Consider the following 56,425-nt stretch of genomic DNA (forward strand, 5'->3'; position numbering starts at 1 on the left):
ATAAAAATACCGACCTCCAAAAAGTTAGATTTTTGGTCTAACTTTTGGGGGTCGGTTCAGTAGATGTTCGTTAGTCTTTTTATTATCTAGCAAAAATGGATTACAAGAAATTAAAGGGAATACTCTTTATGATTTTAAGTTCTTATTTTTGATAGAATTTTTTTCGCATAAAAAGAAACGAGGACATTGACCAAGATAGTCGCGAATAAGATAAACGCTGCGTAATTGGAATAAGCCTCAAATAGATAGCCATACATTAGCTGACCAACCGGCCGGGCACAAGTCGTTAATGCATAAACGTAGGAGATAATTTTACCCATTAAGTGATGTGGTGTGATCGACTGGATAAAACTGATCATCATAATACTAAAAATCGTGCTGGATATCATAAAAAGAAAGCAGCAAAGACAGATGACAGCGGCTATGTAAATAGCTGGAAGCTCCAAAAGCATCACGATCGGAATCGGCAAGAGAAATAGCAAGGTACTTGCGAAAAACCAATAACTGAGAGCTATTTGAAATCGATCAATAAAAATCGTTAGGATCAGACCGCCTGCAAGCGCGCCAAGTGATTGGGCGGCTTGTGTCAGACCGTAAAAGATACTATCTAAATGCAGCAGATTTAAAATAATCTGAGGGATGCCAATGAGTAACATTGATTCAAAAAATAAATTGAAGGTTGTTACCAGCAAAGAAATCTCTAGAAGAATCCTTTTATGTTTAAAAAAGTCAAAACAGGCGAGCGTATCTTCTTTGATTGTACGAAACAATGAATTGCCTTTTTTTATTTCCAACTTGGGAATTTGCATAAAGCATTCAACCAGCGCTGAAACAGCAAAACTGATAATTGCCAGCACAATAATTGATTGAATTCCAAAAGAATGAAATAGAATGCCGCCTAAGGCTGGTCCAATGATATTCGCTAGAGACTGTACTTGATTGACTAGCGCGTTGGCTTTACCGACTGCCCTTTTAGGAATCAAAAGCGGAATACTAGATAAAACGGTTGGCTGATAGATTGCTTGAATAATTGAGAGCCATAGAGTAATTATTGTAAAAAGAAAAAAAGGCTGAGCGCTTTTTAAAACGAAAAGTCCGGATAATGCAATCAATGAAGTCGTTAAATCTAATAGAATCATCGTGTTTCGTTTAGGAAATAAATCAGCAATCAAACCATTAATCGGACTGAGAAAAATAATCGGTAAAACGGAAATAGCAAGATTTAGACTGAAAGCAATGGTTGAACCGCTGCTAGACAACAAATACAAAGGAATCGAAAATCGCAGAATCGCGTTTCCAAAAAGTGAGATGACCTGTCCTAAAATTAAAATCAAAAAATCTTTTGAATAAAAAATGTTTGTCTGATGCTTCATAACAGCCTCCTTGAATAATGTATACTTAACTATAGAAAAGAAATGGTGACAGCTAGCTGTCACTAATAAGTATTTATTTGAAGGAGGTCTTTTGGTGCAGGTAGAACGTTTATTGAAAATGATTTTTTTATTGATCCGTAGAGAAAAAATAACGACGCAGGAGTTGGCGGATTATTTCGCGGTGTCAAAACGAACGATTCTTAGAGACATCGAAACACTTTCAATGGCAAATATTCCGATTTTTACATTGAAGGGCAGAAAAGGCGGAGTAGGGATCATGGAGCAGTACACGATCAACAAAACAGTATTCTCGCAGGAAGAGCAGGAAAAAATTCTTCACGGACTGCAGCTGTTAAAGGCAACTCAAATCCCTAATACAGAGATGTTGTTGGATAAAGTAGATGTTCTTTTTAGTTCCAATGAACGTTTTGATTGGTTGGAGATTGATTTTTCTTCTTTTGGCAGTCAAGAGAAAGAAAAAGAGAAATTTTCTCAGCTGCAATACGCAATTATCAATAAAAATGTTGCGACCTTCGACTATTTTACTTCAGAACTTAAGCAGAATAAACGAACCGTTGAGCCCGTTCGCCTGATCTTTAAAAATAACGCTTGGTACGTTCAAGCTTACTGTCAGTATAAACTTAATTTTCGTTTATTCCGTGCATCCCGCATAAAGAATTTAACATTGCTGGACGAAAAATTTGTACGCGCGGCGCCCAAAGGTACAACAATAAAGACCAATTATGAAGATCACTATCAGATGATTCCCTTTGTGCTGAAATTTTCTCCGGAAATTTCTTATCGCTTATTTGATGAATATGATGAGTCGTGCATGACTGTGGACCAAGAAGGCTATTTTCACGTGACTTACGAATACGCGGATAATGATTGGCTAGTCAGACATTTACTGTCCTTTGGCAAGCATGTTGAAATTATTGAACCAGAATATATGAAGGTGCGGATGCGTAAGGAAATCGAAAAGGTTTTGGAAAATTATTGATCCATTTGATAGTTAAAAAAACTGCTAAACACCCTCTTTAATGGGTGTTTAGCAGTTTTTTCTACTCTTCCTGTGTTTGTTTAGCATGTTGCTGTTCTGCTGCCAGTTCTTGCAAAAGTTCAATTTGGAGCTGTTGTAGCTCGATCAAGTGCTGCCATTTTGTATCCATCAGATAGTTGATTTTTTCATGGAGCAGGTGAATCTCGACTTCGGATTTCAAATTTATTTCGTAGTCATTATCTGCCTCAACACGGTCACGATCAGCCTGACGATTTTGACTCATCAAGATAATGGGTGCTTGAATCGCAGCCAAACAAGAGAGTGCTAAGTTCAATAAGATATAAGGGAATTTGTCGAAAGGCTCGAAAAATAACGGTAGGGTATTTAGAATGATCCAGGCAATTAGCACTAAAATAAACAAAATAATAAAAGTCCAGCTTCCGCCAAATTTTGCGATGCCGTCGGCGACTCTTTGACCAACTGTTTCTTTTAATTTCAGAGCGTCGTTCACATTTTTGGTATGGGCATGTTCGGTTCGAATCTTATGTTTCAGTTCATGATCAAATTGTTTTGAAGCGGTATCTTCTTTTTTTAACTGTTGGCTGAGGTATTGAATCCGAAAATTCAAAAGACTTGTGTAAGAGATCAGCGACTGTTGGCTTAATTGCCCATCTGATTTCAAGATAAAGGTTTGAAGCGCCTTATCAAGCTGCGAAATCTTACAAAGTTTTTCTGAGCGATCTTCTGTCAAAGGAATCACCTGCTTTTTTTATTAATCATAGCATGTGTTTGAAACATTGATGATTCAGATGCTTGTAAATTCAAAACAAAAAAGATGGTCTCAATTGAGAACATCTTTCTTGAATTATTACCAAGGAATGACACCTTCGCGATTGAAGAAGCCGCCTGTGGGGCCATTTTCATCGATGGTTGCTAATTTTACGATCGCATCAGAACCTTCTTTCAAAGTCTGCATACCATTGCTGAAGTTGTCTCCGGTTTTGGTAGGACCAGGGTCAACGGCGTTAATTTTTATATTGGGTAGTCCTTTTGCATATTGAACAGTTAACATAGAAACGGCAGCTTTCGAAGAACTGTAGGCTAAAGAATTAACTTTAGATTCGATTTTATCAGGATTTTGAACTTGACCGAAGGAACCTAGACCGCTGCTGACATTCACAATAACGGGAAAATCTGATTGACTCAATAGGTCTATGAAGTGATGGGTAACAGAAACTAAACCAAAAACATTTGTTTCAAACACATGCCGCATTGTTTCTGCGTCGATATCTGCAGGAGCTGCATAACCGCCGGGAATTCCAGCATTGTTAATCAATATATCGAGACGACCTTCTTTGGCTCTGATAGCTTCAGCGGCCGCAATTACTGAGGCCTCATCAGTAACATCTAATGCGATATAAGAAACATCAATCTCAGCGGCTGCTTTTGCCGCCTTTTCTTCATTGCGAGAAGAAATATAGACGTGATAACCCAATTTTTTTAGCCGATTTGCTGCAGTATAGCCTAATCCGGTACTTCCGCCTGTGACTAAAACGATTCGTTCTTTCATTTGTTTTCCAACTTTCTATAGCAAATTAAAACTTGTATTTACAACTTTACCTGCATCATACGCTTTGGAGCAATATTTGTCAATTAAACTGTTGTAGATAAAAGTAATGATGCTCGATTTATGTTATGATAGGCAAGAAGGGGTGTTGGCAGTGAAGACAAATGCAGATAATTTATCGGAGAATCTTTATCAAGCAGGGCTTATGCAGCAAAAGTATATCGAAACAAGGTTGAAGGAGATTGGGCTAACTACACATCAGGCAAGGACCCTTAATTTTATTGCGAATTCATCAGGAACGATTCAAAAAAAATTGGCTGTATATTTAGGTAAGCAAGATGCGACAGTCACAAATATTTTGAAGACACTGGAAAAACAGGCATACATTTATCGCGAAATTCCTGCGGATAATGAGCGGCAGAAAAAGCTATATTTGACGGAAAAGGGACAGGATTTGATTAAGGAAATTCAACAAATTTTCCGTGACTTGGAAAATCAAATCACGAGTTCTCTTGAAGAAGAAGAACAGCAGCAGCTGAAGCAATTACTCAAGAAAATTCAATAAGTGTGAAGTTCTGGTACGAGATATAGTGCCGGAATTTTTTTATTTTTAAAGATAAAAGCAAAAAAAGAAAAAGTATAGTTAATTTATGTCTGTAAGTATTGTATTACCAAGGTTTGCTCATTTGTGAATGTTACTTTTAATGATTAAACTCGTTTTACAATGGTTATTTTCGAGGATTATAGTCAAAGCATATTCACAAGTAAATTCAAGAAAGGAAGAATGAAATGAGCAATCAACCCTTTACACCGCAACAGCTATTCTCGTTAAAAAGAGCTACGTTGGAAAAAAGAACGATGAACTATTATGAAGAAACCCGTGATGAAAATTCAACAATTAAAATTTTGATAGCGCTTCAAGTGCGTGATGAATTGAGTGAAGATGATTTCTCATTCTTCCGCAAGGATTTAGTAAGACATCTATTTTTAAAAACAAAATCAACGCGTTCTTTACGCCGTTACTATATATATTTTAAAGAGTACTTTGCTGAAAGAGAATGGCGGCTGCTAACAGCGCGTCTATTTACAGCGCTCTCTTTCGTGGTAGAAAAACTAGAAAAGTTATTTACGCAGTTTATTAAGGAACCACTAGCTAGTCTGGCAGGTTCATGACAGATAGAAAAGCAAATTTGAAATGGAAGAAGGGAATACTATGTTGAGTCTCGCCGCAACTTTTAAAAATAGTGCTGATAAGAAGCATCGTTGGCGCATGAAGAATGCTGACCCGAATAGATCGCCAGAGGAAATCAAAACCTCGTTAGAAAAGCTCTCGGCGATCAACCTATTCGAAAAGGAAGGTGTCGGCTTATTTCAAGATGTTGTCAGCGCAAAATTTGTCGAAAGAACGGTAACACCAATATTTGATAAATCAAAAGAACCGTCATTGCCCGATACCGGAACAGAATCAGAGCGATCAACCTCGCAAATAGCGGACTCCGAAGCGAATTCGGCAGAACTCCTTCATGAGATAACGGTAGAAGAGAGAGTCATCCAGTCAGGTATTATAGAACAAAGATTTGAATTACCTGCGGGGATAGATCCTAATGAGATAAATGAGGAACAGACACTATCACTAGTATTGGCGGTTATGCCAGAAGGCGGAACGCTTGAAGATATTTATTTTGATGAAGCCGTCGATCCTGCAAAGATAGTAATGGTAGTGGAAGTTAACACTGATCAATAATTATTACTAGGAATCTATTGAGGAAAATAACGAGTTAGGTAAATTTTGAGGAGAACAGAAGCGAAGGAATTGTCCGGTCTATTTACTTTGCCATGAGTTGTTTACCCGAAATCTATCAATAATTTAAAAATAACAATTCGAATTTAATTGTTTCTGTTGTCGAACCAAAAAGCTTTACCCCATTTTATCGAAAATAAGAAGAAAATCGGGTTGTATTTTTCAAGCGAACTTGTTACTATCAATTTGTAGAAAGCGTTTTCAAATAAAGTGAAGATTGCGGGAGAGTGCAGATGAATCTGCCACCGAAGGTATAAGCTGTGAGACATGCTGATTTTACAGTGAACATCTCAGGTAAATGGACCGTAATTGGATTGAACTCTGAAGAGCAGAAATGCGCCGAAGAAGCAAACTCTAGAAATAGAGCGAATCTTTCAGGCTAGTGACAGAGGACAGCGGCACAGTGTGCTGTTGTCCTCTTTTTTGTGAATCAGAGGTTTAATTGACAAACGCCATGTGAAATAAAACACAAGACAGGTGGTGAGCAGATGATTATTATAACAAACAATCCAATGGTTAAAGAAAAGATCAATCAAGCCTGTCTTCTCAGCTTTATTGACGGCTCTTACGGTGAAGTGCTGGTTGAGGTAAAGCAGCAAATTATCGAAAAGCATGTTGTTTTGCTCTCTCATCCTTTAAGCGGCAGCATCAAACCAAATGAAACCTATTACAAAACAATTTTTGTCACAGAGACCACTTCTCAATACATCGATATTGAGAGTTTAGAATATATTGAATCAGCGATAGCGGTCTACGAAAAATTTATCAAAAATAAACAACGCCCTAATTGGTCCTTAGCGGTGTTGAAGGATTTTGCCTTCGTAGATTTTTATATCGCGCAAAGCACGTTGGACAGAATGGAGGTGCTGAGGTAGCGTTCAACGATTTGCAACCAATCAGAACTGAGGTGAATAAATGAAACTCGAAATTGGAAACATCGAAATCAAGGAAGTTGTCTTAGGCGAAGAAGAAAAGATTGAGGGGGGCACGCTTTATCTTGATCCAGCGAAAATCAAAGAATTAGTTTTAAGCGATGATCGTCTGGCAGATTGCGTGATCGAAATCGCCAAACCGGGGGACAGCGTTCGCATTACACCAGTCAAAGATGTGATCGAACCAAGGTGTAAAGTTGATTCAACAACAGGCATTTTTCCCGGGGTAATCAATAAAGTGGATATTGTTGGCAGCGGCCGGACGCATGTATTGAAGGGCTGTGCCGTCATGACGGTTGGAAAAATTGTCGGATTTCAAGAAGGTATTGTGGATATGCAGGGTCCGGGTTCTGAACTGACCCCATTTTCACAATTGCTGGAAATCTGTTTAGTTTTAAAACCGCAAGAAGGACTTGATCCGCATCTTTACGAAGAAGCGGCTCGCTTTGCCGGTTTAAAAACCGCCGATTATATCGGCAAATTTGGGGAAGCTGTTGTGCCGGATCAGGTTGAAACATTTGAGACACTGCCGCTTTTAGAACAGATTCAGCAATATCCGGATCTGCCTAAAATAGGGTATGTCTACATGCTCCAAACACAAGGGCTGCTTCATGACACGTATGTGTATGGAACAGATGCTAAACATATCGTTCCAACGATATTGTACCCAACAGAAGTGATGGATGGGGCGATCATCAGCGGAAACTGTGTGTCTGCCTGTGATAAGAATACGACTTATCACCATTTGAATAATCCGGTAATCGCAGACTTGTACAAGCAACATGGCAAAGAAATCAATTTCTTAGGTGTGATTGTTACGAACGAAACGGTTTATTTGAAAGACAAACATCGTTCAAGTGACTTTGTTGCGAAATTAACTGAGTATTTAGGCTTAGATGGAGTGATCATTTCTCAAGAAGGATTCGGAAATCCGGATACGGACTTGATCATGAACTGTAAAAAGGTCGAAGAAAAAGGCATCAAAACAGTGATTGTAACAGATGAATATGCTGGAAGAGACGGGGCTAGTCAGTCGTTGGCGGATGCGGATAAATTAGCAACTGCTGTAGTGACTGGCGGAAATGCCAATGAAACGATCCGATTACCAAAAATGGATCGCTTGATCGGACAATTAGATTATGTCGATGTGATCGCAGGCGGCTTTGATGGCAGCTTGAAAGACGATGGCACGATTGAAGTTGAAATCCAGGCAATTACCGGTGCAACCAATGAACTAGGTTTTAACAAAATGTCTGCAAAAGGCGTTTAAAATTAAATAGGGAGGAAATACTAATGACTTTAGATTTTAAAAATAAAAAAGTCTTAGTGATCGGCGACCGTGACGGTATTCCAGGACAAGCAATTGAAGCTTGTATCGAGGGTACTGGTTCAGAAGTAATATTCTCATCCACAGAATGTTTCGTCTGAACGGCCGCTGGGGCAATGGACTTAGAAAATCAACGTAGAGTAAAAGAAGCGGCAGAAAACTTCGGAGCAGAGAATGTTATTGTTCTGATCGGTGCTGCCGAAGGAGAAGCAGCTGGTTTAGCTGCTGAAACTGTAACGAACGGAGACCCTACGTATGCCGGTCCATTAACCAATGAACAGCTAGGTTTAGCTGTATATCACGCTGTAGAGCCAGAATTTAAAGAAGTTGTCGACCCAGATGTTTTTGAAGAGCAAATCGGCATGATGGAAATGGTTTTAGATGTTGATGACATCATTGAAGAAGTGTCGGAAATGAGGAATCAATACTCCAAATATTAATTAGTAAAGGAGCGTCTTATGACTAAGTTTAAAGTTGTTCACTACATCAACCAGTTTTATGCTGGAATTGGTGGTGAAGAAAAGGCGGATATCCAACCATTTTCAGAAGCCAAAGTAGTAGGACCAGGTCTTGCTTACATGAAATCATTTGGCGATGAAGCAGAAATCATCGGCACCGTTGTGTGCGGCGATAGTTTCTTTAATGAGAACTTGGATAGTGCCAAAAAGGATGTATTAGATCGTATCAAACAATTTGAACCAGATATTGTTGTTGCAGGCCCCGCGTTTAATGCCGGTCGTTATGGAATCGCTTGTGGCGAAGTAGCTCAAGCGGTCATGACTGAGCTTGGCATTCCGGCAGTGACCGGGATGTACGAAGAAAACCCTGGAGTAGAAATGTACAAAAAGGGTGCCTATATCGTGCCGACTAGAAATAGCGCGGCAGGTATGAGAAAAGCAGTACCTGTGATTGCAAATCTCGCGTTGAAATTGTTGAGAAAGGAACAGGTTTCACCAGAAGCAGATAAATACTTTGTTCGTTATCGGAAAAATTTTCAGGATGAAAAACGCGGTTCAGCACGAGCCGTGGAGATGCTGGTCAAGAAAGTGAATGACCAAGAATTTACGACCGAATTTCCTATGCCTGAATTTGATAACGTCGCGCCAGCCACAGCGATAAGTGATCTATCTAAAGCGAGAATCGCGCTTGTGACTTCTGGTGGAATTGTTCCTAAAGGCAATCCAGATCGTATCGAATCCAGCAGTGCTTCAAAGTATGGAACGTATTCAATCGAGAATATCGATACTTTGTGTGCGGATTCTTATGAAACGGCTCACGGTGGGTATGACCCTGTTTATGCAAACCAAGATCCAAACCGAGTATTGCCATTAGATATAGTGAGAGAGATGGAACAAGAAGGGCTGATCGGCAGCCTGCACAATTATTTCTACACAACAGTCGGAAATGGAACGGCTGTTGCGAATGCCAAGAAATATGCGGCCGAAATCGCTCAAAAATTACTAGCAGATGGTGTCGATGCTGTCATTTTGACATCCACCTGAGGAACCTGTACTCGTTGCGGTGCAACGATGGTAAAAGAAATTGAGAAAACCGGTCTACCTGTTGTTCATATCTGTACAGTAGTCCCAATCTCGCAAACAGTTGGAGCCAATCGAATTGTTCCAGCTATTGCGATTCCTCATCCACTAGGAAATCCAAATCTAAGCTTGAAGGAAGAGAAAAAACTTCGTCGCGGGATTGTTGAAAATGCGTTGAAGGCAATGACGACTCCAGTGGACGAACAAACCGTATTTGAATAATTGATAGTTGCCTGAGTGAGTGTTCATTCAGGCAACTTAGAACGGAAAAAAGTATTTTCTTATTTATGGGAGGAGCTTAAGGATATGTACGATGTGATTATTATCGGCGGCGGGCCAGCCGGCTTAACGGCAGCTCTATACAATGCAAGAGCACGGTTGAAGGTGTTGCTCTTAGAAAAAACAAAATTAGGCGGACAAATTGTTTCCACACATGAAATCGCTAATTTTCCAGGATCGATCAAGACGAGCGAAGAAGAAACCTCTGGTCCGGAATTGATCAAACGAATGGCGGATCAGGCCCAGCAGTTTGGTGCGGAGATTCAATTACGTAAAGAAGTTACCGATTTGGAATTAGAAGGAACGGTCAAAAAAATAACGTGTAAAGATGGTAGCGTTTTCGAATCCCATGCGGTGATTTGTGCCAATGGTGCATTTCCAAGAGAGATCGGTTGTACTGGGGAACGTGAGCTGGCAGGAAAAGGTGTTTCTTATTGTGCGACATGCGACGGTGCCTTTTTTGAAGATATGGAAGTATTTGTAATCGGCGGCGGAAATTCAGCGGTCGAGGAAGCGATGTTCATTACGACCTTTGCACGTAAAGTAACGATCATTCAAAACTTGAGCGATCTGACCGCTGATGCGATTGCGGTTGAGCAAGCGAAAGCCAATGACAAGATCGAGTATATTTTTGATTCAGTCGTGGAAAGTATCGAAGGCGACGGCATGGTAGAGGCGATGACTATCCGTAATACAGAGACAGATGAATTAACCCGTTTTGAAGCGGATGAAGACGATGGGCTATTTGGGATCTTTGTCTTTATCGGCAATGTACCGAGTACGCAACTTTACCAAGGAAAAATTCCATTGAATGATTACGGCTATATAATTACTGATGAAGCGATGTGCACGCAAATTCCCGGTGTTTTTGCGGCAGGAGATATGCGGCCAAAAGTGCTTCGTCAGGTCGTTACAGCTACTGGTGACGGGGCAATTGCCGCGTTCTCAGCACAAAAATATGTGGAGAAAATCAAAAGGGAGGTACCAACAACATGATTGAATTAACTGTTGATAATTTTGCTGCCGAAGTTACAGAGCAAGCCAAACCAGTCTTAGTAGACTGGTGGGGAGAAACCTGTGAAAATTGTTTGGCTTTGATGCCTGATGTGGAAGAACTATATGCACAATATGGCGATAAAATCCTTTTTACGAAGTTCAACACATCACAGAAAAAAGTACGCCGCTTCTGTATTCAGCATAAAATACTAGGATTACCGGTTATCTCAATTTACCAAAATGGTGAAAAAGTTGACGAAGTAGCGAAAGATGACTGTACCAAAGAATCCATTGAAGAAATGATTCAGAAATACATTTAGGGAGAATGCCCATGAACTATTCGACTTTACGCGGGGCGAGCTATGTTTTAGTTCATACACCAGATATGATCGAACATAATGGCACGACCCAAACAACTGAAAAGATCACGACACCAGATAGTCCATATTTGGCGAATCTGTACGATAACCTGCGCAGCTTTGAGGAAGTAGTCAATTATGCGCCTAATCAGACATTTATTGGAAACATGGACTATCATGAATTAAAAGAAATTCCACAACCGTGGGTCCATCAATCAATCGAAGGTAAACGTGAAGGCAAATTCGGCGAGATCATGCCGGAATTGGAATTTTATGGCTTGTTGCAGATTGTTGATGTGTTTGAACTGGTTCATCTGGAAGAAAGTTTTGCAGAAAAAGTTCGCGAGGCGTTAAGCAACCATCCTTTGTTCAAGGATGACGTGAAAAAAATCAAGGAGGGCAAACCGCTAGACTGGATCGAAAAGGATCTGGCCGGAAATCATGCAGAAGGTCTGTATTATGACCGCCAGTTAGTTGGTTGTGTGAGCCCAGCACATCAAATCGACGTGAATTTGAACGCGCATGTGATGCTGGAAAATCTAGTGGTGAAGGCTAGCGGAGTCTTAGCGTTACGGCAATTAATCGCTAAACACCAGCTTGACCCAAAAGAGATCGATTACGTAATTGAATGCAGCGAGGAAGCTTGCGGAGATATGAATCAGCGGGGCGGCGGAAATTTTGCCAAGTCCATCGCTGAATTATGCGGATGCGAACACGCGACTGGTTCAGACATTCGCAGTTTCTGTGCCGGACCGACTCATGCGTTGATCACTGCGGCTTCATTAGTAGCAGCAGGTACTCATAAAAATGTCGTACTTGTAGCAGGCGGGGCAACCGCTAAATTAGGTATGAATGGTAAATCCCATGTTGGTAAAGGACTGCCGATTTTAGAAGATGTTTTGGGCGGTTTTGCGGCCTTGATCAGTGAAAATGATGGAGTAAGTCCAATTTTACGCCATGATTTGACTGGTAAACATGAAGTTGGCAGCGGATCGAGCCCGCAAGCAGTCACCACTGCGTTGATCGGAAGTATTTTAGAAAAAGCCCAATTAACGATCAAAGATGTGGATGTCTATTCTGTCGAAATGCAAAATCCCGATATCACTAAACCGGCTGGTGCCGGCGATGTACCGTTGGCCAATCTGAAAATGATCGGAGCGATCGGAGTATTACGTAAGGAGATCGAGAAAAAAGATCTGATGGCCTTTGTTAATGAAAAGGCGCTTGTTGGTTGGGCACCAACCCAGGGTCATATTCCGAGCGGCATTCCGTATTTAGGTTTTGCGGCAGAAGACTTAGTCAGCGGCGACAAAAATCGCGCGATGATCGTTGGGAAAGGTTCACTTTTCTTAGGGCGGATGACCAACCTGTTTGATGGTGTGTCGATTTTGATTGAGCGCAACAACGGCAAGGTTGCAGATGAGAATCAGCAAGATTTAGAAGAGCTGGTGAAGCGAGAAGTTGCGCAGGCATTGAGAAGTTTCGCTGCCAATCTTTCAGCAGAATAGAGGTGGAGCTATGTCTGATCAAGTAAAACAAACGGTAAAAAAAGTTTTTGAAGATTTGGCGACTAGTTTAGAAACGGGACGAATGGAATCAAGAATCAAGATCGGTTTGACCATTGACGGCAGTGAACTAGGTACAGAAGTCATGAAACAAGCAGCCTATGCAATTAAACAAAAGAACCTATTTGATTTGGTTTTAATTGGAAAGGATGTTGACTGGGCAGCGGACTTCGAGCATTATTCAACGACCGCTTGCCAGAAAGATTCTGCTGAGCTGATGGAAGAGCTGTTGGACAGCGGCGAACTGCAAGGCTGTGTGACGCTGCATTATAACTTCCCGATCGGCGTTTCTACGGTTGGCAAGGTAGTGACACCTGCATTGGGACGTGAGCTTTTTATTGCAACTACAACTGGGACAACTAGCGGTATTCGAAATGAAGCGATGGTGCTGAATGCTATTAATGGTATCGCTGCGGCGAAGGCCTGCGGTATCCAGCAACCGACAATCGGTATTTTGAATATTGAAGGTGCAAAAACGGTTGAACGTTCGTTGACTACTTTGCAAGAAAACGGGTATGAGCTTGTTTTTGGTGAAAGTCAACGGGAGGACGGCGGCAAAGTTTTACGCGGCAACGATTTGCTTTTAGGCAGCGTCGATGTCGTGGTCTGTGATAGTCTAACAGGCAATCTTTTGATGAAGCTTTTCTCAGCCTATTCGAGCAGCGGAAATTATGAGACTGTCGGTGCGGGCTATGGGCCAGGAATCGGTCGGAATTATGAACGCAACATCTGCATTATTTCTCGTGCTAGTGGTGCACCAGTGATTGCTAATGCGTTGGAATATGCGTATGAACTCGCGAAGGGGAAACTTGGAAAAATCAGTCAGACTGAATATCAAAAAGCAGATCAAGCGGGTTTGAAGCCAATTTGTCTGGAGTTGAGCGCAGTGCCAACGACAGAAGTCAAAGAGATCGAGCCGCTGCCAAAGGAAATTGTCACTAGCGAGATTGCTGGAATCGAGATCATGGAGCTGGAGGATGCGGTCAAAGTTTTGTGGGAAGCAGATATTTATGCTGAAAGCGGAATGGGCTGTACAGGACCGATTGTATTGGTCAATGAGAAGAAATTAGCAGCCGCACAAGCAGAATTGAAAACAGCCAAATATTTATAAAAAGAAACCGGCTTATCCAATGGGCCGGTTTCTTTGTGCGAAAAATTTAAAATAAAAAATTGCTGGCGGTTATTGTGATATGAGTCAATGCAAAAAGTGCCACGAAAGAAAGTGCAAAGGGATTTCGCAGTTTCCAAGCAGTCAGCAGGAAAAAGATCGAGGGCAAAACTGACAATCCAACCAGCATCAGCCCATTAGAAATTCCGGCAAAATAAAAGCCCCAAAGTAAAAAATAAAGGATTAATGAGCCCAATGCACTCATAGTCAAAACGTTATTCTTCCGTGCGGGTGCTCGATTCAAAATAAAGCAAAGTGAGCCCATCATTCCGAAACGACCAACGTTCTCCAACAGGTTCCAGAGCCAGAAACTCGATTCATTTTGACTCAAAACATTGTTTGGAGGCGTAATAAAAAGAAACAAAAGATTTGGAAGCATGACTAAGCAGACGGTCAATAACCCGATGGGAGAAAATCCGATGCGATAATTTTTCATAGACGACCTTTCTATATGTAACAGGTTTTAGTTAATTATAGAAGGAAAAAACAAAAAAGCCATCCAACTTAGGGACCATTCTATAAAAAAAGAATTAAAAAGAGGCAGAATTCTCCTTGACTCTCCAGTTGCGGAAGACTTTAGACTGGATAGGTAAGGGGGAATTTAGATGAAACCACTAAGATTAATCGGTCTCACACAAAACAATCTGCAGCATCTCTCATTGGAGATCGAAAAGAACCAGCTGATTGTGTTTACAGGCGTGTCAGGTTCAGGAAAGTCCAGTTTGGTCTTTGACACGATCGCGGCGGAAGCGCAGCGGCAAATGAATGCGAACTACTCCGCATTCGTAAGGAATCGGATGCCTAAGTTCCTCAAACCGAAAGCGGAACGGATTGAAAATCTGAATCCGGCAATTGTGATCGATCAAACTCCGCTAGGCGGAAATCAACGTTCAACTGTCGGAACGATCACCGAAACCTATTCTTTATTACGATTATTATACGCACGCGTAGGTCAGCCCCAGATTGGATCAGCCGGTCAATTTTCTTTCAACAATCCTCAAGGGATGTGTCAAAAGTGTTCCGGTTTAGGTCGGGTCAATCAAATTAATGTGGACAAATTGATCGACCGTGAAAAATCTTGGAATCAAGGAGCTGTGTTAGACACGCGCTATGCCGTTGGAAATTGGTATTGGAAACAGTACGCAGCGGCGGACTTCTTTGATAATGATCAACCGCTTAAAGAATTGACCACTTCCCAATGGAATCAATTAGTATATGGACATCCAGAACAAGCACTTACACCAGTCAACCCGAAGCTTGAAGGGATTTGTCGGAACTACGAACGGATTATTTTGAAGCGCGACTTGTCTGGTCACAGTAAAATGTATGAAGAAAAATTAAAAGAATTATTGTTTGAAGCACCGTGTCCAGATTGTGAAGGGCGCCGTCTGAACAAAGAAGCGCTGTCGGTAAAAATCGACGGTCGTTCGATTGCGGATTGTGTGGAAATGGATATGAACGAACTGCTTCAGTTTCTAAATGATTTGGATTATCCGGAAGTGAACGAGGTGATCAGTGAAATCAAGCGACAAGTTCAGCGCTTGATCGATATTGGGCTGGATTACCTGCAGCTAGATCGGCAGACTCCCACCTTGTCAGGTGGTGAGGCCCAGCGAGTAAAATTAGTGAAGTATATGGGAAGTGCCTTGAATGGAATGTTTTACATTTTTGATGAACCTAGTACCGGGATGCATGCACGCGATGTTTCTCGAATCAATCGACTGCTGCAAGATTTACGAGACAAAGAAAATACCGTTTTTGTTGTGGAACATGATCCAGATGTGATTACGGTGGCGGATGAAGTGATCGACATTGGTCCGTTAGCGGGCAGACAAGGCGGAGAGATCATCTTTCGCGGAGATTATCCTTCCTTGCTGCGGTCAGACAGCTTAACAGGAAAAGAAATTTGTCAGACATTGCCGATCAATACTCATCCCCGTAGTTGGCAAGAAAAAATGACGATCAACGAAGCGAACTTGCACAATTTGAAAAATGTGACGGTGGACATTCCCAAACATGTCTTAACAGTAGTTACCGGTGTGGCCGGTTCAGGAAAATCGACTTTAATCACAAAAATCCTGCCAGAACAGTACCCCAACGAGATTTCCATCATCAATCAAGCACCAATCAAGGCAACGAATCGAGCAACTCCAGCGACTTATCTGGGGATCTATGACGAAATTCGACGTACCTTCGGCAAAGCAAATCAAGTTCCGGTCGGCACGTTCAGCTTCAACTCAACAGGAGCCTGTCCAGTTTGTCATGGAAAAGGGGAGACCGTTGTCGAGCTGGTCTTCATGGATCCGATCGTGAATGAGTGTGAGGCATGCGGCGGCACACGCTTCTCTGATGAAGCGCTCAGCTACAAGCTGAAAGGATGTACAATTTTAGAGGTATTGGCGAAAACTCCTAAAGAGCTGCAGGAATTCTATCATGGGATCGGCAGTAAAAAAATGATTGAGAAACTGCAGGCGATGATCGATACGGGTCTAACTTATTTACCGATCGGCCGCACATTGACGACTCTTTCTGGCGGTGAACGCCAGCGCTTGAAGCTGACTAAAGCGATCACACAGAATGAATCCGTGTTTGTTTTGGACGAGCCAACCACCGGGCTGCATCTGTCAGATATCAAGAAGCTGAACGCGTTGTTCCAACGAATGGTAGAAAAAGGGAATACCTTGATTATCATCGAACACCACAGCGAAATCATCAAGCAAGCTGATTGGGTCATTGATATTGGACCAGATGGCGGTGTGAAGGGCGGCGAAGTTGTATTTAGCGGTGTTCCCGAGGATTTGTTGAAGAGTGGAACGATTACCGGTGAATATTTGAAAAAAAGTAGTGAATTAATCGAACATTCCATCTCCTGCTGATTCAGCAGGAGATTTTTTGGCGTAGTCAGTTCAGATTTGAATTCAGCACAAAATATTAATAAAAAGAATAGTTTAGATTTATTATTATTTAAAAGCTGAAAGCTCAACGGAGAGTAAGCTCCATGTGTTTTCTTTTATTTTTTAAAAGTTGTTGGAGCAATAATGGCAATAAATGGGTGTTGTTTTTTGTTATACTTAAAAGGGGATGATCGTGATGGATCGATTGAAAAACATCTGTTGCTACGCACCCATGATGGTGTATGCAACACCAGACGTTGAAGCAAAAGTAGATAAATTGTGTTTAGAAATGGTTACGCTTGCGGCGAAAGGCTGGAGTGTGGACCAGTTATATTATCATGCCTTGAAATACGGTAATGAAATCAAAGGCGCTGATATGGTATTATCAGCGGACACCAAAGGGCTAGTCATCATCTTTCGGTCTGAGCAGGAGAGACAGGAGGTGGAAGAATATGCCAGTGAATACTTTTAATCTCAACATCATTCATCAAAAAATGTGTGATGAGTTCATCGCAGATATCTGGATTTTCGCCATCCAAAAATGCATGGACTTGCAGGAGGCCTTCGTTGCAGCTAGAAAAGAAGAGCAGCTTAACTACTTTTATAACTTGATAGACGAAAACGAAGAGATGTTTTTATATGTACATGAAGAATTAGGACTAGATTGCTAGTCCTTTTTTTGCCGTTTACGGATCTATACGTATGAGATCAAATATCTCCTCAAGAACGATTGCCTCGGCCGATTGAAAATTTAGTATACTTAAGCTAAATAATGGTGTATCGGTTTGAAATTTTTTCAATGTCCCAATGGAGTTAGCATGAAGGAGGAACGTTCTATGAGCAAAACACTCAGATTAGTATTTCCCCAATGGCAAGGAGGAAACAATCCAAACTATGTTTTTGGCTCCGAGCTATTGAGTCATATCGTGCCGCAAAGCAATAAGGCCGAAACAATTCGAGTTGCAGTTGAGAAAGATTTTTCGCAAGAATTGCCGCTGGAAAATGGCGTGATCGGTGAAAGCGGACTGTTAGAACAATTGGCAGAAGCTGAGCGGATTTTAGTAGAAAAGGCACCAGAGAAAGTGATTACTTTAGGAGGGGATTGCTCCATATCCCAGGCGCCTTTTGATTATTTACACGGAAGGTATCCTGAATCATTGGGTATCCTTTGGCTAGATGCCCACTCGGATATGTCAACGATCAAGGATAGTACGCGAGGCCACATGATGGTGTTAGGAAATTTGTTAGGACATGGAGCACCGCAGTTTGCGGAAAAAGTTCAACATCCATTCAAAGTCGAGCAGGTTATGCTGGCGGGACTCAAATACGAGGAGCTCCGCCCATGTGATCATCAAGTCGATGATTTAAAAATGAATTATCTAACACCGGCCGAACTTGCTGAAGATAGTCAATTACTTATCGAGTGGATCAATCAGAATCAGTTCAAACAGTTGGCGATTCATTTTGATTTGGATGTTTTATCACCGCAGGATTTTCGTTCGATCAATCCGGGCAAGCCCTACTTAGACCTAGAAAAATTCCCAGCGCCGATCGGAACGATGACACTGGATCAAATCGGACGAATCATTCAGGATGTTTCCGAAAAAACTGAGATTGTCGGATTTAGTATTGGCGAACATTTACCATGGGATGCGATAAATCTGCGGAGAACGTTGGAGAGTGTAGAAATATTTAGTGAATAGAAAAAAGTCAGCGAGTGCTGACTTTTTTTGTTCAACAATGATCATCATTATTCACAATCTCATATTTAATTCCGTCTGGATCATTGAAAAAAACGGCATAGTAGTTGGGACCATGCTGAGGGAAAATCTGTGGTTCATCCAAAATTTCAGCGCCGAGCTCAAGAACTTTTTGATAGATACGATCAACTTCGGTTATGGAGGAGGCTCTAAAGGCGATATGATGGATCGCTCCAGGTTTTCTTCGATGTACAGTGTCGTTTTCAAAAGGTTTCAGCGCGGAACAGATGCCGAAATCATAGGAGCCGTCGAGGTATTCGATGACATTCATATCCAATTCTGCTAAATAAACCTTGATTTTTTTCTTCAAATCAAAACCTAAAGCTTCCATCAGCCCATCGTAAAATGACTCAACTTCATTAATATCTCTCACTGTAACTTGCATATGATCGATCTTCATCGGTAATACCATTCCTAATCCGCCTTTCTAAAAAATCCTATTATATTTTCCAATAAGTCGTTCCATCTACGGTTCGACCCAAGATTCCATATTCGATGAGATAACGTCTGATCGTCACATAATCTGTGAACATTTCAGAAATGATCGCATTGATTTCCTTTTCTGTATAGTGCCTTTCAGGAACAAAATTTTCGGCCAATTTTTGAATCAGAATAATCCGTTTCTTTTCTTTTTTTGGAATTTGTGTGGCTCTTCCTTGTTCGTCAAGAAAAACATTGAAGACTTTTTCTCTTTCCTTTTTAGTGGATACAAATCGTTCATCGGAATCAATTAAAGAGTTCGCGGCAAAATTACTCTGTTCCTTTTCATCGATCGACTCTAGCAGGGCCAATAGAATTTTTGCCTGACGCTTCTTCTCCTTAAATTTAAAGCGGTGATTTCTTACAGCGGAAGTTGTGATGTTCAGCTGCTCCGCGATTTCTTGATCATCGATTCCTTTAGAAAACAAGTTCAAAAAGTTCTTTTGCGTATCGCTTAAACCCGTTTGATTTTTATCGAGGTTCAGCAGCGCGTTAAAGGAACCATCATGTTCATGTTTTAAATGATAGATTATCGCGCCTTCAGCCCGTGCCATCTGACTGTTTGAGCCATTGATTGGATACACGAAACGATCATCAAACGTTTGATCGCAATACAAACATTGAAAAAGAAAATCGCCTTTTTTTGAATAGCCCTTTTTAATCTCTTCAATCTTCAATTCATTTTCCATAATATCCCTCCTGAATAAATGCTAACATAATTATAAAACGTTTGCAAATACGATTGCGATATTGGTATTTGATTAAGCCGTTTTTTCTCTTTTTTCCTTGACCTTCACGCGGCGTCAACCTTTATGATGAAAGAGAAGGGGGAGATGACTATGAACGAATTTAAGGTAACGCTCGTTGATTCGTTGGCGTTTTATCAAAAATGTCTTCGCGAATCTGTCGACGAGAATGTGTTTCGTTATGAAATGATGCAGCCGCTGGAAGGAATGTGGCAGTATTTAAATGCACCGCTTTTTCCGAAAACACCAGGGGGATACGATGTGGTGATGGCGTCAGAAATGATGGGAATTTGGACACCGCGCAAAAGTATTGATTTGATTGAAACAAAAATTGAAGCATTAAGAAGAACCAATATCTTTTCCGAGTATCAGCAAGTGTTCAAAGAAAGTGCGCAACGTTTTAGTGAGATCGGCTATCAGATTCCAGTCGATGAGTTTATCGTGAACATTTTATTAGGTGATCCGGAAAACGGTGTATTGATGGCAAGTGAAGGGTATAGCGGATTTGGCGGGATACCGGGATATATTATGCTGCTAGTCGTCCCGAATGACTTTAATCAAACAAGATTGAAATCAGCCTTGGCTCATGAGTTCAATCATAATGTTCGTTTTACCTATGAACCCTTCAATCATGGAGATGTCAGCGTGGAGGATTATTTAGTTATTGAAGGGTTAGCCGAAGTTTTTGCGGAAGATTTATATGGAGTTGATCAGCGCGGGCCGTGGGTGCAGGAATACGATGCGGAAGAACTGGCATATACGATCGAAGTAATGAAAAATGGGCGTGAGGCCAGAGGATTTGATCAGGTATCGGCTTATATGTATGGCGATGAAGTCGCGAAGGAGCAGGGATATCAACCAGTCGGTCTTTCAAGAAATGCCGGCTATACGATCGGCTATCATTTGGTAAAAGCGTATCTTAAAAATACAGGCAAAACAATCGCAGAAGCAACTGTGACTCCTAGTAAAACAATCGTAAAAGAATCAAGAATATTTGATGAATAATCCGCGACCGGTTAAATAGCAGTCGTTTTTTATAAATAGGTATGCTATACTTTTATCAATTGAATGACACTAGGGGTGCTTTTGAAGCTGAGATTATACCCATTGAACCTGAAACAGTTAGGACTGGCGCAGGGAATGTGTAATGTTAAGAAATTTGTACCCGACCGCTTATTTGTGGCCGGGTTTTCTTATTGTCTGTCTATTTTAGGCATAGAGCCTCCTGCTCATTCTACTAAGAATCAAGGAGGTTTTTTATGTTGCATTAAAAAGTAGTTGTTTGTTTTTGATAGGTTTTAAGAAGGGAGAATAGGCATGACATTTACAGAATTGGCAAGAAAAGAAGCGGCATATTATTGGGAGGCGAGTTTTGAGCATCCCTTTGTTCAATCACTAGCGACGGGAGATTTAGCACCGGAGATTTTCCGCTATTATTTGCTGCAAGATCGTTATTACCTTGAACATTTTAGCAAGCTTTATAGCTATATCGCAGAACAGACGAAGGACGAAGAGGTTCAGGCACAATTGCGAGAAAATGCGGAACATCTTAAGTTAGGCGAGATGGCCATTCGGGAGGAATTCTTTTCAGAATTAGCGATTGACGAAAAAGAAATTCAGGAAACACCAATTGCGCCAACGGCTTATCACTATGTTTCTCATATGTATCGGCAACTGATCGACGGCACGGCAAATACGGCTTTTGCGGGAATGCTGCCGTGTGCGTGGCTTTATCAAGAGATTGGTGTTCGCCTAATTGAGTCGGGTTCACCGCACCCTCTGTATCGGCGATGGATCGAAACCTATGCTGGTGAAGACGCTGCTGAAGGGATCAAAAAGGAACGTGCTCTCTTAGATCGTTTATACGAGGAAAGTCCAAAAGAGGAGCAGCAAAAAATGATCGACGCTTTTGTGATCAGCAGTAAAATGGAATACGCATTTTGGGAAATGGCTGCGAAGTTAGAAAAATGGTAGATCGAAAAAGATCGTTCGAATAGGAACGGTCTTTTTTCTTTTTATAAAAAGTAATTGACAGAGAATGACGGTTCTATGATAGAATGCAAGTAATCACTTGCATTAATTAGGAGGCGTGTAAAATGATTTCGGGAGCTGAATTGGTTGTTAAGGCATTAGTAAATGAGAAGGTTGAAGTTTGTTTCGCATATCCAGGCGGACAGGCGATTGATTTGTTTGATGCACTTTATCAGCGGGAAGAATTTCGAGTAGTATTGCCAAGGCATGAGCAGGGACTGATCCATGCCGCTGATGGTTATGCCCGTTCAACAGGAAAAGTCGGCGTTTGTATGGTCACAAGTGGACCGGGGGCGACTAACTTAATCACAGGAATTGCGACAGCCGGGTATGATTCTTCACCTTTGGTTTGTATTACCGGACAGGTTTCGACACATCTGATTGGGAAGGACGCTTTTCAAGAGGTCGATATGGTTGGAATCAGCCGATCAATTGCCAAATATGCGGTTACTGTCAAAAAAAGAGTGGAACTGGGCACAATTCTGAAAAAGGCCTTTGTGATCGCACAATCAGGAAAACCGGGAGTCGTTGTGGTAGATATCCCTAAAAACGTTCAACAAGAGCTTGGTTCAGAAGAATATCCAGAAAAGGTCACGATTCGCGGCGGTCAGAAAATACAGGAAATCCCGACCAGTGAAATCAAATCTGTTGTTGAACTATTAAACAATGCAAAAAAGCCAGTCCTACTCGTTGGAGGCGGTGTGCATCGTGGAAAGGCCCACAAAGAATTAATGGATTTTGTTGAAAAAAGCGGAATCCCCGTTGTTACTACGATCATGGGAAAAGGTGCGCTGCCTAGTAACCATCCAAGTTACATTGGCAACGTAGGAATTCATGGAAGCTATGCCGCAAATCAAGCAATCATAAATAGTGATGTCCTCTTTGCTCTTGGCACGCGTTTGAACGACCGTGTGACAGGAAATCCAGCGAACTTCTGTCGTTCAGCTAAGCTGATTCATCTGGATATTGATCCTGCGATCATAGACAAAAACGTGGATGCTTCTATCAGAATGGTCGGCAATATAAAAACTGTTTTACCAAAGATCACCGAATCGCTGAATGTTAAGGATCACAATTGCTGGCTGCAAGAAGTAAAAAAAATGGACGGATCCGTTCCAGTTCACATGAAAGAAAAAGGATTGACACCAGAAATCATTATCAAGAAAATCAATCAACATTTTACAAACGCCATCGTTGTAACCGATGTAGGGCAGAATCAACTTTGGACGACGCAATTTCTTGAAGTGACTAAAGATAGACAATTATTGACTTCAGGCGGGTTAGGGACAATGGGATTCGGTTTTCCCGCTTCCATCGGAGCAAAATTAGGAAATCCAGGAATGGATGTTCTAACGATCACTGGCGATGGCGGATTTCAAATGAATCTGCAAGAACTTGCCACGACAATGCTGGAAAAAATTCCAATCATTGTTTGTATTTTCAACAATGGCTGCTTGGGCAATGTCAGACAATGGCAAGAGATGTTCTATGATAAACGCTATTCTTATACCATGCTAAAAAAGGAGACGTCACAGTATGTTCCTGATTTCGTTGCGTTAGCCCACAGTTATGGCGCTGAAGGTCATAGAATAACCAGAATAGAAGAAATTGATGGAGCCTTCAATCAAGCGAAAGCGGTCAAAGAAAAAACAGTGGTTTTGGAATTCATGCTGGAGACAGAGCAAAAAGTTCTGCCGATTGTTGCACCGGGTCAAAGTTTAAAGGAAATGATTATTTATGAGTAAAACTGAACAGAGATGGTTGAGTGTGTATGTTGAAAATGAAATAGGGGTATTGGCAAGGGTTTCTGGATTATTTTCAGGAAAATTGTATAATTTAAATAGTTTAACTGTCGGAGAAACAGAATCTGCGGATACCTCGCGCATGACGATTAGTCTCTACAGCGATGATCGAACCTTTGAACAGGTTAAACACCAGCTTCGTAATATGATTGAAGTGATTCAGGTGATCGATTATACAACTATCCCGATTCATGCCAAAGAAGTCATGTATCTAAAGCTTAATTATTCCGAAAAAATAAAAAAGAAACTGGCTTTAATACAAAAAGATCGCAGCTTTTCGATGATTGATCAATCTGACGAGGAACTCCTGATTGAGAGTATCGTTAGTGAGAAAGAAAATAATGAGTTGATCGACTGTATTCACGAGTTTGTCTCAAAGGAATTTGAAGTAATTCGCGGCGGGAGTGTGGCAATTTCTAGTCTTACAAAGGAGTAAAATAGTTGTATGAAAAATACTCGGACCAATATTATGGCCGCGACAAAGAAACTGATCGTGGAAAAAGGCTACAGCGATATGACGACGAAGGATATCGCAAAAGAAGCTAATGTCAATGAAGCCACGCTGTTTCGCCAATTTGGCAGTAAAAAAGAATTATTGCTGGCGACATTACGAGAAGCAGATTGGATTCCTTCAGCAAGCAGTGGTATTTCTGACCAGTTTCAATGGGATTTAGCGAAGGATCTGCGTGTAATTATGGCGGACTATTTTGAACAGGTAACACCAGAAATTGTTCGATTCTCATTAGGGCTTCGCGCACAGGATATTTATCAGGAAACAATGCCTTATGTGGACAAAATTCCAACGGCCTTTGTTCAACTGTTAGAAGATTATTTACGTGCGATGGAAGAAAGAGAAAAACTTCAGATCAGTGATGCCAAAGCGTCTGCTGAGGTTATTTTCTCCAGTATGATCGGTTTTGCCTTTTTACATGCTTACTCCAATAAGAAACAGTACCAAATAGAAGCAGAGCACTTTATTTCTCAGGCTGTTTCCCAATTTGTTGAAGGCTTAAATGAACAAAACGTTTGAATATCACTTCTCCGATCAATGGAAAAGCGTGTATTCAAACGTTTTTTTTGCCTTAATAAGTTAATCCAAAGAAATATTTTTTAAAAGAACACGAATTTTTTGTTTCAACAGTTTCGTCTTGGTTGGATTTTCGCCTGCTGTCGTTAGAGCGATACCGAAGTCTTTTTCTTTTATAAATGCCATATTAAAAAAATTGCTATTTTGTTGCTTCGTTGTATCATTCACCAGCTGCCGAGGAGTAGTTTCATTTAAAATAGCTCGATTCACCGCTTGATTATCTGTACAAATAAAAATAATTTGAAAACCAGCTGTATCGCCATATTGAAAGGACCGTTCTCGTAAAATGACAGAACCGTTCCTTTTAGCATTCAACAATGTCTCCGAAAATTTCGGCGCTATTACAGTTGGTTTTGCACCTGCCTCAATCAATCCGCAAACTTTTCGGGTGGCAATTTTTCCGCCGCCAATCACTAGGACCGAAAACTGCTTGATATCGATCAAAATGGGGTACATGTTTTCCCTCCTTTACCAATCAAGATCCAATCACCGATTGTCTCCATTCTGTTTTGAAAGTAGCATCAACGCTTTCTTTTGTTCAAATCGAAAATAGATAAAATGTGAGAGGATACCAAAGAATACTGGTCCTAAAAGCAATGTAGAAAAATTCAGGTAATTTCCTAATTTCAAAGGCTCGTAAATTTGAAAGGCAATTGCGACAAAGATACAAACACATACACTGATAGACAGGCTGTAGTTCAAATAGTTATTTTTGACAATTAACGAGGATGGTTGAATCACCCTCTTTTTAATAGAAAAGGGAAAACTGGCAGCAACAATAAAGTATGGGATTGCTCTTGAAACATTGGTCATATAAGTTAATTGATTAAACAATTCAGACAGAAAGGTATTGCTGAAAGAAAGCAGACCAATAAATAATGAGATGAGAATTGCTTGAATCCAAAGAGCATTTTCGGGCATTTGATTGCTATTTAGTGCCGAGAATTTTGGCCAAAATACTTTAGGCGTACTTTTGATTAAACTCTTTAATGGACCATAACTGATAGAACTAAGCAGACTGATATAGGCCAGTCCCATCGTCAAGGCAGTATAGCGAATAAAAATTTGTGATAATAGATAGGTATGTTTAGCAGATAGATTGAAACTAACGGCTAACGTTTTTGCCAACTGGTCCATGACACCGTACATTAAATTTCCGAGGTGAAGAGAAGTCGTATTTCGCAAGCCTTCAATATTATTCGCACAACTCCAAATGATGATACCGCTAACATATAATAATAACACGACAAACGAACTGATGATTACCGCTCGCGGAAATCTGGTTCGGCTTTTTTTTGTTTTGTCAGCAAGACTTGCAATAGTATCCAAACCACCAAAGGCAGTAATTGAAAAAATGAAAAAGGGCAGTTGAGACAATAATCGGTTGGAAGACTCTTGGAAAAAGCTTGGAATGGAGACACTGTGATGGATATTTATCCATACTTGAGCGGGATCTCTTACGATCAAGATCAGATTTCCTGCTAATGAAAGTACCAGCAAACCAACCATCGCATAGCCGCTGATATGCAAAAATCTAAAAATTACTTGAAACCCGCGTTTGTTCATCCAAGTGATAAAAAGCACTGCCAGAATTGAAAGTAGCGCCAACCAAAATTGCGGAGAAAATCCCAACCAGTCAATTGTTGCTGTTCTGTCTTTTCCAAAAATAAGAATGGAGAGGGGAATCAGAATCTTCATGAATAAGCTGATCATCCAAATAAAATAACTACTATACCACAAAAAAACAGTTGTAAAAGCCGCTTTTGGAGAAAGCGATTCTTTCAGCCAATCATAGATTGCTCCTGAACGATGCGCGTATTTTTTTGTGTATTGGGCGACGATCAGAGCATAAGGAATAAAGTAAAAAAGCGCACTAATAAAAAACCAAATCAGTGATTGGCTTCCCAGCATAAAAAAGGCTGATATCATACTGGAAAATGAATACACGGTGGTTGTTATGATCAAGATCAAATTTTGCGAAGGGCCCTTTTTAGTCATTGTCCGCTCCTCGTAGTCGTTTTCTCCATCATATTTTCTTTCAAAAAAAAAGACAAGAGTGTTTGTGAACAAAATGTGTTGATTTCTATAAAGAGGAGATCAGTTAAGTGATCGAAGAAGATTGATATATCAATGATTTTAAGATCGTAAAAGAAATTGATAACAATATCTTGCTTTGTTTTCTACCAAAATAACAAAATTTGGCTATCCTTCATCAACAATTCCAACAATTTTTCTTTACCTGTTCAATTTTGATTGACTACTTGTTTATGAGCTATTTCAGATCAAGTCAAAAAGGTGATTTTCAGCCTGTTCTCTTTAAAATATAGTAAAATTTTGTCCTCTCACTTTCAAAAATAGCACAATGTGGCTGTGTTGCCGTCGAAGGTCAAGTCTCACTGTAAACGTTTGCTATAATGGTGAAAAGTGAATAACTAATAACTGTTCAAGGGAATTGAGGTGAGAATCCTCAACAGCCCCTTTCTACTGTATATGCGGATGAACTCTCAAAAAGCCACTTTTTAGGGAAGGCGAGAAAGTAAGTTGATGCAAAGTCAGGATACCTTGTTCAGGGATTAAAAATAATTGGATTGGGAAGATTATTTTGCTGACGCTTTATTTGGTATCTTTGGACAAATAAAAAAACGCAGCGAGCCCATCTTTTTGGACTCGCTGCGTTTATTTTTTTAAGGAGGAATGATGATGAAGTATTCAACAAAGAAATTGGCGACCTTGGCGATACTGCTAGCCCTCTGTGTGATTGGTGCGAACATCAAAATTTTAGGGTCAATTGCACTAGATTCATTTCCGGCATTTATTGGAGCCATTATTCTCGGACCATTTGCCGGGGCATTTTTAGGTTTCTTCGGACACATGATCTCTGCTTTACTGTCCGGCTTCCCAAATACTTTGCCTATTCATTTGATCATTGCTGTTTTGATGGGAGCATGCATGTTCTTCTACAGTTGGACACGCAGGAAATTGGCTAAAAACAAAATTGTCGCATCGGTAGTTTCTATGCTTGTCGGTTATATGATTAATGTCCCGTTAGATTTACTGCTGCTTTATCCATTAATGGGACCAGTTGTATTTATGCTTTTTGTCCCATTAACTGTCGCGACAGTCGTAAATTTGGGCTTATCTGAGGTTGTAATATTGGGAATTCCCCAAAAATATAAGGAAGCGATTTTCTTAAAATAATCAAGAATCGGAGTCGTTGTTATGGTAGTCAAGCATGGAGGAAATATTCAAGAAATCAGTGAAACCTATCAAAAGGATAAAAATAGCTTGATTGATTTTAGTGCAAATATTAATCCTTTAGGTATTCCCAAGGGGGTTAAAAAGGTTTTGAGCAAAGGAATAGAGGAACTGATCCATTATCCGGATATTCGTTATCGTGCGTTAACTCAAGCGATCGCAAGCTTTCACGAGGTTTCAGAAGATTTTGTTTACCCAGCGAATGGTGCGGCTGAAGCGATATTTATGTTGGGAAAAACATTGAAGCTGGATAGATTACTTTTGCTTGCACCGACCTTTATGGAGTACGAAGCAGCTTTTGGACAGCAAAAGACAGAATTCTGCTATTTCAATTTGGAACAACATGATTTTCGATTGTCGCTTTCAGCGTTGCACCAATCCGCAAAGCAGCAGAAGGTAAATGGAATTTGTCTTTGCAATCCTAATAATCCAACGGGACAGCTGATAAAGCAGTCTGAACTAGACGAACTACTAATATTTTGCCAAGAAAATGAACTGGTCCTGATCATTGATGAGGCATTTGTTGATTTCACGAAGGAAGAACACTCTCTTGTTTCGAAAATCAAAGACTATCCGAACTTATTTATTTTTCGTTCATTGACAAAAATGTTTGCGATTCCAGGATTACGGCTAGGTTACTTACTGACTAGTAATTTATCGGTTTTAGCAGCGATCGAGGAGGAAACCGTTCCATGGCATATCAATACATTTGCCGATTTGGCAGGACAGCAAGCGTTGCAAGAAGATCAGTTTATTAAGGATAGCCAACAGTACATCACACAAGAACGGCAATTTTTAGTAAACGGTCTATCCAATTTTAAAGAGCTGGAAGTATTTCCCAGCCAGACGAATTTTCTGTTCTTTCTTTACCATGGTGCGGATTGCCTGCAAGCAGAAATGATTAAAAAAAATATTTTGATCAGAAATTGCAATAGCTTCAATGGATTAGACCATAAGTATTACCGAATAGCCGTTAAATCACGAACGGAGAACCAAATTTTACTTGATGCACTGGAGGCGATTTTATGCGAGTGACAGCTTCCTGCCCAGGATCATGCGGAGAGATCATTCAAGGTTGGCTCGGTGATTCTCAAAAACTAGTTAGTTATGGGATTGACTGCTTTTCGCGAGTAACGATTGATAATAAAGAACCTTTTGAGTCAGTCAAATCTAAGGCTCAAGAAGCAGTACAACGAACTATGCTGCAATTGGATCTTCCAATCGAAAGAGTTTCGCTTACGATTGACTCGGACTTGCCAACTGCTAAAGGAATGGCCAGTAGTACGGCAGATATTGCTGCAGCCTGTCAAGCAACGGCGGCCTATTTTGGAAAACAACTCTCGAGAGATGAAATTATAGCTATTTGTTTAACGATTGAACGAACCGACAGTATCCTTTTTCCAACACTCACACTATTTGAGCAGAAGGATGGCACTGTAAGAGAGGCCAGCGGATGGGCACCACATTTTTATGTAGTGGTTTTGGAGCCAGAAGAAACACTTGCCACAGAAGCATTCCATTCAAGGGAAAATGACCGATTATTCTATCAGCAGCGAGCCTCTTTTGCGGAAATCTATCAACACTATTTGTTAGCAATAAAAGAGAGATCACTGCAAAGATTAGGTGAGGCGGCTATGCAAAGTGCTTTATTGAATCAGAAAATTTTACCTAAACCGTATTTTTTAGAGCTGATAAAACTCCAGCAGCATTATCAATGGTTAGGGATAAACGTCGCTCACAGCGGTTCCGTTGTCGGGATAATGATTGAAACTTTAGAAGAAATTCCCGCCGTTTTAAAGACGATTAAACAGTCCAGCCTCAGCAGCTGGTATTCGAAAGTAAGTGTTCATCAAAGCTGCTACCAAGGCGTACAGCTGATAGAAGCGAGGGAAATCAATGAAAAAGCTGATGATTGCCGCAGTATCCAGCGGCTCAGGAAAAACAACGATAACACTTGGTTTGATGAAGCTTCTGCAAAATCAAGGGTATCAAATTCAGCCTTATAAAGTTGGGCCCGATTATGTTGATACCGAATACCATACTCGGATTACTGGAAAGCCCTCACGAAATTTGGATATGTTTTTGATTCAGGATAGCACTCGCTTGCAATCACTATTTGCAAAAGAGGCACAACATGCTGATATTTGTGTGATTGAAGGGGTGATGGGTCTTTTTGATGGATTGGGTGTAGACAAAGATTTTTGTTCTAGTGCCGGAATTGCCAAGCAGTTGAATTGTCCAGTTTTACTAGTGGTCAATGGTCAATCAGCATCGACATCGGTGGCAGCCGTTGTAAAGGGGTTCGCTGAGTTTGATCGAGCAGTAATGATTAGCGGGGTGATCATCAATAAGGTTGCCTCAGAAACGCATTATCAATTGATCAAAAAAGCTATAGAAACTTATACAGATGTTCCTGTTTTCGGCTACTTGAAGCGAGCAGAGGGTGTGGAATTGCCCTCAAGACAGCTAGGGTTGGTACCAGACAGAGAGATCAACGATGTAACGGAAAAGATTCAACAAGTAGCAGAATCCTTAGAGGAAACAGTTGATTTAAATAGTTTATTAGAAAAATTGCCAGACGAAAAAGTATTCTATCAGTCACCAAAATTTCCACAGTTCACTGGTCTCAAAGTGGCCTACGCATTAGATGAGGCATTTCATTTTTATTATCAGGACAACCTTGAGTTATTAACGGCATATGGTGTGGAGCTGATCCCTTTCAGTCCGCCGAGGGACCATCAACTTCCGGAAGCTGATCTCTATTATCTTGGAGGCGGCTATCCTGAAGAATTCGCTCAACACCTTGCTGAGAATCACGAGATGCGAAAAGGCATCAAGGAAAAGCATGAACAAGGAGCGTTTATCCTGGCTGAGTGCGGAGGTCTGATGTATTTATGCGATGGATTTAAAGATGCTGAACAGTTGTATCCAATGGTAGGAATTTTCGAAGGTGTCAGTGAGATGACTTCGAGACTTCAACGATTCGGATACTGTTATGGCGAGCTTGAACAAGATCTGTTAATCGGTAAAAAAGGCACAACTGTGGTTGGACATGAATTTCATCATTCGAGATTTGATAGTTTAGAGCCGACAATGTTGAAAATGACAAAAAAGCGCGATGGTGAGGTGGTAAAAAAATGGACGGGCGGCTATCAGAAAAAAAACACGTTTGGTAGCTATCTACATTTTCATTTTTATCAAAGTGAGAACTTTTTACAGAATCTACTAGAACAAGTGAGGAATGGACCATGATTCATTTGATTATTGCTGCGTTCTTACTGGATTTATTAATCGGTGATCCCTATAGTTGGCCGCATCCGATAAAAATTATCGGCAACTTTATCGCTTGGTTCCAGCAGAAGTTTACCAAAATGAAAAGCGAGCAGGAGAAATATCGATTGGGTATTCTTTTGTGGCTGATCACAGTGTTGGGATCAGGATTAGTAACCTACTGCCTTTTAAAGCTAAGTTTTCTAATCCATCCATTTATCGGAACTCTTTGTTACATCTATTTAGCGTATACCACGTTGGCTGCTAAAAGTTTGTCATTGGAAGGGAAAAAGGTTTATCAAAAGCTGAAATATGGCAGCTTAACCGATGCTCGCAAGCAGGTTTCGATGATCGTTGGAAGGGACACCGATGAATTAACGAAAGAAGAAATAACTAAAGCGACGATTGAAACTGTTGCAGAAAATACAAGCGATGGGGTGATTGCTCCCTTAATGTGCCTGTTTTTAGGAGGGCCTACTTTGGCGATGATGTACAAATCCGTCAATACGCTAGATTCAATGGTTGGGTATGTGACACCAAAATATAAAGCAATCGGCTGGTTCTCTGCAAAAATGGACGACTTATGGAATTTCATTCCTGCTCGTCTCACTTGGCTATATTTATTAGCAGCTACCAAACTGTTGCAGCTAAACACCACGAATGCTTGGCAAGTAGGGAAAACGGATTGCCGTAATCACAAAAGTCCAAATAGCGGCTATCCAGAAGCGGTTGTAGCAGGAGCATTAGGAATTCAATTAGGCGGAACGCACCTTTACCATGGGGTCGAAATATATAAACCGACTATTGGCGTACCTCTGCGTTCAGCAGAACCGGAGGATATCTTAACCGCCAATGCTTTATTATATACCACGGCCATTTTAAGTTTGATTGTATTCAGTATCATTGCCTTTATCAGCAACTATTACTTTTTTTGAGAAGAGGGGAACGTGTGGATTATATAAGAAATCCTCAATTGATTGAAACGGAAAGCTTCACAATTATTCAAGAAATTATTGATCAAGAATTTCCTAATTATGTTTTTTCATGTCCCAAAGAGGAAAAAATCGTTAAGCGTGTCATCCATACGAGTGCCGATTTTGACTATTTGAAAAATCTTGTCTTTACGAATGATGTCATTTTACGGCTGGAAGAATTTTTTGCGGCAGGTCAAGGCACAATTTTTACAGATACGACCATGGCTCTTAGTGGCATTAATAAAGGTATTTTAGATCAATTAGGTATTCAATACGAATGCTATATCGCTGATCCAGAAGTTGCAGAACAAGCAAAAAGAAAAGGGATGACTCGTTCAATGGCTGGGATCGAACGCGCGGCTAAGATTGCTGGACCAAAGCTTTTTGTTATCGGAAATGCTCCAACAGCAATTTTCAAATTGCTAGAAATGGTTGGAAAAGGAGACTTGGATGCGGCAGCAGTTATTGGGGTTCCCGTTGGTTTTGTCGGTGCAGCGGAATCGAAAGAAGCTCTATTTGAAGGCGATGTTCCGGCAATTGTGGCTAGAGGACGCAAAGGCGGGAGTAACGTGGCGGCTGCAATCATCAATGCGATGCTCTATCAACTGGTAGGAAGGGAAAGCTGATGGAGGAGTTCGTTTTCTATAATGGGAAAAAATTACGTAAGGGTTACACAACAGGTTCTTGTGCGACCGCGGCTGCAATTGCGGCTGCCGCTCTTCTATTTGAAGGGGAAACTCATGAAACAGTCCAAATCCAGTTGCCAAATAAAGAAAAATTGCTGATTCCTATCGACTCGATTGAAAGAATAAATGATAGTTGTAAAGCTTTTGTTATTAAAGACGGCGGAGATGATGTTGATGCGACTGATGGGATGCTGATCGGCGCAGAGGTCACTCAGAATACTGAGAAACAGATTGTTATTGATGGGGGAATTGGGATTGGGCGAGTGACCGAAGTGGGATTACAGATCCCCGTTGGACAAGCAGCTATTAATCCTGTTCCAAGAAAAATGATTGAAGAATCAGTTAGAAAAGTGATTGGTCCAAACCGAGGAGCAAAAATAACGATTTCTGCTCCAGAAGGAACAACTATAGCCAAACAAACGATGAATCGACGCTTGGGTGTTTTAGGCGGGATTTCAATTCTTGGGACGACGGGGATTGTTACTCCAATGTCTGAGGAAGGGTGGAAAAGGTCCATTTCTTTAGAACTCGAAATGAAGAAGAGTCAAGGGCATTCCGCTGTGATTCTTTGTCCAGGCAACTATGGAGAAGATTTTGCCCAAAATACACTGGAACTTGATGGAGAAAAGATCGTCTCTATGAGTAATTTTGTGGGCTATGTTCTAAAAGAGGTTCAGCGTTTAGAGTTTGAAAAGGTGCTGATGGTCGGGCATTTAGGCAAGTTGATCAAAGTTTCCGCGGGCATTTTTTCGACTCATAGCAAAGATGCTGATGCACGGACGGAAATTTTGATTGCAAATTTAGCATTGCTGAGAATGCCTGTGGATCAGCTAAAAGAAATCCAGAAATGTTTGATGACTGAGGCGGCAGGAGAAATTATTGCTAGAACAGGGTATGAAGAGGTTTATCAGGTTATCGCAGAAAAAGTCAAAAGGCGTTCTGAAGATTTATTAAAATATCGAAAACATGAACCCAGTATCGAGGCCGTTCTGTTTTCCTCTCAAAGAGGCTATTTAGCATCTACCATACCGTTGGATGTTTTGAAGGAGGAGTGGCGATGATTACCGTTGTGGGGATAGGGCCAGGAGGCACGGAAGATTATTTATTTGATAAGGCTCAAGCAGCAATCGCCGCCGCCGACTTGATTATCGGAAGTGAACGGCAATTGAAAATCATTCCTGCAAATAAGCAGCATAGTTGCAAACGACTTCCACGTAAATTAGATGATCTGGCGGTGTATTTAAACGACCATATAGAAGATAAAATAGTTCTTTTAGCTTCTGGCGATCCATTAACTTATGGAATTGGGAATTGGTTGATTAAGCGATTTTCATCGAATGAATTATTGATTTTACCAGGAATCAGCTCTCTACATTATTTGTTTAATCGCCTAAATATACCGATGGAAGACTGTTTCATTGCCAGCTCTCATGGTAAAAAGCCTGATTTTACCTTAATTTTCAAATTACCAAAGGTCGGAATCGTTACGGATAAAGTGATAGGACCTTATCAGTTGGCACAAGCAGCAATTATGCAAGGTGAGAATCCGACTTTTTATATAGGGGAAAATCTCAGCTATCCAAACGAAAATATTCGCTGCTATTCAGCTCCAGAAGTTCCCGATGAAGACTATCAAATGAATGCGGTGGTGATAATCAATGAAAGATGATTGTTTTATTCGCGGCAATGTTCCTATGACGAAAGAAGAGGTTCGCAGCGTTAGCTTGGCAAAGCTTGACTTAAGAGAAGCAAAGAAGTTTTTAGACATTGGAACAGGAACGGGAAGCATCGCAATTGAAGCGGCCTGTCTTTATCCAACGTTACAGGTGACCACAATTGATTCGAACCAAACCGCTTTGGATGTATTGAAACAGAATCAGAAAAAGTTTCAACTGAAAAATATTCATAGTCTATTAGGAAAGGCTCCCGTAGAGCTAAACGATTACTTTGATGCGATCTTTGTTGGCGGAACGGGAGGAAATATGAACGAAATACTTAGCTGGAGTTTTCAGCGGTTAGACGTCGGCGGCCGTTTAGTATTAAATTTTATTTTACTTGAAAATGCCCTTGAAACTATTGAGTGGTTGGAGAGTAATCACCATTGTTTTCAAGCCATTCAGCTACAGGCAGGTCAATACACTAAGTTAGGCAAAGGTCATTATTTCAAACCGCAAAACCCAGTGATTATTATTGAGACGAGAAAAGAGGAATAAGTGTATGGCGAAGGTACATTTTGTTGGAGCGGGTCCGGGCGATCCCGAATTGATTACTTTTAAGGGCTATCAGCTGTTGAAATCAGCCGATGTGGTCATTTACGCGGGTTCATTAGTGAATCCTGAGCTTCTAAACTATTGTTCAAAAGACTGTAAGGTTTTCAACAGTGCTTCCATGGATCTGATTGAAATTATAGACGAAATGGAGCGCGGGGTCTGTGCAAATAAAGAGGTTATTCGATTACAAACCGGAGATTTTTCTATCTATGGATCCATTCGCGAACAAATTGAAGAACTAAAAAAACGTGAAATAGAATTTACCTGTACACCGGGTGTTAGTTCATTTTTAGGTGCAGCGTCTAGTTTAGGAGTGGAATACACCGTTCCAGAAGTATCACAAAGTGTGATTATCACTCGGATGGCTGGGAGAACGCCAGTACCTGAAAAAGAAAGCTTGCGTTCCTTTGCTCAACATCAAACCTCGATGGTGATCTTTCTTTCTGTACAAGAAATCAAACGAGTAGTTGAAGAATTGCTGACAGGTGGTTACCCGCCATCAACACCAGTGGCAGTCATTTATAAAGCTACCTGGCCAGAAGAAAAGAAGGTGGTTAGTACATTAGAAAAGATTGCTGATCAAATTGAGGCGGCAGATATTACCAAAACGGCCTTAATCATGGTTGGAGAATTTCTAGGCGACGAGTTCCATTATTCTAAATTATATGATGCATCATTTAAGCATGAGTACCGAGATGTGAAAAGCGATGACTAAAATTGCGATTTTAGCACTGACTCCAACTGGGATTGAGTTGGCCAAAAAGCTGCGAATGACTTGGGATGATGACATACCTATCTTTGTTTCTGAAGATAAGGTAGAGGAAGACTTATTCGTTTTTCCGACAGGTAGATTCAACACGGGAATTCAAGCACTTTTCAAGCAATACGATGCTTTGGTTTGTATTATGGCGACCGGAATAGTAGTTCGTAGCATTGCTGAAGTATTGGCAGGTAAGCGAAATGATCCGGCGGTTATAGTGATTGATGAAAAAGGGCAGCATACGATTAGTCTCTTGTCCGGTCACATCGGCGGCGGAAATCAGTTGACATTGGAAATCGCCAGATTATTGAACAGCAGTCCAGTAATTACTACCGCAACGGATGTACAAAATGTTACTGCCCTTGATTTATTAAGTAAAGACATTAATGGGTGGTATGCCGATTTTAAAGAAACAACCAAGAGAGTCAATCGACTTTTGGCAAATCATCAAAAAGTAGGGTTAATTCAGCAAAAAGAATGGGTAAAGGATTTGCGAGGTCTAACGTTGCTTGAAGAAAGTGATTCTTATGATTCCTTCGAAGCAATTTTATTCATTTCTGACAAGAATTTAGAGCAACGATCTGACAAGATTATTCAAGTTGTTCCGAAGCGCTATGTCTTAGGTATTGGGGCAAAAAAGAACACTGATTACTCGATTATTAAAGAAGAATACTTGAATTTTTGCCGATCGGTAGATATTCATTGTCAAAGCATAAAAAGAATTGTCAGCATTGATTTAAAAAAAAAGGAATCTGGAATTTGTCAACTGGCAGAATGGCTTGAGGTTCCATTCGAAACATATACATCAAAGGAATTATCAAAAGTATCAGCGAAATATCCGCAATCAGAGTTTGTAAAGCAGATAACGGGCGTAGGAAGTGTAAGTCTGGCTGCAGCTGATCTAGCGAGTAATGGTCAAGTGGTGACAGAGCGTTATGCTAATCAAGGAGTCACCTTTGCATTGGGAAAGGATGAAGGCGACAGATGTTGTACGTTGTAGGATTGGGGCCAGGCGAGAAGGAAAAAATGTCGCTTGAGGCCATTGAGACTATCAAAAAAGTGGAAGTAATCGTGGGTTATACGACTTATGTTCGCCTAATTAAGGAATTAGTTGGCGAGAAAGAAATAGTCAGTACCGGAATGAAGCAAGAAATTGATCGCTGTAGAAAAGCTATTGAGCTCGCTCAAAAAGGAAAGACTGTTGCAGTAATTTCTAGCGGAGATGCGGGAGTTTATGGCATGGCGGGACTGATTTTAGAGCTCATCAGTCAAATGAACGAAGAACTTGCAGTTAAAGTTATTCCAGGAATTACTGCTAGTATCGCTGGAGCTGCATTATTAGGGGCTCCTCTAATGAATGATTTTTGTCATATCAGCTTGAGTGATTTGATGACACCGTGGGAAATAATCGAAAAACGACTTCACGCAGCAGCAAGTGCTGACTTTGTCATTTGCTTATACAATCCGCGCAGTAAAGGCAGACCCAAACATCTAGAAAAGGCACTAGCAATCATTCAACAATATAAATCAGAAGATACGATTATTGGATTAGCCAAGGATGTCGGACGAGAAAAGGAACAAGCAATTATCACGACGATAGCAGATTTGGATGAAACAGTGGTAGACATGACGACGGTCGTATTAATTGGCAATAAAGAAACATATACAGAGAATAATCGGATGATTACACCCAGAGGTTATCGACTATGATTTTGCTGCTTGGAGGAACTTCCGATAGTTTGAAAATTGCTGAGGCATTAAATGAAAACGATTTATATTTTTATTTGTCCGTTGTTTCAGATTACGGAGAAAAATTAGCGGCAACACTGGCAAAACAAGTCATTAAAGGACGCCTGACTGTTGCAAAAATGATCGATTTTATCGAAAATCAGGAAATTACGCTTTTGATTGATGCGACACATCCATATGCTGTAGAAGTTTCGAAGAATGCCATGGCTGCATGCAAACAGACTGAAATTGACTATTTTCGTTTTGAAAGACCATCACTCATTGCTGAAGAAATGCTGATTGCTGACTCAGTAAAAGCGGCCAGCATTAAGGCGCGGGAATACGAAGGCAACATCTATTTAACAACGGGGAGTAAAACCCTAGAAGAATTTCTAAAATATCTCCCCAAAGAGCGTGTCATAGTTAGAGTATTGCCTACGGTTGAAGTGTTGACCGCAATTGATAAATTGGGACTAACAACTGATCAAATTGAAGCTGTAAAAGGTCCATTTTCAAAGGCACTGAACCGAGAGTTACTGATTCATAATCACGCTGGAGTGATGATCACAAAAGAAAGTGGTCAAGCGGGTGGTTTCCTAGAAAAAATTAACGCCTGTAAAGAACTAGATATTCCGTGCGTGGTACTTACACGTGAACAAGTAGATTATCCCGAAAAGTTTTCTTCTATTCAAAATCTCATTGATCGAATAAAGGAGCGATAAAATGATTGGACAAATTGCTTTAGTCGGTGCCGGTCTGGGCGATCCAGAACTACTAACCGTTAAGGGGTTAAGAAAAATCGAGCAAGCAGACGTGATTGTGTATGATCGATTAATCAATCCTGCGATTCTTAATGCTTGCAAGGCTGGATGTGATCAAATTTATGTAGGCAAACGGCCCAACTATCATCCTGTCCCACAAGAAAAGATTCAAGAAATCATGATTCAAAAAGCCCAGCAAGGATTAAACGTGGTTCGTTTAAAAAGCGGAGATCCTTATGTTTTCGGTCGAGGCGGTGAGGAAGGTGCTTCACTAAGAGAAGCTGGAATCTCTTTTGAAGTTATTCCAGGGATCACTTCTTCGATTGGCGGATTAGCTTATGCGGGAATTCCAATCACCCACAGAAATTTGGCAGCAAGCTTCCATGTCTACACAGGACACTTAAACAGTTCAGAACAGGAAATCGATTGGCCAACAGCTGCCAAAGTCGAGGGAACTTTAGTCTTTTTGATGGGAATGTCGGGTTTAAAAGAAATTACGGAACAGTTGATCAAGCATGGCAAAGACAAAAATACACCAACAGCGATCATTCAATGGGCTAGCCGCAAGCAGCAAAAAACAGTAGAAGGAACACTGGAAACAATTTTCGAAAAAGCTCATGCAGCAGGGTTACAACCACCTTGTTTAATTGTTATTGGAGAAACGGTCAGACGCAGATCAGATCTAAATTTCTTTGAAGAACGGCCGCTATTTTCAATTAGTATCGCTATTCCTTTTACAAAAAAGAAAAAAGTGGCTAGTCGTTTAACCGATTTAGGTGCAGAAATCATAGAGCTGCCACCGAGCAGTCAACAGATTTTTGATGGGAAAATTAATTTTACTAATCCGCGTCAAGTAATCTTCACGGATCGACTGAGCGTTGAGATGTTTATCAGAACAATGAAAATGCACAAAACTGATTGGAGAAAACTAGCTGATTGGCAATTTATCACAGTTGGACATCACACTAGAACCGGGTTGGAAGAAGCTGGAATTCAAATGGACGCGGACTTTACTGATCTAGCGGATTGCTTACAAGAGCTGACCATCACCTCGGATACCTTATTTTTGGGCGATTCATTAATGAAGGACACATTGGAAGCCCAAAATATTGCAGGTGAAATGTTGCTTAGCCACGATGAGAAAATAATCATCGAAATACCTGACTTATGGCAAACGGCTGATTTTATGTATTTTCCCAATTCAAAAGCTGCTCGGCTCTTTTTAACCGCTTTGAACGAAGAAGAAGTAACGATTGCCAAGCAGAAAAAGATTATTGTTATGGGGCAGAAAACAAAAGAGGTTTTTGACCAGTATCAGATTCCAGTGATCCAGACAGCAGAACCTAGTTATGAGAGTGTCGTAGAAAAATTGAAAGAGGAGATGAAGCGATGAAACCTGCGTTAGTAGCTGTCAGCTTTGGTACGAGTTACCCAGAAACTAGACAAAAGACGATTGAGGCAGTTGAGAAGAGACTATCAGAAACTTTTTCAGATTTTGATGTTTTTCGAGCATTTACTTCGAATAAAGTAATCAAAAAAATCGAAGAGCAGGAAAACCTGACAATTTTAACAGTGGATCAGCAAATGCAAAAATTGATTGCTGAAGGTTATGAAGAAGTTTACGTTCAACCGCTGCACATTATTAGTGGAAGTGAATACTCTAAGGCATTGCACCAAGCGATGAGGTATAAAAATCAAATAAAAACAATCAAAGTTGGCAAACCTCTACTTAGCAGTATCGAGGATTATCAAAATGTTATCGCTTGGTTAGACACTTTGGCAGGTCAACTAGCCGAAGATGAAGCTCTCGTATTGATGGGTCATGGCAGTCAGCATTCTGCGTTTACCGTATATGCTTGCTTAGATCATATGCTTATGAAGAAACCAATCTTTATTTGTGCGGTTGAAAGTTATCCTGAGATTTCATTGCTAATTGAACGACTTAAGAAGAGCAGTTATAAAAAAATTAAATTGTATCCATTAATGCTAGTAGCCGGTGATCACGCCACAAATGATATGGCATCAAATGAAGAAGATTCTTGGAAATCACAATTAGAAAGAGCAGGATTTATTGTTGAGGCGGTTCTTAAGGGGATGGGAGAAGCCCCGGAAATTCAGCAGCAATTTATAGAACATGCAGCGGTGATGATGGAAGGAACGAGAAATGGCTAAATTTTATGGAGTAGGAACTGGACCAGGAGCGTCAGACTTATTGACGATCCGTGGAAAAAGGATTATTGAAACAGTTGACTGTCTTTATACACCAGAACCGAAAAAGGGTGGAAAAAGCCTTGCATTACAAATTGTCAGCCCGTATTTAAAAGAGGGACTAACTATCAAGCAGCGTCATTTTCCAATGGTAAATGATTGGGACGAGAAACGAAATGCTTGGAATGAAATCGCAGAAGAAATAATTAGTGATGTGAAGAAAGGTCTGAATGTTGCTTTTGTGACATTAGGGGATCCAATGGTTTATAGCACATACAGCTATTTATTGGAACGAATGATCGACAAGATTCAAACGGAAACTGTTCCAGGAATATCTTCTTTCTGTCAAATCTCAAATAATTTGCAAATCCCATTAGTCATAGATGAGGAGAGTTATGCGGTGCTGCCAGCAACGGCGAATGAAGAGATTATTCGCACAGCATTGGAGCAACTATCTACAGTGATTTTAATGAAAGTTTCCATCGCGTTGCCTAAAGTATTAAAGCTTCTAACAGAATTAAAACTGCTAGAACGAACGATCTTAGTAAGTGATTCATCAATGGCTTCAGAGAAAATAGTGATTGGACTCAACGAGTTAAGCGAGCAAGATCATCTATCGTATTTCAGTACCATGATTGTCTATAAGAATAGAACATTGAAAGGAAGTTAAAAAGATGAAAACCAAAGTAAAAACGGTACAAAAAATCTTCTTTGCACTGCTTCTTTTGATTCTAGTAACACCGCAAAAAGCGCACGCGATGCATATTATGGAAGGATTTTTACCTCTTGGGTGGTGTTTGTTTTGGTATGCGGCATTTATTCCCTTTTTTATTTATGGTTTGTACAGTATCAGAAAAGCAGTTGCTGATAATCCGCAAAACAAAGTTCTATTGGCCTTTAGCGGCGCGTTTATCTTTATTCTATCCGCGTTGAAAATTCCATCAGTAACTGGTTCTACTTCTCACCCGACTGGTGTAGGAATTGGAACGGCTCTTTTTGGTCCAGGAGTAATTAGTGTTTTAGGTACCATTTGTTTATTGTTTCAGGCTTTGCTTCTTGCTCATGGTGGGATAACGACTTTGGGGGCAAATGCATTTTCTATGGCGGTAATTGGTCCGTTTGTCGGATATGGCGTATATCTTCTTTTAAAAAAAATAAATGTTTCCAGTTCAATTTGTTTATTCTTGTGCGCATTTATTGCTGACCTTGCGACTTACTTTACCACTTCTCTGCAGCTAGGACTTGTTTTCCCAGATCCGTCATCCGGCGTTTTTGGAGCAATCGCTAAATTCGCAGGTGTGTTCATGTTAACTCAGATTCCGATCGCTATTGCGGAAGGTCTTCTGACCGTTGTTGCATATAACTTGATTTCGGCTAATTTTCCTTTTCAAGAAGGAGGCGTTTTGAATAATGGAAAAAAATAAATCAAAAACTAGTTTGAACATCATTCTTTTACTGGCCGTAGTAGTCTTGATGATTGGTGCTTTGTTAATCAATCAGAAGGGCGAATTTGGCGGATCGGATGGTGAGGCAGAAACGGTTATTACGGAAATTAATCCAAATTATACACCTTGGTTTGATTCATTGTTGGAACCTAAAAGCGGCGAAATTGAAAGTTTGTTGTTTACACTTCAAGGAAGTCTAGGTGTTGGAATTATCACTTATATCTTGGGGTATTACAAAGGAAAGAAGAAAAATGCTATTAATTGATAAGATCGTCTATGAAAATCGATTGATCGAACTTTCTCCGGGAGTCAAAAGTATTTTTTACCTATGTCTATTAGCTCTTTGTTTTTTAGCGGCACCAATAATTCAGGTCGTGATTAGTGTAATCGTTGGTGCTGTAACGGTGTATGTCGCGAAGGTAAAAGTCAAAAGATATCTCAAATGGCTTTTGGTTCCAGCACCATTTTTGGTAATAAGTATTCTAACGATTTTGTTTTCAATTAGTTCAAATTCCAATGGGTTCATTTTTGATATTTCAGTCTTTCATCATTTCATAGGTATAACAGAATCTTCACTGCATTTAGGAGTGCGTCTTTTCTTTCGGTCAGCCAGTTGTGTGATTTGTACGTATTTCTTTATCCTGACTGTTCCCTTTCATCAATTGCTATTGGTAATGAAAAAGGCCCATTTACCAGCATTGTTGATTGAATTAACGATGTTGATGTATCGTTTCATTTTCATTTTTGCCGAAGAATTCTTAATTATCAAACGAGCACAGGATATGCGTTTTGGCTTCAAAGGTATTAGAAATAGCTATCAGTCTCTAGGCGTTTTGATCAAAATTCTGTTTTTTCAAACGTTTGATCGTTTTAATAAAATGATCCTTTCGCTTGAAATGAAGTTCTTTGACGGAGATTTTCCGCTTTAAAAATCGAACGAAAGAGGGAGCTAAAATGTTTAGGGTAACAGATTTATGTGTCAGTTATGAAAATCAAGCAGATGTACTTCATCATCTTTCCTTAGATTTTAGTGATCATAAAGCCGTAGGAGTATTAGGCGCCAATGGTTCAGGTAAATCGACATTGTTTGCTGCGATTGTTGGTTTATTACGACCCACTCAAGGAGAAATTATCTATGAAAATAAACCTTTAGACTATAAGAAGAGCGTCCTCTATCAATACCGACAAGAAGTAGGAATCGTTTTTCAGGAACCAGAACATCAGATTTTTTATTCGATCGTGGAAGATGATGTTGCATTTGCTTTAAAAAATTTGGGTATAGATCCTTCTCAGATAAAAGAAAGAATGGATGAAGTTTTTACTTTATTGAAGATAGAGCAGTTAAAAAATAAACCCGTTCAATATTTAAGTTATGGGCAAAAGAAAAAAGTGGCGATCGCTAGTGTACTAATGCTAAAAACTAAATGGCTGCTGTTAGATGAACCAACTTCAGGATTAGACCCCGCCGGTAAACAGCAGATGATTGAAATCATTACTCGATTAATCCAACAAGGAACAAAAATTATTCTATCCAGTCATGATATGGACTTGATGTATGAGATTTGCGACTACTTGTATGTCATCGATAAGGGAAGGATGATTAAAGAAGGTGACCCAGAGCAGGTGTTTTTAGATGAGGAGGTATTGAAAACTGCAGGATTAGAACAGCCTTGGTTAGTCAAGATTCATCAGAAGCTGGGATTTCCGTTAGTCAAAAATGAACAAGAATTTATGGACACAAAGTTGAGAGTGAAGTGAGCGGAATGGGAAAAAGTTTAATGATCCAAGGAACAGCATCGGACTCGGGAAAGAGTATCTTGGTTGCTGGTCTATGTCGTATATTTCATCAAGACGGGCTGAAAGTAATGCCTTTTAAATCACAAAACATGGCATTGAACTCCTATATTACTATGCAAGGAAAAGAAATGGGACGAGCTCAGGTTTTTCAAGCTGAGGCTGCCGGAATTGAACCAGATGCACGCATGAATCCTGTTTTATTAAAGCCGACTTCTGATCGCAAGTCACAAGTTATTTTTAACGGCAAGGTTCTTTGTGATATGGATGCAGTGGAATACCATGAATTCAAACCAAAATTGATCGAGAGAATTTCAGATTTGTACCAAGAGTTGTTGAAGGAAAATGATGTGATCGTTCTTGAAGGAGCAGGGAGTCCTGCGGAAATCAATTTGAATAGTCGGGATATTGCCAACATGGGAATGGCGAAAATTGCCAATGCACCCGTCCTTTTAGTAGCAGATATTGACAAAGGTGGAGTATTCGCCTCGATTTACGGGACAATTCATTTGCTGAAACCAGAGGAGAGAGAACGAATCAAAGGAATCATTATCAATAAATTTCGTGGGGATATCGCATTATTAGATCCGGGATTAAAAATGATTGAGGATTTAACAGATGTTCCCGTTGTGGGTGTTATTCCCTATGCGCAGCTAAATATTGAAGATGAAGATAGTGTCGCCTTATCTAAGGTAAGCCGTTTGTACAATACGCAAAAAGATTTAGACGTTGCAGTAATTGGGCTATCTAAAATGTCGAATTTCACCGATTTCAAGAGCTTGGAAAGTGAGCCTGATGTTTCTGTCCGCTATGTTTTTCCTGGCGATCAGCTAGGCAGTCCAGACATTCTTATTTTGCCCGGCAGTAAAAATACCTTAGAGGATTGCCTATATCTGGAAAACTCAGGGTTAGCAAAAGAAATTCTTCGCGTTCGAAATGAGGGGAAGATGATTATTGGTATTTGCGGCGGGTTTCAATTGCTTGGAAAAATGTTGCATGATCCTAATCAAATAGAGTCCAATCATGGTAGCCTTCAGGGGTTGGGGCTGCTAAATATTGAGACTTATTTTGAAAGAGAAAAAACCACTACAAGAGTAGAGGCAAAAGTTGGAGAAGAAACGATTAGCGGATATGAGATTCATATGGGCAGGTCAGAAAATCATGAGCAGCATTATTTTGCTCAGATTATCTCTGCCAATGGAAAAGCTGTATCAAGAAATGATGGGGCTGTCAGCTTGGATAAGAGAGTTCTTGGAACTTATCTTCATGGTGTTTTTGATAACAGTACGTGGAGGCGGAAGTTATTGAATCAAGTTCGAGAATCCAAAGGACTTTCGCCGATTGAAAATATTGCTATGCCTTATTTGGAATATAAAAATCAAGAATACGATAAGCTAGCAGATTTGATTCGAGAAAATATTGATTTAGAAAAGATTTATCAAATTATGAATTAAAAAGGGGACAAATCTATGAATATCTACACGCGCTATGGGGATCAAGGTTTCACCAGATTAGTTGGCGGTGAAAGAGTTAAAAAAAATGTTCCTCGTGTACAAGCGTATGGATCGATTGATACGCTCAATGCTCAGGTAGGATTCACCGTCGCTTCATTAAGCCAAGAATCCGCCTTATATGCTGAACTAGTTCACGTTCAACAATGGATCTTTGACTGTGGCAGTGATTTTGCCACACCAGATGAAAAACGTCCGTATAAGATTGAACCGCAAATGATTGAATGGTTAGAAGAAAAAATTGATTTCTATTGGGAGGAATCACCAAAAATTGATCGTTTTGTTTTACCTGGAGGAACAATTATTGCAGCAAGTTTACATCTTTGCCGCTGTTTTACTCGTGAAGCAGAACGAAATGCAATAGATTTAGTAGAACAGCAAGAAACTGTTAATGAAGAGTCACTGAAATTTTTGAATCGTTTATCAGACTACTTTTTTGCTTTAGCTCGCTGGGTCAACGGGCAAGCTGAACAACCAGAAATATTATATGAAAACAGTGTCTCCGTTTTTAATAGGAAGAAATGATCTAGAAAAAGAGCTGTTCAAGTGAAAGAAGGAAGAAAATGAAAAAGCTGAAAGTTGGAACACGCGGCAGTAAACTCGCTACGACACAAACAAGACAAGCTTTAGATGTCTTTCAAAGTTATTTTCCTGACGTAGAGGTTGAACTCGTAAAAATTAAAACCAAGGGAGATCATTTAGCTACGCACAATCTGCAATCAATTGGGGGACAAGGCTGTTTTGTAAGAGAATTAGAGTATCAGCTTCGTGCGGGGAACATTGATTTTGCGATACACAGCTTGAAGGATATTCCAACTGATATTCATGATGAGTTGACACTCGCTTGTGTGATGAAGCGGCATTCACCAACAGATGCATTGTTGATTAAAGAGGCTGGTGTCAGATTAGAAACATTGCCCAAAAAAGCTGTCGTTGGTACTAGCAGTCTTCGAAGAAAGGCGCAACTTTTACATGTTCGACCGGATTTCGATATTCAGCCGATCAGAGGAAATATTGATACCAGAATTCGTAAGATGAATGAAGGTCAATATGACGCGATCGTTTTGGCCTTGGCTGGTTTGGAACGTTTAGGGTTGGATCAAACGGTTTACCATCAAGAACTCCCACCGCAAGTTATGTTACCCGCGATAGGGCAAGGTGCTTTGGCCTTGGAGTGTCGAAAAGATAATAACGAAGTGCTTAGCATGCTTAAAAAAATGGAACATGCACCAACGGAAATTGCAGTAACTGCTGAACGTGCTTTTCTAGGTAGTTTGGATGGCAGTTGTACTTTTCCGGTGGGAGCATACTGTCAGTCGAAGGGAAACACATTTGAGCTTACAGGGATGATTGGTAGTGAAAACGGGCAAATTATTTTGAAAGAAACGATGAAAGGAAATGACCCTATAGTTTTAGGAAAAACTGTCGCTGCAAAAATGGTTAAACAAGGTGCAATTACGCTGATTGAGGAGTGCAAGAACGATCAAAAAGAAACTTTTATATACTAGAGAGGCAACCATGCCGAATGATATTTATCAAAGTTTCATAGAAAATGATGTTGAAATTATTACTATTCCATTAAATCGGACAGTCTTTCAACCCTATCAAAGCTTAGAACGGGAATATGACTGGATTTTTTTTACTAGTGTTAATGCTGTGAAGTACTTTGATTTTGCCCAGTTAAACAATCAGGCAAGTATATTGGCTATAGGCAATCAAACAGCGTTGACTCTACGAGATTTGGGATTAAATGTAGATTTTCAACCAAAAGAAGGTTTTTCTGAAGGATTAGTAAGAGAATGGTCAAGTTTTGTAAATCATAAGCAGCGTGTTTTCTGGCCGCATTCACATCAAGCTCGTCGTGTGATATACAACGCTTTGACTCGTCAAGGACACACTGTGTTGGAGCAAGTGATTTATAGAAATGAATTCTATCAAGAAGATCAAGAAAAATTGAGAAAACTAATACTCAATGCTCCCATAGATTATGTGCTTTTTGCTAGTCCCTCATCTTGGGAATCTTTTTTTCAAACAGTTGAGAAGTTCCAACAACTTCCTGCTGACTTTTGGTCACGGTTGAAAATCGCGGCTATTGGGCCAGTTACTGCAAGGGCAATCCAAAAGACCCAAAGTGTAGTAATTCAGCCGGAAGTCTATGACATGCCCCATCTCTATGAATGTTTATTACAAGAAATCAAACGGGAGGAATAGTACGCTGTGAATTTAACAAAAAGATATCGTGATCTTTCAATTTTATCTGGTTTCAGTGATAAAGATTTGGTGATTGCTTGTGACTCTAGTGCGGGCATCGGTGAAAAGGAGTTAGACGCTGTTCAAGTCAATTCAGCAGTGACAGCGGCTTTCTGTTTGCGTGTCCCATTAATGGAATTACTTTGTTATGGAGCAGAACCGATTGCTGTTGTTGACCTAATCGGCAATGAACATGATCCAACTGGAAAAAACATGTTGAAAGGGATAAGAGAAGAATTAATCAAAGCCGAACTGTCTCATCTTTCTCTCAATGGTAGTACAGAAGAGAATATGCCCACCAAGACGAGCAGTATCGGAATCACGGTTATTGCTGAGGTCAAAGCAAAAGAATGCTTCAAAATGCAAGCAGTGTGCAGCTTGCTGAAGTTGGGAACGCCATATGTTGGCGAAAAAGTTATAAAAAACCAACAAAAAATTTTTTCCTATCCACTAGTGAGATCTTTAAGAAAAGAGCCAGGAGTTTTAGACATGCTGCCTGTTGGCTCGAAAGGAATTCGTTATGAGGCACAATTAATGACGGAAGGGTCGGACTTTTACGCAGATTTTTTTTCAGAGGAGGAACTTGATTGTTCGGGAGGACCGGCAACGGTTATTTTGGTGGCAGTGAGTTCAGAAGAAGAATCAAAAATTTTGACTCAGTATTCAGAATTAAAAAAAATTGGTGAGTTCAAAAAGAGGTGATAGATTTTGGGAGAAATAATTTTAATAACTGGTGGTGCACGCAGTGGTAAATCATCTTTTGCGGAAAGTTTACTTAATACTGAAGAAAAAATTAGTTATATCGCAACAAATTGTAGTGCTCAAGACGATGAAATGAAAAAACGTGTGTCACTTCATCAAGAAAGACGTTCTAAAAATTGGCAAACGAAGGAAATATTCTTAGGTGTAGCTGATTTGATTGAACAATCACAACTATCAATACATTTACTGGATTGTGCTACAATGCTGACCACAAATTATTTTTTTCATTTGATGAAAAAAAAGTTTGGTGAAGATTTTAAAGTGATCGACGAGAAAATTGCAGGACTTTCTGAGAATGAAAAACAAGTAATTGAAGCAGAAATATTGAACGAATGGCAATCAATCCTCACTGCGGTAAAAAATAATTCTCGTCAGCTAGTTATTGTAACCAATGAGGTTGGTTTGGGGATTGTTCCTGAAAATGATTTCTCTCGCTGGTTTAGGGATGTTTTAGGACGTGTCAACCAAATGATAGGAAAGGAAGCGGATGCTGCATTTCTAGTGGTAGCAGGTATCCCAATGAAGATAAAATGATCGATAGTATAATTCTTTATTTTCAATTTTTTACTCGAATACCGATACCTGTAGAAATTGACGAACCAGAAAAAAAGATGCGTTCTGGCGTTCGCTTTTTTTCGTTGTTTGGATTAATGATTGGGTTTATCGAGGCCGTTGTATATTGGCCGCTACAGCATTTGTTTGGGCCTAGTATTGCATGGATCTTTATTTTGCTGTTTGATGTGATGTTAACAGGCGGGTTTCATCTGGATGCGCTATCCGATATGGCGGATGGGCTTTTTTCGTCACGCAAAAAGGAACGAATGTTAGAGATCATGAAAGATAGCAGAGTAGGCAGTAATGGGGTATTAGCGATTGTCTTCTATTATGTATTTTTAATTTTCAGTTTTTCTGCATTGCTTTCACATATTAATAATACGTCTCAAGCAATTATTGTTTTGCTATTGAATCTTGTTGGAAAAAACGGAATCAGTTTATTGTTTTATCAAATGCAATATGCTGGCAGCAACACTAAAGGGTTAGGAACAGCCTTTCTAAATGTGAAGAGTCAAGATATAGGTTTTTGTCAGCTTGTTTCTTTCTTTGTTCTGCTACTTTTTTTGAGAGATGTCGGAATCGTTTGCTTTATTGTTAACGTAGTGATCGTCTTTCTTTATCGAAAATTAGTCATTAGCAAAGTAGAGGGATTTAATGGAGATACTTTAGGTGCGTGTTCTCCTATTTCCCAAGTCGTGTTTCTATTAACTCTAGTTATTATGCGAGGTTCTCTATGAAAATATATTTGATTCGACACGGGGAAACTGAATTTAATCGGCGCCATTTATTTTATGGCACAACTGATGTGTCATTAAATGAGACAGGGATCCAACAAGCTTATTTACTGAGAGAAAAATTTAAAAAATTAGCACTTCAGGCACCTGTCTATACTAGCGAGCTAAAAAGAGCGATTGAAACTGCTGAATATATTTTTCCAACTCAAACAAGCATTTCATTAGAAGAATTAAATGAAAAGAACTTTGGTTTGTGGGAAGGATTGAGTGCAGATCAAATTAATGAAAAATTTCCGGAAGAATGGGAACGGTGGTTAGAATCCCCTTTTGAGATCACGCCAACGAATGCTGAAAAATATACAGATTTTCAAAATCGTATTTGGAGTTGTTTTAAAAAATTACTCAGAAAAAATCAGGATTTTGTAATTGTAGGACACCTAGGTGTGCTGCGAGTCATTCTGAAAAGCTGTTTTCCTGAGTTTGACTTTTGGAACATAATTGTAGAACAAGGAAACTATACGATGATGGAGGCTGAAAAAGACGTTTTTAAAATTATCGCATGGAATAAGTAAGTGGGGCCATTTAGTGTGAAGGCTCTTTTTTTGGTTAGTGAAAGTGAATAGTCCGAAGTTAATAAGAGTGATGAACCACTCTTATTTTTTTGTTTAGTCAGTTAGCCTAGTTCTGTGATTGTTGAAAACTGTGTTAGAATACCTTTTGTTACTACTAGGTAGAAGAAAGAGGAGTAAAATGAAACAATCAACTTCAGCTTATGTTCATATTCCTTTCTGTGAACACATTTGCTATTACTGTGATTTTAATAAGGTTTTCCTTGAAGGACAACCTGTGGATGAATACATAGAAGCGCTTTTGAAGGAAGCGCGTTTGTCTTTAATTAAGAATCCTGTCAAAAACATGGAGACTCTTTATGTCGGGGGCGGAACTCCGACATCGTTAAATGCGTCACAGCTGGATCGTTTGTTGAGCGGACTGCGAGAAATACTTCCATATAATGAGGGAGAATTTACAGTCGAAGCTAATCCTGGAGATCTTTCAGGTGAAAAATTAGATGTCATGAAAAACTATGGTGTTAACCGTCTATCGATGGGGGTTCAAACCTTCGATGATCGTTTGTTGAAGAAAATCGGGCGTAAGCACACAGCAAAAGATGTGTATGATACGGTTCGTCTACTGGAAGAAAAAGATTTTAGTAATGTAACTATTGACTTGATTTATGCATTACCTGGTCAAAGTTTAGAAAGTTTTCGTGATACAGTTGAACGTGCACTGGCCTTAGATTTACCTCATTATGCATTGTATTCGCTGATTTTGGAAAATCAAACAATGTTCATGAACTGGGTTCGTCGCGGAAAAATGCAACTGCCAGAGCAAGAATTGGAAGCACAAATGTACGCTGAAACGATAGAAGCAATGGAAAAAGCAGGGCGGATGCAATATGAGATCAGTAATTTTGCCAAACCTGGATTTGAAAGTCAGCACAATCTTGTTTACTGGAACAATCAGAATTATTTTGGACTCGGAGCAGGAGCCAGTGGCTATCTCGAAAATCGACGTTACAAAAATCGCGGGCCAATTCAACATTATATGAGGGCATTAACCGACAATCAGTTACCGATACTTGAAGAAGAACGTTTATCTCAAAAAGAGCAGATCGAAGAGGAAATGTTTCTTGGCTTAAGAAAAATTTCAGGTGTTGATAAAACTGTTTTCGAATCTCGTTTCGATCAAAAGTTAACCGATGTTTATGGTGATGTGATTGAGAAATTAAAGCAACAGAAGTTGATAGCTGAAACGGATTCGAGGGTTCGTTTGACTAAGACAGGTTTGTTTCGAGGAAATGATGTTTTTGAAAAATTTTTACTTGATAAGGAAAATTAGCACTCTCTAACGGAGAGTGCTAATTTTTTGCATTTATCCCTTGACATCTATAGGAGATGTGGTATATTAATAATCGAGTTAGCACTTAAAAAGAAAGAGTGCTAACTAAAGGATGAGAAGAATGTTAACAGAACGACAAAAACTGATTCTCAGCTTGATCATCCAAGACTTTACTAACACGGGGCAACCGGTTGGGTCAAAAAGTTTAATGGAAGAAGGCGTAAAAGCAAGTTCCGCAACTATCCGTAATGATATGAAAGCTTTAGAAGAATTAGGCTTATTAGAGAAGACTCATTCTTCATCTGGTCGAATTCCTTCGGCTTTAGGCTATCGCTATTACGTGGATTATCTACTAACGCCATCAAAGGTGAGTAATCAAGAAGTAGCACAGATTCGCAGATCGTTGAAAAATGATATTCATGAAATTGATGATATCATCCAGCAGTCGGCAAAAATGCTTTCACAAGTTACTAGCTATACGGCGTTTTCGCTTGGTCCTGAAATGAAAGATCGGACGCTGACAGGATTTCGAATTGTTCCATTGAATGATCGGCAGATTTTGGCCATTATTGTCACTGATAAGGGAAATGTTGAGAGCCAAGTTTTTCGCATACCCGAAAATGTTGACAGTCAAGACTTGGAGAAAATGGTTCGAATCATCAATGATCGCTTAGTAGGGCAGCCCTTGGTGAGTGTTTATCAAAAATTAAGAACCGAGATTCCGATGATCTTACATCGCTATTTTCAGACGACCGAAGGAATCAGTCATTTGTTTGATGTTATTTTGAATGATGCCTTTGAGGATAAAGTGTTTGTAAGCGGACGGATGAACATTTTGAATTTCAACCCGGATCAAGACTTTAATCATGTGAAGTCAATGTACTCATTGATGCAAAATTCCGATGAGCTGACGCAATTATTGCTGCCAGCTGATAATAATATCCACGTTCGAATTGGAACAGAGATGGGTAATGACCTATTTGATCACTTGAGTATGATTCAGGCAAATTACGAAATTCGTGGGCATGGTCGAGGAACAATCGCATTGTTGGGTCCGACCTCAATGCCATATTCGAAAATCTTTGGGTTATTGGAAGTCTTTCGATATGAGTTAACCAGTGCATTGGATGATTATTATCGTTCATTGGACTTATATCACTAGAAACGATTCCTAAAAAGAAAGGAAGTACGCGTAGTGGCAGAAGAAAAGAAAAACGAAGTCGAAGAAGAATTAGAAGAAACGACGGACAATGCAACAGAAGAAATTGATATTCCGGAAGTTTCTGAAGTTGAGGAACTGACAAGCAAGTTCAATGAAATGGAAGACAAGTTTTTGCGAGCTCGCGCTGAGATTGCAAATATGTCCAACCGTAATAAAAATGAACGTGAACAGTTGGTTCGCTATCGTTCGCAAGATCTTGGTAAGAAATTATTACCAGCGATCGATAACTTAGAGAGAGCCTTAGCAACTGAAGTTAATGATGATCAAGGAACCAGCCTGAAAAAAGGTGTAGAGATGGTACTTGAAAGTCTGACTGTTGCTTTAAAAGAAGAAGGTATTACAGAGATCAAAGCCGAAGGTGAAGCCTTTGACCCAAATCTGCATCAAGCAGTGCAAACTGTAGCCGCAGAGGACGATGTAAAACCTGAAACGGTCGTTAATGTGTTGCAAAAAGGTTATCAACTACATGATCGTGTACTACGCCCAGCAATGGTGATCGTGGCTCAATAATAAGTAAACTATTAAACTAACTATACATGGAAAAGGAGATTTTCAACTATGAGTAAAATTATTGGTATTGACTTAGGTACAACAAATTCAGCAGTCGCTGTTTTAGAAGGCGGAGAAGCTAAAATCATCACGAATCCAGAAGGAAATCGTACAACGCCATCTGTTGTTTCATTTAAAAATGGCGAGATTCAAGTTGGTGAAGTAGCAAAACGTCAAGCGGTAACTAACCCTAATACAATTTCATCAATCAAACGTCACATGGGTGAAGCTGGATTTAAAGTTGAAGCAGATGGAAAAACGTATACACCACAAGAAATTTCTGCAATGGTATTACAATACATCAAAGGTTTTGCAGAAGACTACTTAGGTGAAAAAGTTGAAAAAGCTGTTATTACAGTTCCTGCTTATTTCAATGATTCACAACGTCAAGCAACTAAAGATGCTGGTAAAATTGCTGGACTAGAAGTAGAACGTATCGTTAACGAACCAACTGCTGCAGCATTAGCTTACGGTTTAGATAAAACAGACAAAGACGAAAAAATCTTAGTATTTGACCTTGGTGGTGGTACTTTTGACGTATCTATCCTTGAATTAGGTGATGGAGTATTCGACGTATTATCTACTGCGGGTGATAACAGTCTAGGTGGAGATGACTTTGATAACAAAATCATCGATTACTTAGTTGCCGATTTCAAACAAGCAAACGGTATTGACTTGTCTAAAGATAAAATGGCTATGCAACGTTTGAAAGATGCTGCTGAAAAAGCGAAAAAAGACTTATCTGGTGTTAGTTCAACTCAAATCAGCTTACCATTTATTACTGCTGGTGATGCTGGTCCATTGCATTTAGAAACAACATTATCTCGTGCGAAATTCGACGAAATCACTTCTGACTTAGTAGAGCGTACAAAAGCACCTGTTCGCCAAGCGCTAAAAGACGCTGGCTTGTCTCAATCAGAAGTTGACGAAGTAATCCTAGTTGGTGGTTCTACACGTATTCCAGCAGTTGTTGAAGCTGTACGTAAAGAAACTGGGAAAGAACCAAACAAATCAGTTAACCCGGATGAAGTAGTAGCTATGGGTGCTGCAATCCAAGGTGGCGTTATCACTGGTGATGTGAAGGATGTCGTATTATTAGACGTTACTCCATTATCATTGGGTATCGAAACAATGGGTGGCGTGTTCACCAAATTAATCGATCGCAACACTACGATCCCAACAAGTAAATCACAAGTATTCTCAACTGCTGCTGACAATCAACCTGCTGTAGACATCCATGTCTTGCAAGGTGAACGTCCAATGGCTGCTGATAACAAAACATTAGGCCGTTTCCAATTAACAGATATTCCAGCTGCACCGCGTGGAATTCCTCAAATCGAAGTATCATTCGATATTGATAAAAATGGTATCGTAAATGTTTCTGCGAAAGATTTGGGAACACAAAAAGAACAAAAAATTACGATCAAATCTTCATCAGGTTTATCAGACGACGAAATCGAACGTATGGTAAAAGATGCTGAAGCAAATGCGGATGCAGATAAAGCTCGTAAAGAAGAAGTTGATCTTCGTAACGACGTTGATGCTTTGCTATTCTCTGTTGACAAAACATTGAAAGAGTTAGAAGGCAAGGTAGATGCTGACGAAGTTAAAAAAGCTGAAGATGCTCGCGATGAATTGAAGGCTGCTGTTGAAGCAAACGACGTTGAACAAATGAAAGAAAAACGTGATGCACTGAACGAAATCGTTCAAAACTTAACAGTTAAACTTTACGAACAAGCAGCACAACAACAATCAGAGGCTGATCCAAATGCGGCTCAAGGCGGCGCGGATGATGTCGTAGATGCTGATTTTGAAGAAGTTAACGATGACGATAAATAATTGATTCGTTGGTAAAGGCCAAAGTCATCACTTTGGCCTTTTTTCTTTCAAGATTGGTCAAACCTTTAGAAAAATACTAAGAAAAGTATCGTATCGATTTTGATTGTGATACAATACTAACGATTCTATGAAATTATGGAGGGAAGCCAATGGCTACAAAACGGGATTATTACGAAGTCCTTGGGGTGCAAAAAGGTGCTTCGGATGATGAAATAAAAAAGGCATACCGCAAGCTTTCCAAACAATACCATCCAGATATTAATAAAGAAGCTGACGCTGAGGAAAAATTCAAAGAAATTTCTGAGGCTTATGAAATCTTAAGTGATCCGCAAAAACGTGCTGCTTATGACCAATATGGTCATGCAGGAACTGATCCGAACTTTGGTGCTGGCGGAGCAGGCGGCTTCGGAGGTGCTGGTGGATTTGGCGGCGGAGCAGGCGGTTTTGGATTTGAAGATATATTCGAGTCCTTCTTCGGCGGTGGTGGTTCGCGTCAAGCGGATCCGAAAGCTCCAAGACAGGGTGCAGATCTACAATACTCAATCAATTTGGAGTTTGAAGAAGCTATTTTTGGTGTGGAAAAAGACATTAAATACAATCGTGAAGAAACTTGCCACACGTGTAACGGAAATGGTGCAAAACCTGGAACACAACCAGAAGTATGTCATAAATGTCACGGCTCCGGATCAATCAATGTGGAACACCAAACACCACTTGGCCGTGTTATGAGTCGTCAAACTTGTGATGTTTGTCATGGTACCGGTAAAGAAATTAAAGATCCATGTCCAACTTGTCACGGTTCAGGTCACGAAAAACGTCCACACACAGTGAAGGTTAAAGTACCTGCTGGGGTTGAGGATGGTCAACAAATGCGTTTGGCTGATCAAGGAGAAGCTGGGGTTAATAGCGGACCTTACGGCGATTTATATGTTGTCTTTAAAGTAAAGCAAAGCGATATATTTGATCGTGATGGTGCAGAGATTTATTACACCTTGCCGTTAAGCTTTGTGCAAGCCGCATTAGGTGATGAAATAAACGTACCGACTGTTCATGGTGATGTAAAATTAAAAGTGCCAGCTGGAACGCAAACAGGTGCTAAATTTAGACTTCGCGGTAAAGGGGCACCAAGACTACGTGGAAATACCAATGGTGATCAACAAGTAACCGTGAAGATTATTACGCCAAAGAACTTAAACGAAAAGCAGCGTGAAGCTTTGTATGCTTTCGCTGAGGCTGGCGGGCAAACTG

General features: G+C 40.1%; 62 protein-coding genes and 3 riboswitches (1 of these 65 cut by a window edge). Of the genes, 54 read left to right on the forward strand and 8 right to left on the reverse strand.

The features are described 5' to 3' along the window. Positions 1-134: 134 nt before the first annotated feature. Positions 135-1,373, reverse strand: a complete 1,239-nt coding sequence (locus PGP85_RS03305) for an MFS transporter (RefSeq protein WP_270326136.1) — start codon at positions 1,371-1,373, stop codon at positions 135-137. A 94-nt stretch (positions 1,374-1,467) separates the two neighbouring features. On the opposite strand from PGP85_RS03305, the gene PGP85_RS03310 reads away from it, so the two are divergent. Then, a complete protein-coding gene (locus PGP85_RS03310) occupies positions 1,468-2,373 on the forward strand; it encodes a helix-turn-helix transcriptional regulator (RefSeq protein WP_270326137.1) in 906 nt (301 codons plus the stop codon). 61 nt (positions 2,374-2,434) lie between these two features. On the opposite strand, the gene PGP85_RS03315 is transcribed toward PGP85_RS03310, so the two are convergent. After that, on the reverse strand, positions 2,435-3,124 hold the full coding sequence (locus PGP85_RS03315; RefSeq protein WP_270326138.1) for a DUF1003 domain-containing protein: 690 nt from the start codon (positions 3,122-3,124) through the stop codon (positions 2,435-2,437). Positions 3,125-3,241: 117 nt separating this feature from the next. Next, a complete protein-coding gene (locus tag PGP85_RS03320) occupies positions 3,242-3,943 on the reverse strand; it encodes an SDR family NAD(P)-dependent oxidoreductase (RefSeq protein WP_270326140.1) in 702 nt (233 codons plus the stop codon). Between the two features lie 151 nt (positions 3,944-4,094). On the opposite strand from PGP85_RS03320, the gene PGP85_RS03325 reads away from it, so the two are divergent. The 11 genes from PGP85_RS03325 (at position 4,095) to grdD (ending at position 13,848) form a co-directional block, all read left to right on the forward strand. Next, entirely contained in the window at positions 4,095-4,505 is a 411-nt protein-coding gene (locus PGP85_RS03325) for a MarR family winged helix-turn-helix transcriptional regulator (RefSeq protein ID WP_010739520.1), read from the forward strand. Positions 4,506-4,729: 224 nt separating this feature from the next. Continuing rightward, positions 4,730-5,113, forward strand: a complete 384-nt coding sequence (locus PGP85_RS03330; RefSeq protein WP_270326144.1) for a hypothetical protein — start codon at positions 4,730-4,732, stop codon at positions 5,111-5,113. 40 nt (positions 5,114-5,153) lie between these two features. Continuing rightward, entirely contained in the window at positions 5,154-5,684 is a 531-nt protein-coding gene (locus PGP85_RS03335) for a DUF2922 domain-containing protein (protein WP_270326145.1), read from the forward strand. Positions 5,685-5,951: 267 nt separating this feature from the next. Continuing rightward, positions 5,952-6,057: riboswitch (glycine riboswitch) on the forward strand. 172 nt (positions 6,058-6,229) lie between these two features. Continuing rightward, entirely contained in the window at positions 6,230-6,616 is a 387-nt protein-coding gene (locus PGP85_RS03340; protein WP_251866414.1) for a GrdX family protein, read from the forward strand. Positions 6,617-6,656: 40 nt separating this feature from the next. Next, complete coding sequence (locus PGP85_RS03345) at positions 6,657-7,943, forward strand: glycine/sarcosine/betaine reductase component B subunit (protein WP_270326149.1); 1,287 nt, start codon at positions 6,657-6,659, stop codon at positions 7,941-7,943. Positions 7,944-7,966: 23 nt separating this feature from the next. Continuing rightward, the gene (gene grdA / locus PGP85_RS03350) at positions 7,967-8,440 is read left to right on the forward strand and encodes a glycine/sarcosine/betaine reductase complex selenoprotein A (RefSeq protein ID WP_081631749.1); all 474 of its coding nucleotides are present in this window, start codon (positions 7,967-7,969) and stop codon (positions 8,438-8,440) included. An 18-nt stretch (positions 8,441-8,458) separates the two neighbouring features. Next, complete coding sequence (gene grdB, locus PGP85_RS03355) at positions 8,459-9,760, forward strand: glycine reductase complex selenoprotein B (RefSeq protein ID WP_270326151.1); 1,302 nt, start codon at positions 8,459-8,461, stop codon at positions 9,758-9,760. Positions 9,761-9,844: 84 nt separating this feature from the next. After that, complete coding sequence (locus PGP85_RS03360) at positions 9,845-10,813, forward strand: NAD(P)/FAD-dependent oxidoreductase (protein WP_270326153.1); 969 nt, start codon at positions 9,845-9,847, stop codon at positions 10,811-10,813. Further along, positions 10,810-11,133 carry a thioredoxin TrxA gene (trxA, locus tag PGP85_RS03365; RefSeq protein ID WP_270326155.1) on the forward strand — a complete coding sequence of 108 codons (324 nt, stop codon included), beginning with the start codon at positions 10,810-10,812 and terminating at the stop codon, positions 11,131-11,133. Before PGP85_RS03360 ends, trxA begins: the two co-directional genes overlap by 4 nt. 11 nt (positions 11,134-11,144) lie before the next feature. Continuing rightward, positions 11,145-12,680 carry a glycine/sarcosine/betaine reductase complex component C subunit beta gene (gene grdC / locus PGP85_RS03370; RefSeq protein WP_270326156.1) on the forward strand — a complete coding sequence of 512 codons (1,536 nt, stop codon included), beginning with the start codon at positions 11,145-11,147 and terminating at the stop codon, positions 12,678-12,680. A 10-nt stretch (positions 12,681-12,690) separates the two neighbouring features. Next, entirely contained in the window at positions 12,691-13,848 is a 1,158-nt protein-coding gene (grdD, locus tag PGP85_RS03375) for a glycine/sarcosine/betaine reductase complex component C subunit alpha (protein WP_270326157.1), read from the forward strand. A gap of 46 nt (positions 13,849-13,894) precedes the next feature. Here grdD and PGP85_RS03380 read toward each other — a convergent pair whose 3' ends face one another. Next, positions 13,895-14,341, reverse strand: coding sequence for a hypothetical protein (locus PGP85_RS03380; RefSeq protein WP_270326158.1), 447 nt, complete (start codon positions 14,339-14,341; stop codon positions 13,895-13,897). 169 nt (positions 14,342-14,510) lie between these two features. Between PGP85_RS03380 and PGP85_RS03385 the strand changes: the two genes are divergently transcribed. The 4 genes from PGP85_RS03385 to PGP85_RS03400 all read left to right on the forward strand — a co-directional run bounded on the left by PGP85_RS03385 (position 14,511) and on the right by PGP85_RS03400 (position 18,502). Continuing rightward, positions 14,511-16,781 (forward strand): excinuclease ABC subunit UvrA, encoded by a 2,271-nt coding sequence (locus PGP85_RS03385; RefSeq protein ID WP_270326159.1) that lies wholly within the window; start codon positions 14,511-14,513, stop codon positions 16,779-16,781. Positions 16,782-16,995: 214 nt separating this feature from the next. Further along, complete coding sequence (locus PGP85_RS03390) at positions 16,996-17,271, forward strand: hypothetical protein (protein ID WP_178982684.1); 276 nt, start codon at positions 16,996-16,998, stop codon at positions 17,269-17,271. Beyond that, complete coding sequence (locus PGP85_RS03395; RefSeq protein WP_010739504.1) at positions 17,252-17,470, forward strand: hypothetical protein; 219 nt, start codon at positions 17,252-17,254, stop codon at positions 17,468-17,470. The genes PGP85_RS03390 and PGP85_RS03395 overlap by 20 nt, the downstream gene beginning before the upstream one ends. A gap of 165 nt (positions 17,471-17,635) precedes the next feature. Beyond that, a complete protein-coding gene (locus tag PGP85_RS03400; protein ID WP_270326160.1) occupies positions 17,636-18,502 on the forward strand; it encodes an arginase family protein in 867 nt (288 codons plus the stop codon). Positions 18,503-18,533: 31 nt separating this feature from the next. Here the strand turns inward: PGP85_RS03400 and PGP85_RS03405 are convergent, their stop codons facing one another. Together PGP85_RS03405 and PGP85_RS03410 are read right to left on the reverse strand one after the other, a co-directional pair. After that, positions 18,534-18,971 (reverse strand): VOC family protein, encoded by a 438-nt coding sequence (locus PGP85_RS03405; RefSeq protein ID WP_270326161.1) that lies wholly within the window; start codon positions 18,969-18,971, stop codon positions 18,534-18,536. 28 nt (positions 18,972-18,999) lie between these two features. Further along, positions 19,000-19,728 (reverse strand): DUF2087 domain-containing protein, encoded by a 729-nt coding sequence (locus PGP85_RS03410; protein ID WP_270326163.1) that lies wholly within the window; start codon positions 19,726-19,728, stop codon positions 19,000-19,002. Between the two features lie 150 nt (positions 19,729-19,878). On the opposite strand from PGP85_RS03410, the gene PGP85_RS03415 reads away from it, so the two are divergent. The 5 genes from PGP85_RS03415 to PGP85_RS03435 all read left to right on the forward strand — a co-directional run bounded on the left by PGP85_RS03415 (position 19,879) and on the right by PGP85_RS03435 (position 24,648). Continuing rightward, positions 19,879-20,790 (forward strand): DUF2268 domain-containing protein, encoded by a 912-nt coding sequence (locus PGP85_RS03415; protein WP_270326165.1) that lies wholly within the window; start codon positions 19,879-19,881, stop codon positions 20,788-20,790. A gap of 61 nt (positions 20,791-20,851) precedes the next feature. Further along, a riboswitch (TPP riboswitch) is annotated at positions 20,852-20,943 on the forward strand. A gap of 159 nt (positions 20,944-21,102) precedes the next feature. After that, entirely contained in the window at positions 21,103-21,759 is a 657-nt protein-coding gene (gene tenA, locus PGP85_RS03420; RefSeq protein ID WP_270326167.1) for a thiaminase II, read from the forward strand. 122 nt (positions 21,760-21,881) lie between these two features. Continuing rightward, entirely contained in the window at positions 21,882-23,561 is a 1,680-nt protein-coding gene (gene ilvB / locus PGP85_RS03425; RefSeq protein ID WP_270326168.1) for a biosynthetic-type acetolactate synthase large subunit, read from the forward strand. Then, positions 23,554-24,054 carry an acetolactate synthase small subunit gene (gene ilvN / locus PGP85_RS03430; protein ID WP_270326169.1) on the forward strand — a complete coding sequence of 167 codons (501 nt, stop codon included), beginning with the start codon at positions 23,554-23,556 and terminating at the stop codon, positions 24,052-24,054. Before ilvB ends, ilvN begins: the two co-directional genes overlap by 8 nt. Before the next feature lie 9 nt (positions 24,055-24,063). After that, positions 24,064-24,648 carry a TetR/AcrR family transcriptional regulator gene (locus PGP85_RS03435; RefSeq protein WP_270326170.1) on the forward strand — a complete coding sequence of 195 codons (585 nt, stop codon included), beginning with the start codon at positions 24,064-24,066 and terminating at the stop codon, positions 24,646-24,648. Positions 24,649-24,708: 60 nt separating this feature from the next. Here the strand turns inward: PGP85_RS03435 and PGP85_RS03440 are convergent, their stop codons facing one another. Beyond that, the gene (locus PGP85_RS03440; RefSeq protein ID WP_270326171.1) at positions 24,709-25,161 is read right to left on the reverse strand and encodes a precorrin-2 dehydrogenase/sirohydrochlorin ferrochelatase family protein; all 453 of its coding nucleotides are present in this window, start codon (positions 25,159-25,161) and stop codon (positions 24,709-24,711) included. 30 nt (positions 25,162-25,191) lie between these two features. After that, positions 25,192-26,703 (reverse strand): amino acid permease, encoded by a 1,512-nt coding sequence (locus PGP85_RS03445; RefSeq protein ID WP_270326172.1) that lies wholly within the window; start codon positions 26,701-26,703, stop codon positions 25,192-25,194. A 406-nt stretch (positions 26,704-27,109) separates the two neighbouring features. Then, positions 27,110-27,288: riboswitch (cobalamin riboswitch) on the forward strand. 114 nt (positions 27,289-27,402) lie between these two features. Between PGP85_RS03445 and PGP85_RS03450 the strand changes: the two genes are divergently transcribed. The 33 genes from PGP85_RS03450 to dnaJ all read left to right on the forward strand — a co-directional run. Further along, positions 27,403-27,903 (forward strand): ECF transporter S component, encoded by a 501-nt coding sequence (locus tag PGP85_RS03450; protein WP_090405513.1) that lies wholly within the window; start codon positions 27,403-27,405, stop codon positions 27,901-27,903. A 21-nt stretch (positions 27,904-27,924) separates the two neighbouring features. Beyond that, entirely contained in the window at positions 27,925-28,995 is a 1,071-nt protein-coding gene (cobD, locus tag PGP85_RS03455) for a threonine-phosphate decarboxylase CobD (RefSeq protein ID WP_270326173.1), read from the forward strand. Continuing rightward, the gene (locus PGP85_RS03460) at positions 28,986-29,966 is read left to right on the forward strand and encodes a GHMP family kinase ATP-binding protein (protein ID WP_270326174.1); all 981 of its coding nucleotides are present in this window, start codon (positions 28,986-28,988) and stop codon (positions 29,964-29,966) included. Before cobD ends, PGP85_RS03460 begins: the two co-directional genes overlap by 10 nt. Next, a complete protein-coding gene (locus PGP85_RS03465; protein ID WP_270326176.1) occupies positions 29,857-31,212 on the forward strand; it encodes a cobyrinate a,c-diamide synthase in 1,356 nt (451 codons plus the stop codon). Before PGP85_RS03460 ends, PGP85_RS03465 begins: the two co-directional genes overlap by 110 nt. Next, entirely contained in the window at positions 31,209-32,165 is a 957-nt protein-coding gene (gene cbiB / locus PGP85_RS03470) for an adenosylcobinamide-phosphate synthase CbiB (protein WP_270326178.1), read from the forward strand. The genes PGP85_RS03465 and cbiB overlap by 4 nt, the downstream gene beginning before the upstream one ends. A gap of 14 nt (positions 32,166-32,179) precedes the next feature. After that, positions 32,180-32,830, forward strand: coding sequence for a cobalt-precorrin-8 methylmutase (locus tag PGP85_RS03475; protein ID WP_270326180.1), 651 nt, complete (start codon positions 32,180-32,182; stop codon positions 32,828-32,830). Continuing rightward, a complete protein-coding gene (cbiD, locus tag PGP85_RS03480) occupies positions 32,830-33,951 on the forward strand; it encodes a cobalt-precorrin-5B (C(1))-methyltransferase CbiD (RefSeq protein ID WP_270326181.1) in 1,122 nt (373 codons plus the stop codon). The genes PGP85_RS03475 and cbiD overlap by 1 nt, the downstream gene beginning before the upstream one ends. Continuing rightward, on the forward strand, positions 33,948-34,559 hold the full coding sequence (gene cbiE / locus PGP85_RS03485; protein WP_270326182.1) for a precorrin-6y C5,15-methyltransferase (decarboxylating) subunit CbiE: 612 nt from the start codon (positions 33,948-33,950) through the stop codon (positions 34,557-34,559). Before cbiD ends, cbiE begins: the two co-directional genes overlap by 4 nt. Continuing rightward, positions 34,549-35,103, forward strand: coding sequence for a decarboxylating cobalt-precorrin-6B (C(15))-methyltransferase (locus tag PGP85_RS03490; RefSeq protein WP_270326183.1), 555 nt, complete (start codon positions 34,549-34,551; stop codon positions 35,101-35,103). The genes cbiE and PGP85_RS03490 overlap by 11 nt, the downstream gene beginning before the upstream one ends. 4 nt (positions 35,104-35,107) lie before the next feature. Next, positions 35,108-35,875, forward strand: a complete 768-nt coding sequence (locus PGP85_RS03495; protein WP_270326186.1) for a cobalt-precorrin-4 methyltransferase — start codon at positions 35,108-35,110, stop codon at positions 35,873-35,875. Next, on the forward strand, positions 35,868-36,920 hold the full coding sequence (locus PGP85_RS03500) for a cobalt-precorrin 5A hydrolase (protein ID WP_270326188.1): 1,053 nt from the start codon (positions 35,868-35,870) through the stop codon (positions 36,918-36,920). The genes PGP85_RS03495 and PGP85_RS03500 overlap by 8 nt, the downstream gene beginning before the upstream one ends. After that, positions 36,905-37,630 (forward strand): precorrin-3B C(17)-methyltransferase, encoded by a 726-nt coding sequence (gene cobJ, locus PGP85_RS03505; protein WP_270326190.1) that lies wholly within the window; start codon positions 36,905-36,907, stop codon positions 37,628-37,630. The genes PGP85_RS03500 and cobJ overlap by 16 nt, the downstream gene beginning before the upstream one ends. Continuing rightward, on the forward strand, positions 37,627-38,370 hold the full coding sequence (gene cobK, locus PGP85_RS03510; protein ID WP_270326192.1) for a precorrin-6A reductase: 744 nt from the start codon (positions 37,627-37,629) through the stop codon (positions 38,368-38,370). Before cobJ ends, cobK begins: the two co-directional genes overlap by 4 nt. A gap of 1 nt (position 38,371) precedes the next feature. Continuing rightward, positions 38,372-39,802 carry a uroporphyrinogen-III C-methyltransferase gene (gene cobA / locus PGP85_RS03515; protein WP_270326194.1) on the forward strand — a complete coding sequence of 477 codons (1,431 nt, stop codon included), beginning with the start codon at positions 38,372-38,374 and terminating at the stop codon, positions 39,800-39,802. Then, entirely contained in the window at positions 39,799-40,581 is a 783-nt protein-coding gene (locus tag PGP85_RS03520; RefSeq protein WP_270326196.1) for a sirohydrochlorin cobaltochelatase, read from the forward strand. Before cobA ends, PGP85_RS03520 begins: the two co-directional genes overlap by 4 nt. After that, the gene (locus PGP85_RS03525; RefSeq protein ID WP_270326198.1) at positions 40,574-41,287 is read left to right on the forward strand and encodes a cobalt-factor II C(20)-methyltransferase; all 714 of its coding nucleotides are present in this window, start codon (positions 40,574-40,576) and stop codon (positions 41,285-41,287) included. Before PGP85_RS03520 ends, PGP85_RS03525 begins: the two co-directional genes overlap by 8 nt. Positions 41,288-41,291: 4 nt before the next feature. Next, a complete protein-coding gene (locus PGP85_RS03530; protein ID WP_010739467.1) occupies positions 41,292-42,041 on the forward strand; it encodes an energy-coupling factor ABC transporter permease in 750 nt (249 codons plus the stop codon). Continuing rightward, positions 42,028-42,327, forward strand: a complete 300-nt coding sequence (locus PGP85_RS03535; RefSeq protein ID WP_010739466.1) for an energy-coupling factor ABC transporter substrate-binding protein — start codon at positions 42,028-42,030, stop codon at positions 42,325-42,327. The genes PGP85_RS03530 and PGP85_RS03535 overlap by 14 nt, the downstream gene beginning before the upstream one ends. Continuing rightward, positions 42,314-42,991: a cobalt ECF transporter T component CbiQ gene (cbiQ, locus tag PGP85_RS03540; RefSeq protein WP_270326200.1), complete on the forward strand. Its 678-nt coding sequence runs from the start codon at positions 42,314-42,316 to the stop codon at positions 42,989-42,991. The genes PGP85_RS03535 and cbiQ overlap by 14 nt, the downstream gene beginning before the upstream one ends. A gap of 25 nt (positions 42,992-43,016) precedes the next feature. Then, complete coding sequence (locus PGP85_RS03545; protein ID WP_090405462.1) at positions 43,017-43,820, forward strand: ATP-binding cassette domain-containing protein; 804 nt, start codon at positions 43,017-43,019, stop codon at positions 43,818-43,820. Positions 43,821-43,825: 5 nt separating this feature from the next. Continuing rightward, complete coding sequence (locus PGP85_RS03550; RefSeq protein WP_270326202.1) at positions 43,826-45,310, forward strand: cobyric acid synthase; 1,485 nt, start codon at positions 43,826-43,828, stop codon at positions 45,308-45,310. A gap of 15 nt (positions 45,311-45,325) precedes the next feature. After that, positions 45,326-45,892: a cob(I)yrinic acid a,c-diamide adenosyltransferase gene (locus tag PGP85_RS03555; RefSeq protein ID WP_270326203.1), complete on the forward strand. Its 567-nt coding sequence runs from the start codon at positions 45,326-45,328 to the stop codon at positions 45,890-45,892. 38 nt (positions 45,893-45,930) lie between these two features. Further along, positions 45,931-46,875, forward strand: a complete 945-nt coding sequence (gene hemC, locus PGP85_RS03560; protein WP_270326206.1) for a hydroxymethylbilane synthase — start codon at positions 45,931-45,933, stop codon at positions 46,873-46,875. Positions 46,876-46,885: 10 nt separating this feature from the next. Next, complete coding sequence (locus tag PGP85_RS03565) at positions 46,886-47,578, forward strand: uroporphyrinogen-III synthase (protein ID WP_270326209.1); 693 nt, start codon at positions 46,886-46,888, stop codon at positions 47,576-47,578. A 6-nt stretch (positions 47,579-47,584) separates the two neighbouring features. Continuing rightward, positions 47,585-48,319: a hypothetical protein gene (locus PGP85_RS03570; protein WP_270326210.1), complete on the forward strand. Its 735-nt coding sequence runs from the start codon at positions 47,585-47,587 to the stop codon at positions 48,317-48,319. A gap of 6 nt (positions 48,320-48,325) precedes the next feature. Beyond that, positions 48,326-48,913, forward strand: coding sequence for a bifunctional adenosylcobinamide kinase/adenosylcobinamide-phosphate guanylyltransferase (cobU, locus tag PGP85_RS03575; RefSeq protein WP_010739458.1), 588 nt, complete (start codon positions 48,326-48,328; stop codon positions 48,911-48,913). Continuing rightward, complete coding sequence (gene cobS / locus PGP85_RS03580; protein WP_010739457.1) at positions 48,910-49,671, forward strand: adenosylcobinamide-GDP ribazoletransferase; 762 nt, start codon at positions 48,910-48,912, stop codon at positions 49,669-49,671. The genes cobU and cobS overlap by 4 nt, the downstream gene beginning before the upstream one ends. Next, a complete protein-coding gene (locus PGP85_RS03585) occupies positions 49,668-50,240 on the forward strand; it encodes a histidine phosphatase family protein (protein WP_270326212.1) in 573 nt (190 codons plus the stop codon). Before cobS ends, PGP85_RS03585 begins: the two co-directional genes overlap by 4 nt. A 178-nt stretch (positions 50,241-50,418) precedes the next feature. Then, positions 50,419-51,567 (forward strand): radical SAM family heme chaperone HemW, encoded by a 1,149-nt coding sequence (gene hemW, locus PGP85_RS03590; protein ID WP_010739455.1) that lies wholly within the window; start codon positions 50,419-50,421, stop codon positions 51,565-51,567. A gap of 121 nt (positions 51,568-51,688) precedes the next feature. After that, complete coding sequence (gene hrcA / locus PGP85_RS03595; protein WP_010739454.1) at positions 51,689-52,729, forward strand: heat-inducible transcriptional repressor HrcA; 1,041 nt, start codon at positions 51,689-51,691, stop codon at positions 52,727-52,729. Positions 52,730-52,762: 33 nt separating this feature from the next. Continuing rightward, complete coding sequence (grpE, locus tag PGP85_RS03600; protein WP_010739453.1) at positions 52,763-53,299, forward strand: nucleotide exchange factor GrpE; 537 nt, start codon at positions 52,763-52,765, stop codon at positions 53,297-53,299. Between the two features lie 48 nt (positions 53,300-53,347). After that, entirely contained in the window at positions 53,348-55,177 is a 1,830-nt protein-coding gene (gene dnaK / locus PGP85_RS03605; protein ID WP_010739452.1) for a molecular chaperone DnaK, read from the forward strand. A 149-nt stretch (positions 55,178-55,326) separates the two neighbouring features. Further along, positions 55,327-56,425: the 5' portion of a molecular chaperone DnaJ gene (dnaJ, locus tag PGP85_RS03610; RefSeq protein ID WP_010739451.1), read on the forward strand. 65 nt of this gene lie beyond the right edge of the window; 1,099 of the gene's 1,164 nt are visible here — the first part of the coding sequence; its start codon is at positions 55,327-55,329; its stop codon lies off the right edge, out of view.

Origin of the sequence: Enterococcus malodoratus, from assembly GCF_027659535.1 — a bacterium.
GTDB classification, from domain to species: Bacteria; Bacillota; Bacilli; order Lactobacillales; family Enterococcaceae; genus Enterococcus_A; species Enterococcus_A malodoratus.

Excerpts from the sequence above, each read along its gene's own strand:
- PGP85_RS03305 (WP_270326136.1), bottom strand. The coding sequence starts at position 1,373 with ATGAAGCATCAGACAAACATTTTTTATTCAAAAGATTTTTTGATTTTA.
- PGP85_RS03320 (WP_270326140.1), bottom strand. The coding sequence starts at position 3,943 with ATGAAAGAACGAATCGTTTTAGTCACAGGCGGAAGTACCGGATTAGGC.
- PGP85_RS03330 (WP_270326144.1), top strand. The coding sequence starts at position 4,730 with ATGAGCAATCAACCCTTTACACCGCAACAGCTATTCTCGTTAAAAAGA.
- PGP85_RS03335 (WP_270326145.1), top strand. The coding sequence starts at position 5,154 with ATGTTGAGTCTCGCCGCAACTTTTAAAAATAGTGCTGATAAGAAGCAT.
- PGP85_RS03340 (WP_251866414.1), top strand. The coding sequence starts at position 6,230 with ATGATTATTATAACAAACAATCCAATGGTTAAAGAAAAGATCAATCAA.
- PGP85_RS03345 (WP_270326149.1), top strand. The coding sequence starts at position 6,657 with ATGAAACTCGAAATTGGAAACATCGAAATCAAGGAAGTTGTCTTAGGC.
- PGP85_RS03360 (WP_270326153.1), top strand. The coding sequence starts at position 9,845 with ATGTACGATGTGATTATTATCGGCGGCGGGCCAGCCGGCTTAACGGCA.
- trxA (WP_270326155.1), top strand. The coding sequence starts at position 10,810 with ATGATTGAATTAACTGTTGATAATTTTGCTGCCGAAGTTACAGAGCAA.
- grdC (WP_270326156.1), top strand. The coding sequence starts at position 11,145 with ATGAACTATTCGACTTTACGCGGGGCGAGCTATGTTTTAGTTCATACA.
- grdD (WP_270326157.1), top strand. The coding sequence starts at position 12,691 with ATGTCTGATCAAGTAAAACAAACGGTAAAAAAAGTTTTTGAAGATTTG.
- PGP85_RS03380 (WP_270326158.1), bottom strand. The coding sequence starts at position 14,341 with ATGAAAAATTATCGCATCGGATTTTCTCCCATCGGGTTATTGACCGTC.
- PGP85_RS03385 (WP_270326159.1), top strand. The coding sequence starts at position 14,511 with ATGAAACCACTAAGATTAATCGGTCTCACACAAAACAATCTGCAGCAT.
- PGP85_RS03390 (WP_178982684.1), top strand. The coding sequence starts at position 16,996 with ATGGATCGATTGAAAAACATCTGTTGCTACGCACCCATGATGGTGTAT.
- PGP85_RS03395 (WP_010739504.1), top strand. The coding sequence starts at position 17,252 with ATGCCAGTGAATACTTTTAATCTCAACATCATTCATCAAAAAATGTGT.
- PGP85_RS03400 (WP_270326160.1), top strand. The coding sequence starts at position 17,636 with ATGAGCAAAACACTCAGATTAGTATTTCCCCAATGGCAAGGAGGAAAC.
- PGP85_RS03405 (WP_270326161.1), bottom strand. The coding sequence starts at position 18,971 with ATGGTATTACCGATGAAGATCGATCATATGCAAGTTACAGTGAGAGAT.
- PGP85_RS03410 (WP_270326163.1), bottom strand. The coding sequence starts at position 19,728 with ATGGAAAATGAATTGAAGATTGAAGAGATTAAAAAGGGCTATTCAAAA.
- PGP85_RS03415 (WP_270326165.1), top strand. The coding sequence starts at position 19,879 with ATGAACGAATTTAAGGTAACGCTCGTTGATTCGTTGGCGTTTTATCAA.
- tenA (WP_270326167.1), top strand. The coding sequence starts at position 21,103 with ATGACATTTACAGAATTGGCAAGAAAAGAAGCGGCATATTATTGGGAG.
- ilvB (WP_270326168.1), top strand. The coding sequence starts at position 21,882 with ATGATTTCGGGAGCTGAATTGGTTGTTAAGGCATTAGTAAATGAGAAG.
- ilvN (WP_270326169.1), top strand. The coding sequence starts at position 23,554 with ATGAGTAAAACTGAACAGAGATGGTTGAGTGTGTATGTTGAAAATGAA.
- PGP85_RS03435 (WP_270326170.1), top strand. The coding sequence starts at position 24,064 with ATGAAAAATACTCGGACCAATATTATGGCCGCGACAAAGAAACTGATC.
- PGP85_RS03440 (WP_270326171.1), bottom strand. The coding sequence starts at position 25,161 with ATGTACCCCATTTTGATCGATATCAAGCAGTTTTCGGTCCTAGTGATT.
- PGP85_RS03445 (WP_270326172.1), bottom strand. The coding sequence starts at position 26,703 with ATGACTAAAAAGGGCCCTTCGCAAAATTTGATCTTGATCATAACAACC.
- PGP85_RS03450 (WP_090405513.1), top strand. The coding sequence starts at position 27,403 with ATGATGAAGTATTCAACAAAGAAATTGGCGACCTTGGCGATACTGCTA.
- cobD (WP_270326173.1), top strand. The coding sequence starts at position 27,925 with ATGGTAGTCAAGCATGGAGGAAATATTCAAGAAATCAGTGAAACCTAT.
- PGP85_RS03460 (WP_270326174.1), top strand. The coding sequence starts at position 28,986 with ATGCGAGTGACAGCTTCCTGCCCAGGATCATGCGGAGAGATCATTCAA.
- PGP85_RS03465 (WP_270326176.1), top strand. The coding sequence starts at position 29,857 with ATGAAAAAGCTGATGATTGCCGCAGTATCCAGCGGCTCAGGAAAAACA.
- cbiB (WP_270326178.1), top strand. The coding sequence starts at position 31,209 with ATGATTCATTTGATTATTGCTGCGTTCTTACTGGATTTATTAATCGGT.
- cbiD (WP_270326181.1), top strand. The coding sequence starts at position 32,830 with ATGGAGGAGTTCGTTTTCTATAATGGGAAAAAATTACGTAAGGGTTAC.
- cbiE (WP_270326182.1), top strand. The coding sequence starts at position 33,948 with ATGATTACCGTTGTGGGGATAGGGCCAGGAGGCACGGAAGATTATTTA.
- PGP85_RS03490 (WP_270326183.1), top strand. The coding sequence starts at position 34,549 with ATGAAAGATGATTGTTTTATTCGCGGCAATGTTCCTATGACGAAAGAA.
- PGP85_RS03495 (WP_270326186.1), top strand. The coding sequence starts at position 35,108 with ATGGCGAAGGTACATTTTGTTGGAGCGGGTCCGGGCGATCCCGAATTG.
- PGP85_RS03500 (WP_270326188.1), top strand. The coding sequence starts at position 35,868 with ATGACTAAAATTGCGATTTTAGCACTGACTCCAACTGGGATTGAGTTG.
- cobJ (WP_270326190.1), top strand. The coding sequence starts at position 36,905 with ATGTTGTACGTTGTAGGATTGGGGCCAGGCGAGAAGGAAAAAATGTCG.
- cobK (WP_270326192.1), top strand. The coding sequence starts at position 37,627 with ATGATTTTGCTGCTTGGAGGAACTTCCGATAGTTTGAAAATTGCTGAG.
- cobA (WP_270326194.1), top strand. The coding sequence starts at position 38,372 with ATGATTGGACAAATTGCTTTAGTCGGTGCCGGTCTGGGCGATCCAGAA.
- PGP85_RS03520 (WP_270326196.1), top strand. The coding sequence starts at position 39,799 with ATGAAACCTGCGTTAGTAGCTGTCAGCTTTGGTACGAGTTACCCAGAA.
- PGP85_RS03525 (WP_270326198.1), top strand. The coding sequence starts at position 40,574 with ATGGCTAAATTTTATGGAGTAGGAACTGGACCAGGAGCGTCAGACTTA.
- PGP85_RS03530 (WP_010739467.1), top strand. The coding sequence starts at position 41,292 with ATGAAAACCAAAGTAAAAACGGTACAAAAAATCTTCTTTGCACTGCTT.
- PGP85_RS03535 (WP_010739466.1), top strand. The coding sequence starts at position 42,028 with ATGGAAAAAAATAAATCAAAAACTAGTTTGAACATCATTCTTTTACTG.
- cbiQ (WP_270326200.1), top strand. The coding sequence starts at position 42,314 with ATGCTATTAATTGATAAGATCGTCTATGAAAATCGATTGATCGAACTT.
- PGP85_RS03545 (WP_090405462.1), top strand. The coding sequence starts at position 43,017 with ATGTTTAGGGTAACAGATTTATGTGTCAGTTATGAAAATCAAGCAGAT.
- PGP85_RS03550 (WP_270326202.1), top strand. The coding sequence starts at position 43,826 with ATGGGAAAAAGTTTAATGATCCAAGGAACAGCATCGGACTCGGGAAAG.
- PGP85_RS03555 (WP_270326203.1), top strand. The coding sequence starts at position 45,326 with ATGAATATCTACACGCGCTATGGGGATCAAGGTTTCACCAGATTAGTT.
- hemC (WP_270326206.1), top strand. The coding sequence starts at position 45,931 with ATGAAAAAGCTGAAAGTTGGAACACGCGGCAGTAAACTCGCTACGACA.
- PGP85_RS03565 (WP_270326209.1), top strand. The coding sequence starts at position 46,886 with ATGCCGAATGATATTTATCAAAGTTTCATAGAAAATGATGTTGAAATT.
- cobS (WP_010739457.1), top strand. The coding sequence starts at position 48,910 with ATGATCGATAGTATAATTCTTTATTTTCAATTTTTTACTCGAATACCG.
- PGP85_RS03585 (WP_270326212.1), top strand. The coding sequence starts at position 49,668 with ATGAAAATATATTTGATTCGACACGGGGAAACTGAATTTAATCGGCGC.
- hemW (WP_010739455.1), top strand. The coding sequence starts at position 50,419 with ATGAAACAATCAACTTCAGCTTATGTTCATATTCCTTTCTGTGAACAC.
- hrcA (WP_010739454.1), top strand. The coding sequence starts at position 51,689 with ATGTTAACAGAACGACAAAAACTGATTCTCAGCTTGATCATCCAAGAC.
- dnaK (WP_010739452.1), top strand. The coding sequence starts at position 53,348 with ATGAGTAAAATTATTGGTATTGACTTAGGTACAACAAATTCAGCAGTC.